This is a genomic window from Pedobacter sp. PLR (assembly GCF_026239675.1).
In the GTDB taxonomy this organism is placed as follows: Bacteria; Bacteroidota; Bacteroidia; order Sphingobacteriales; family Sphingobacteriaceae; genus Pedobacter.
Genome location: NZ_JAPIVQ010000009.1, coordinates 1 through 57,671 on the forward strand (window position 1 = coordinate 1; position 57,671 = coordinate 57,671).

44 protein-coding genes and 1 other RNA gene (1 of these 45 running past the window's edge) are annotated in these 57,671 nt (G+C 39.4%); 28 read left to right on the plus strand and 17 right to left on the minus strand.

What is annotated here, in order from left to right:
- The coding region (locus OQX61_RS20450) for a hypothetical protein (protein ID WP_265843672.1) at nucleotides 1-587 on the minus strand (587 nt) is incomplete at its 3' end.
- 287 nt (nucleotides 588-874) lie between these two features.
- Between OQX61_RS20450 and OQX61_RS20455 the strand changes: the two genes are divergently transcribed.
- The 5 genes from OQX61_RS20455 (at nucleotide 875) to OQX61_RS20475 (ending at nucleotide 11,163) form a co-directional block, all read left to right on the plus strand.
- Nucleotides 875-1,423, plus strand: coding sequence for a sigma-70 family RNA polymerase sigma factor (locus OQX61_RS20455; RefSeq protein WP_265843673.1), 549 nt, complete (start codon nucleotides 875-877; stop codon nucleotides 1,421-1,423).
- Nucleotides 1,424-1,549: 126 nt separating this feature from the next.
- The gene (locus OQX61_RS20460) at nucleotides 1,550-2,566 is read left to right on the plus strand and encodes a FecR domain-containing protein (protein ID WP_265843674.1); all 1,017 of its coding nucleotides are present in this window, start codon (nucleotides 1,550-1,552) and stop codon (nucleotides 2,564-2,566) included.
- Nucleotides 2,567-2,657: 91 nt separating this feature from the next.
- The gene (locus OQX61_RS20465; RefSeq protein WP_265843675.1) at nucleotides 2,658-5,951 is read left to right on the plus strand and encodes a TonB-dependent receptor; all 3,294 of its coding nucleotides are present in this window, start codon (nucleotides 2,658-2,660) and stop codon (nucleotides 5,949-5,951) included.
- Nucleotides 5,952-5,961: 10 nt separating this feature from the next.
- On the plus strand, nucleotides 5,962-7,323 hold the full coding sequence (locus tag OQX61_RS20470) for a RagB/SusD family nutrient uptake outer membrane protein (protein ID WP_265843676.1): 1,362 nt from the start codon (nucleotides 5,962-5,964) through the stop codon (nucleotides 7,321-7,323).
- A gap of 294 nt (nucleotides 7,324-7,617) precedes the next feature.
- Complete coding sequence (locus tag OQX61_RS20475) at nucleotides 7,618-11,163, plus strand: chemotaxis protein CheB (RefSeq protein WP_265843677.1); 3,546 nt, start codon at nucleotides 7,618-7,620, stop codon at nucleotides 11,161-11,163.
- 103 nt (nucleotides 11,164-11,266) lie between these two features.
- On the opposite strand, the gene OQX61_RS20480 is transcribed toward OQX61_RS20475, so the two are convergent.
- The 3 genes from OQX61_RS20480 to ribD are packed head-to-tail and all read right to left on the minus strand — an operon-like array spanning nucleotide 11,267 to nucleotide 13,792.
- Nucleotides 11,267-11,881, minus strand: coding sequence for a YigZ family protein (locus OQX61_RS20480; RefSeq protein ID WP_265843678.1), 615 nt, complete (start codon nucleotides 11,879-11,881; stop codon nucleotides 11,267-11,269).
- Entirely contained in the window at nucleotides 11,871-12,737 is an 867-nt protein-coding gene (locus OQX61_RS20485; RefSeq protein ID WP_265843679.1) for a DMT family transporter, read from the minus strand. Before OQX61_RS20485 ends, OQX61_RS20480 begins: the two co-directional genes overlap by 11 nt.
- Nucleotides 12,734-13,792 carry a bifunctional diaminohydroxyphosphoribosylaminopyrimidine deaminase/5-amino-6-(5-phosphoribosylamino)uracil reductase RibD gene (gene ribD, locus OQX61_RS20490; protein ID WP_265843680.1) on the minus strand — a complete coding sequence of 353 codons (1,059 nt, stop codon included), beginning with the start codon at nucleotides 13,790-13,792 and terminating at the stop codon, nucleotides 12,734-12,736. Before ribD ends, OQX61_RS20485 begins: the two co-directional genes overlap by 4 nt.
- A gap of 48 nt (nucleotides 13,793-13,840) precedes the next feature.
- Between ribD and prmC the strand changes: the two genes are divergently transcribed.
- A complete protein-coding gene (gene prmC, locus OQX61_RS20495) occupies nucleotides 13,841-14,680 on the plus strand; it encodes a peptide chain release factor N(5)-glutamine methyltransferase (RefSeq protein WP_265843681.1) in 840 nt (279 codons plus the stop codon).
- A gap of 96 nt (nucleotides 14,681-14,776) precedes the next feature.
- On the opposite strand, the gene xerD is transcribed toward prmC, so the two are convergent.
- On the minus strand, nucleotides 14,777-15,676 hold the full coding sequence (gene xerD / locus OQX61_RS20500) for a site-specific tyrosine recombinase XerD (RefSeq protein ID WP_265843682.1): 900 nt from the start codon (nucleotides 15,674-15,676) through the stop codon (nucleotides 14,777-14,779).
- Nucleotides 15,677-15,720: 44 nt separating this feature from the next.
- On the opposite strand from xerD, the gene aroQ reads away from it, so the two are divergent.
- Both aroQ and OQX61_RS20510 read left to right on the plus strand, forming a co-directional pair.
- Nucleotides 15,721-16,140: a type II 3-dehydroquinate dehydratase gene (aroQ, locus tag OQX61_RS20505; RefSeq protein ID WP_062548767.1), complete on the plus strand. Its 420-nt coding sequence runs from the start codon at nucleotides 15,721-15,723 to the stop codon at nucleotides 16,138-16,140.
- Between the two features lie 8 nt (nucleotides 16,141-16,148).
- Nucleotides 16,149-17,108, plus strand: a complete 960-nt coding sequence (locus tag OQX61_RS20510) for a M20/M25/M40 family metallo-hydrolase (RefSeq protein WP_265843683.1) — start codon at nucleotides 16,149-16,151, stop codon at nucleotides 17,106-17,108.
- Nucleotides 17,109-17,206: 98 nt separating this feature from the next.
- Here OQX61_RS20510 and OQX61_RS20515 read toward each other — a convergent pair whose 3' ends face one another.
- Together OQX61_RS20515 and OQX61_RS20520 are read right to left on the minus strand one after the other, a co-directional pair.
- Nucleotides 17,207-18,226 carry a glycosyltransferase family 2 protein gene (locus OQX61_RS20515; protein WP_265843684.1) on the minus strand — a complete coding sequence of 340 codons (1,020 nt, stop codon included), beginning with the start codon at nucleotides 18,224-18,226 and terminating at the stop codon, nucleotides 17,207-17,209.
- Entirely contained in the window at nucleotides 18,223-19,104 is an 882-nt protein-coding gene (locus tag OQX61_RS20520) for a lysophospholipid acyltransferase family protein (RefSeq protein ID WP_265843685.1), read from the minus strand. Before OQX61_RS20520 ends, OQX61_RS20515 begins: the two co-directional genes overlap by 4 nt.
- A gap of 80 nt (nucleotides 19,105-19,184) precedes the next feature.
- Between OQX61_RS20520 and OQX61_RS20525 the strand changes: the two genes are divergently transcribed.
- From OQX61_RS20525 to mgtE, 3 genes are read left to right on the plus strand one after another with little or no spacing between them, the layout of a single operon-like run.
- Nucleotides 19,185-19,748 carry a WbqC family protein gene (locus tag OQX61_RS20525; protein ID WP_322973629.1) on the plus strand — a complete coding sequence of 188 codons (564 nt, stop codon included), beginning with the start codon at nucleotides 19,185-19,187 and terminating at the stop codon, nucleotides 19,746-19,748.
- Nucleotides 19,749-19,750: 2 nt separating this feature from the next.
- Nucleotides 19,751-20,869 carry a magnesium/cobalt transporter CorA gene (gene corA, locus OQX61_RS20530; RefSeq protein ID WP_265843687.1) on the plus strand — a complete coding sequence of 373 codons (1,119 nt, stop codon included), beginning with the start codon at nucleotides 19,751-19,753 and terminating at the stop codon, nucleotides 20,867-20,869.
- 27 nt (nucleotides 20,870-20,896) lie between these two features.
- Nucleotides 20,897-22,246 carry a magnesium transporter gene (gene mgtE, locus OQX61_RS20535; RefSeq protein ID WP_265843688.1) on the plus strand — a complete coding sequence of 450 codons (1,350 nt, stop codon included), beginning with the start codon at nucleotides 20,897-20,899 and terminating at the stop codon, nucleotides 22,244-22,246.
- 75 nt (nucleotides 22,247-22,321) lie between these two features.
- Here the strand turns inward: mgtE and OQX61_RS20540 are convergent, their stop codons facing one another.
- From OQX61_RS20540 to OQX61_RS20550, 3 genes are read right to left on the minus strand one after another with little or no spacing between them, the layout of a single operon-like run.
- Nucleotides 22,322-23,683, minus strand: coding sequence for an MATE family efflux transporter (locus OQX61_RS20540; RefSeq protein WP_265843880.1), 1,362 nt, complete (start codon nucleotides 23,681-23,683; stop codon nucleotides 22,322-22,324).
- Nucleotides 23,684-23,728: 45 nt separating this feature from the next.
- On the minus strand, nucleotides 23,729-24,373 hold the full coding sequence (locus OQX61_RS20545) for an ATP-binding protein (protein WP_265843689.1): 645 nt from the start codon (nucleotides 24,371-24,373) through the stop codon (nucleotides 23,729-23,731).
- A 23-nt stretch (nucleotides 24,374-24,396) separates the two neighbouring features.
- Nucleotides 24,397-24,882 carry a DUF4442 domain-containing protein gene (locus OQX61_RS20550; protein ID WP_265843690.1) on the minus strand — a complete coding sequence of 162 codons (486 nt, stop codon included), beginning with the start codon at nucleotides 24,880-24,882 and terminating at the stop codon, nucleotides 24,397-24,399.
- Nucleotides 24,883-24,964: 82 nt separating this feature from the next.
- Between OQX61_RS20550 and OQX61_RS20555 the strand changes: the two genes are divergently transcribed.
- The 11 genes from OQX61_RS20555 (at nucleotide 24,965) to OQX61_RS20605 (ending at nucleotide 39,687) form a co-directional block, all read left to right on the plus strand.
- Entirely contained in the window at nucleotides 24,965-25,273 is a 309-nt protein-coding gene (locus OQX61_RS20555; RefSeq protein WP_265843691.1) for a phosphoribosylpyrophosphate synthetase, read from the plus strand.
- A gap of 106 nt (nucleotides 25,274-25,379) precedes the next feature.
- Nucleotides 25,380-26,276 (plus strand): oxygen-dependent coproporphyrinogen oxidase, encoded by an 897-nt coding sequence (hemF, locus tag OQX61_RS20560; RefSeq protein WP_265843692.1) that lies wholly within the window; start codon nucleotides 25,380-25,382, stop codon nucleotides 26,274-26,276.
- 131 nt (nucleotides 26,277-26,407) lie between these two features.
- Nucleotides 26,408-29,014, plus strand: a complete 2,607-nt coding sequence (gene gyrA, locus OQX61_RS20565) for a DNA gyrase subunit A (protein WP_265843693.1) — start codon at nucleotides 26,408-26,410, stop codon at nucleotides 29,012-29,014.
- A 24-nt stretch (nucleotides 29,015-29,038) separates the two neighbouring features.
- Nucleotides 29,039-30,124 (plus strand): tetratricopeptide repeat protein, encoded by a 1,086-nt coding sequence (locus OQX61_RS20570; protein ID WP_265843694.1) that lies wholly within the window; start codon nucleotides 29,039-29,041, stop codon nucleotides 30,122-30,124.
- Nucleotides 30,125-30,212: 88 nt separating this feature from the next.
- Entirely contained in the window at nucleotides 30,213-31,361 is a 1,149-nt protein-coding gene (locus OQX61_RS20575; RefSeq protein WP_265843695.1) for a hypothetical protein, read from the plus strand.
- A gap of 591 nt (nucleotides 31,362-31,952) precedes the next feature.
- Nucleotides 31,953-34,115, plus strand: a complete 2,163-nt coding sequence (locus OQX61_RS20580) for an FUSC family membrane protein (RefSeq protein ID WP_265843696.1) — start codon at nucleotides 31,953-31,955, stop codon at nucleotides 34,113-34,115.
- 52 nt (nucleotides 34,116-34,167) lie between these two features.
- Nucleotides 34,168-34,578, plus strand: a complete 411-nt coding sequence (locus OQX61_RS20585) for an organic hydroperoxide resistance protein (RefSeq protein WP_265843697.1) — start codon at nucleotides 34,168-34,170, stop codon at nucleotides 34,576-34,578.
- Nucleotides 34,579-34,976: 398 nt separating this feature from the next.
- Entirely contained in the window at nucleotides 34,977-35,918 is a 942-nt protein-coding gene (locus tag OQX61_RS20590) for a sulfite exporter TauE/SafE family protein (RefSeq protein ID WP_265843698.1), read from the plus strand.
- 171 nt (nucleotides 35,919-36,089) lie between these two features.
- Nucleotides 36,090-37,484, plus strand: a complete 1,395-nt coding sequence (locus OQX61_RS20595; protein WP_265843699.1) for a HAMP domain-containing sensor histidine kinase — start codon at nucleotides 36,090-36,092, stop codon at nucleotides 37,482-37,484.
- Nucleotides 37,485-37,495: 11 nt separating this feature from the next.
- Complete coding sequence (locus OQX61_RS20600; protein ID WP_265843700.1) at nucleotides 37,496-38,581, plus strand: histidine kinase; 1,086 nt, start codon at nucleotides 37,496-37,498, stop codon at nucleotides 38,579-38,581.
- Nucleotides 38,582-38,583: 2 nt separating this feature from the next.
- Nucleotides 38,584-39,687 carry a histidine kinase gene (locus OQX61_RS20605; RefSeq protein ID WP_265843701.1) on the plus strand — a complete coding sequence of 368 codons (1,104 nt, stop codon included), beginning with the start codon at nucleotides 38,584-38,586 and terminating at the stop codon, nucleotides 39,685-39,687.
- A 119-nt stretch (nucleotides 39,688-39,806) separates the two neighbouring features.
- On the opposite strand, the gene OQX61_RS20610 is transcribed toward OQX61_RS20605, so the two are convergent.
- Together OQX61_RS20610 and OQX61_RS20615 are read right to left on the minus strand one after the other, a co-directional pair.
- The gene (locus OQX61_RS20610; RefSeq protein WP_265843702.1) at nucleotides 39,807-40,442 is read right to left on the minus strand and encodes a DsbA family oxidoreductase; all 636 of its coding nucleotides are present in this window, start codon (nucleotides 40,440-40,442) and stop codon (nucleotides 39,807-39,809) included.
- Between the two features lies 1 nt (nucleotide 40,443).
- A complete protein-coding gene (locus OQX61_RS20615; RefSeq protein WP_265843703.1) occupies nucleotides 40,444-41,481 on the minus strand; it encodes an aldose epimerase family protein in 1,038 nt (345 codons plus the stop codon).
- Between the two features lie 84 nt (nucleotides 41,482-41,565).
- On the opposite strand from OQX61_RS20615, the gene OQX61_RS20620 reads away from it, so the two are divergent.
- From OQX61_RS20620 to OQX61_RS20630, 3 genes are read left to right on the plus strand one after another with little or no spacing between them, the layout of a single operon-like run.
- Nucleotides 41,566-42,717, plus strand: coding sequence for a galactokinase (locus OQX61_RS20620; protein ID WP_265843704.1), 1,152 nt, complete (start codon nucleotides 41,566-41,568; stop codon nucleotides 42,715-42,717).
- A 33-nt stretch (nucleotides 42,718-42,750) separates the two neighbouring features.
- Nucleotides 42,751-43,281: an RNA methyltransferase gene (locus OQX61_RS20625; protein WP_265843705.1), complete on the plus strand. Its 531-nt coding sequence runs from the start codon at nucleotides 42,751-42,753 to the stop codon at nucleotides 43,279-43,281.
- 25 nt (nucleotides 43,282-43,306) lie between these two features.
- The gene (locus OQX61_RS20630; protein ID WP_265843706.1) at nucleotides 43,307-43,966 is read left to right on the plus strand and encodes a YdeI/OmpD-associated family protein; all 660 of its coding nucleotides are present in this window, start codon (nucleotides 43,307-43,309) and stop codon (nucleotides 43,964-43,966) included.
- Between the two features lie 67 nt (nucleotides 43,967-44,033).
- Here OQX61_RS20630 and OQX61_RS20635 read toward each other — a convergent pair whose 3' ends face one another.
- From OQX61_RS20635 to gltB, 4 genes are all read right to left on the minus strand, one after another.
- A complete protein-coding gene (locus OQX61_RS20635; RefSeq protein ID WP_265843707.1) occupies nucleotides 44,034-45,455 on the minus strand; it encodes a SusD/RagB family nutrient-binding outer membrane lipoprotein in 1,422 nt (473 codons plus the stop codon).
- An 11-nt stretch (nucleotides 45,456-45,466) separates the two neighbouring features.
- Nucleotides 45,467-48,511 carry a SusC/RagA family TonB-linked outer membrane protein gene (locus OQX61_RS20640; RefSeq protein WP_265843708.1) on the minus strand — a complete coding sequence of 1,015 codons (3,045 nt, stop codon included), beginning with the start codon at nucleotides 48,509-48,511 and terminating at the stop codon, nucleotides 45,467-45,469.
- A gap of 385 nt (nucleotides 48,512-48,896) precedes the next feature.
- Nucleotides 48,897-50,363 carry a glutamate synthase subunit beta gene (locus tag OQX61_RS20645; RefSeq protein WP_265843709.1) on the minus strand — a complete coding sequence of 489 codons (1,467 nt, stop codon included), beginning with the start codon at nucleotides 50,361-50,363 and terminating at the stop codon, nucleotides 48,897-48,899.
- An 84-nt stretch (nucleotides 50,364-50,447) separates the two neighbouring features.
- The gene (gene gltB, locus OQX61_RS20650; RefSeq protein ID WP_265843710.1) at nucleotides 50,448-54,953 is read right to left on the minus strand and encodes a glutamate synthase large subunit; all 4,506 of its coding nucleotides are present in this window, start codon (nucleotides 54,951-54,953) and stop codon (nucleotides 50,448-50,450) included.
- Nucleotides 54,954-55,329: 376 nt separating this feature from the next.
- On the opposite strand from gltB, the gene ffs reads away from it, so the two are divergent.
- Both ffs and fsa read left to right on the plus strand, forming a co-directional pair.
- Nucleotides 55,330-55,429, plus strand: an RNA gene (ffs, locus tag OQX61_RS20655) — signal recognition particle sRNA small type.
- A gap of 100 nt (nucleotides 55,430-55,529) precedes the next feature.
- Nucleotides 55,530-56,189, plus strand: coding sequence for a fructose-6-phosphate aldolase (gene fsa / locus OQX61_RS20660; protein ID WP_265843711.1), 660 nt, complete (start codon nucleotides 55,530-55,532; stop codon nucleotides 56,187-56,189).
- A 33-nt stretch (nucleotides 56,190-56,222) separates the two neighbouring features.
- Here the strand turns inward: fsa and OQX61_RS20665 are convergent, their stop codons facing one another.
- Nucleotides 56,223-56,717: an HAD family hydrolase gene (locus OQX61_RS20665; RefSeq protein ID WP_265843712.1), complete on the minus strand. Its 495-nt coding sequence runs from the start codon at nucleotides 56,715-56,717 to the stop codon at nucleotides 56,223-56,225.
- Nucleotides 56,718-56,843: 126 nt separating this feature from the next.
- Here OQX61_RS20665 and OQX61_RS20670 point away from each other — a divergent pair, with 126 nt between their 5' ends.
- Nucleotides 56,844-57,671, plus strand: partial view of an alpha/beta hydrolase gene (locus OQX61_RS20670; protein ID WP_265843713.1) — the 5' portion only. Its footprint extends 6 nt past the window's final position; the window shows 828 of its 834 coding nt (coding positions 1-828); it begins with the start codon at nucleotides 56,844-56,846; its stop codon lies beyond the right edge, outside the window.

Sequence of the window (57,671 nt, forward strand, 5' to 3'; positions counted from 1 at the left end):
TTTGTAACGCGTTGAGCTTTGATCATTTCATGATTCTGGTGCATCATCTGTGCATTCTGATTGATTTGAAACTGCTGGTTTCTTAATTGCTGAGACTTGAATAGTTCATCTTCATAAAGATTGAAACCTTCTTTGAGTGTATCTATTCTTTTATTTACAAAATAATTGCCAATAGCATCTACTGCATGAAGAGTTCTGTATTTCTCAGGTAAAACTGTAAAACTATCCAGCTCTTCTACAAGCTCATTCATTCTTTCCGATAACCTTAAAAGTTCAGGTTGGATATCACGCATCAGTTTTTTCCTTTTAAAATAATCTAATACATCACCAATAATAAACCTAATGCATACAAATGCGAGTGGTGCAACGACGATTATAGGGATGAAGCTTATTATACGGTCGGAGCCAGCGTTTAAAATCCACATAAATAAGACCGTAGCAACCACTGACAATAGGTTAAACAACCTCTTTCTATTGTAGTTTTTGATTTCAAACTGATGTTGCCATATTTTATTATCGAGGGCTACATAATCGGAAATCAAAGCTCTTGAGCTTTTCAGATTACTAAATATATGTGGTAATTCCATTTGCGTTAATTTCTTATTATGATTTTACAAGTATACGATGAGAAAAGTTTATTCGCAACTCTACATGACTTATGAGAATGGCTATATCCTATATAGTTGTACTGTTTTGAGTTATGTTATAACCATGCTATTCCATAAAACAGGAAAACGCCGGGACAGGAGAAAACAAATCGGTCATTTACTGTAAAAAACATAAAATACCAGCCATATCACAGAACAGTTCTTTTAATCAGAATTAACACTATATTTAGTTTTAGCTAATATGAATCTAATAGTTTTGTGCAGCAATGTTGAGCTATATCCATAATTTAAAATCGGGCAATCATGAGTCTTTTGAAATAGTCTTTAAACTATCTCATAAAAAGGTTTATGGCTATTTTTTTAAGAAGACTAACGATGAAGATATGGCTCAAGAGTTGACTCAGCTAGCTTTTATCAAATTATGGAACTTTAGGCACACGCTTTCAGAAGAACATGAGCTGGACGTACAATTGTTCCGGATTGCAAGAACCACCTTGCTGGACTATTTCAAAAAGCTGAGTAATGACGGGAGAAATCTTAAACTTTACTATAGCAGCATCAGCGAAGCATCCGCAGAACAAAATCAGAAGTTCGAAATCAACCAGCAATTGGAAGTTGCGCTGAGTGTGCTTCCTCCAACCAGAAAAAAGGTTTTCATTTTAAGTCGCTTACAAGGTTATTCTTATAAGGAAATCTCTGAGCAGCTTTCTATTTCTCCGAGAACGGTAGAAAAACACATTTCATTAGCCATAAAACAGCTTGACGGCTATGCCTACGTCCCCATGTTTATCCTGCTGACCAAATTTCTCGGATAATCAAATTCCCTGGCAAATCAAACTCCTGGCGTCATTAAATATCTTTCGTTATCAATTCCTTCGCTGATCTATAAATATATTTTCATCGCGTTAAGGGTTTCCCATGAATTCAATCGTATTGGTAGTATGAGTGTCTCTGAACAGTTGTTAGATAAATATTTTAAAGGACAGTGCAGCCCCGAAGAAAAGCTTTTGGTGTTGAACTATTTGAATGCTATTGAGGACCTGCCAGATCATTTATTAAGCAAAGCTGAATGGGATGAAACCAGCGAGGCTGTACTCGATGAGCTGAAAACTGAGGAGATTTTTAGTGCGGTAAAAAAGGAGACTATCGCTAAGACTTACCGTTTAAAATGGATGAAAATCATCTCAGCGGCTGCAATAGTTTTGGTGGTGCTTACTGTGGGTCTTTTAAGTTTAAACCAGCAAACCCCTGGTCTGTCGCCGGGCGAAAACCAGGTTGTAAGGACTGAAAATTCAGATATTATCAATTGGAAATCAGTTGTCAATTATACCGATCATCAACAATTGATTCATTTACCTGATGGCTCTACCGTTAAAATATTTCCGGGAGCAGAGTTGAGGTATGCCATTCCATTTGTCAAAAACAAACGGGAAGTGTATTTGAATGGGAAAAGCTTTTTTGAAGTTTCAAAAGACAAGGATCATCCTTTTGTGGTGTATGCGAAGGGAATTTCGACAACAGCTTTGGGCACTTCATTTACTGTTACCGCTTTAAAAAACAGCAGGTTTATTAAAGTACAGCTGCATACCGGTAAGGTTCTGGTGAAAAAGACCGATTCCATTTCTGCATTTAGCAAGCTCTTACTTCCAGGCAAAGAACTGGTTTACAACAGCAGAATAAATAAAGTGAGTGTTTCCGACACCAGAGTTTTACAGGTAAAAGAGGAAAACAAACTAAAAGAGCTGAATTTCCAGCAAGCCTCCTTAGTGGAAGTCTTTGATCAGCTGGAAAAACACTATAAAGTTGACATCACTTACGACCGTGCTGATTTGGCCGAAATGTCGTTTACAGGAAGCCTGAAACTTACACAATCTATAGATACCATACTTGAAGAAATTGCCGAACTAAACAAACTAAACCAAATAAAAACAACCGACGGTTACCTGATTAAAAAGTAAATCCAATCCTATTATTTTAAACCCTTTCACCCGCTGAAAAAGAGCGGGAATAGGAATCCTTTTGCCTAAAAACCAATCAAATAAATAAACTATGCTTAAAACGTTTACTAAACACTTGTTCTTTTGTCTGCTGATGTTATCAGTATCGACAAAGGCCTGGGCTCAAACATCAGAGATCACCGGGATTGTAAAAGATGAAACAGGGCAGCCGCTGCTTGGGGCCTCCGTACTTTTACTGAACACAAAAACCAATGAAAAGAAGGGGACTATGGTGAATTCCTCGGGGCAGTTTTCGATAAAAGGCCTTTCTGCAAATGTTCCCTACAACATCAGTGCCTCCTATCTTGGCTATGAGACAAAAACGATCAGCAATTATATCCTCAAACCCGGCGAACAGGCCACGCTGCTGATCCAGCTAAATCCCAATGCCAACAATCTATCAGATGTGGTTGTGGTGGGTTATGGAAGTCAGAAGAAAAAGGATGTAACCACTTCAATTGCCAGTATTAAAGCCTCGGATATCGAAAATCAGCCGATCAGTAATGCGGCAGAAGCCATGGTCGGAAAGATGGCTGGTGTACAGGTTTCCCAGGGTTCTGGTGCTCCCGGTGGAGCGCTTAACATCAAAGTAAGAGGGGTAGGTACCATTACAGCGGGTTCTAATCCATTGTATGTAATTGATGGTGTACCTATTTCAAATGATAACATTAATACTCTGAATACCAATGACATTGCCTCTATTGAGGTTTTAAAAGACGCTTCTTCAGCTGCGATTTACGGCTCCAGAGGTTCTAATGGGGTGGTATTGATCACCACAAAACAAGGAAAGAGTGGCGTGACCACAATAAATGTGAACAGCTATACCGGCTGGCAGACTTTGGCGCACAAAATCAAGATGATGGACGCGTACCAGTATGCACAAATGGTTTTGGAGTCGAGGAACAACTCCTATACAGATGTGATGGAGGCCAATAACAGAAATAATCTTGCCAATGGAAGACCTCTGGTTAGTTTTAGTGTAAATGATAATAATGCCATCCGTTTAACCAATACCGGCAACAATACCAATACGGTAATGCCCCTGGAGGTTTTACCTTATTTACAAGGTCAGCAGGGTTTAACGAATACAGATTGGCAGGATCAGATTTTTAGAACTGCGCCAATTCAAGACCATTCAATCTCGGCAGCAGGGGGATCTGAGTTGATGAAATATTATGGTTCCCTGGAATATTTTGATCAGGATGGTATCATTTTAAACAGTGGTTTCAAGCGTTACAGTGGCCGGATTAACCTGGAAGGTAAAAAAGGCGCGGTGAAATTCGGCGTTAATTTCAGTCCTTCTGTGATCAATGAAAAGAGAGTAAATGCAAATGGCGCCTATAATTCTAATGGCGGTGGTATTGTGGCCTCGGCCTTACATTATGCGCCAATTTTCCCGGTATACAATCCGGATGGAAGCTATAATTTTGACCAGAACGCCTGGAGTGCCGGTACGAAAACCATTTTGCCTGGTAACAAAAGCGCGGACGGTAACGGTGGTACACAAGCCTGGAATCCGGTAGCCCTGGCGATGCTTCAAAAAGACGATGTGACGGCGACAAGAATGACCGGAAGTGCTTTTTTAGAAGCTGAATTGTTCAAAGATCTGAAGTACAAGATTCAGTTGGGAGTTGATTTGTTTAACAGCTCGGAAGATATGTTCAGACCTTCTACATTTCCACAATCTAATACTGCAGGAAATCCACTTTCGGAGGCAACAGGTTCTTCACGCACCATTAAAGAAACCAATTGGTTGTTAGAGCAAACTGTAAACTATGCGAAAACTATTGGCGATCACAGTATTAATGCTTTAGTCGGTTTCTCTACACAAAAGGACGATTTAAGTGGCAATTATGCTTTTGCTTCCAAAGGTTTTATCAGTGATCAGGTAGAGTTTATTAAGGCTGGTTTGGTAACGAATGGTACCGGTACCAGAACACAATGGGCTCTGGCTTCAGGGATTGCCAGATTGCAATACAGTTACAAGGGAAAATATTTGTTTACAGGTTCGATGAGAGCTGATGGTTCTTCTAAGTTCGGGAAAAACAACAAATGGGGATATTTCCCTTCTGCATCACTTGGATGGAGATTAACGGAAGAGGATTTCCTGAAAGACTCGGAAACTATTTCTGATTTGAAACTAAGGGCCAGTTATGGTTTAACGGGTAATTTTAACATCCCGAATTATGCAGCTCAGGGTTCGATGAATAATTATGGCTATGTGTTTGGTGGTACGCCTCCGGGTGTAATTAATGGTGCAGCGCCAATTGCCAAACCTAATGATGACTTACAATGGGAAAAGACCGCACAGCTAAATCTTGGTTTTGATGCTGCTTTTTTCAAAAATCAGTTGACCTTATCTGTAGATGTTTACAATAGTAATACCAATAACTTGCTGTTAGATGTGCCAGTGCCTATCTCTACAGGTTTCGCTACAGAATTGAAGAATATTGGAAAGGTAAATAATAAAGGGATCGACATCAATCTGGGTACACAGCAACAATTTGGTGCAGTTAAATGGACGGCTAATGGTAATTTCTCTAAAAACATCAACAAGGTGGTAGAGTTGGGGCCGGGTAATGCAGACATTATCAAAACCGGCTCTGTGGCCAATGCTTATTTTATCACCCGGGTGGGAGAACCTATTGGTTCTTACTATTTGCCGGTAGTTTTAGGTGTATTTAAAAACCAGGGAGAAGTTGATGCTTATCCTCATTATACCGATACTCAGGGTAATTATGATGTGAATACTTCTAAGCCAGGAGATTTTAGATTTAAAGATGTGGATGGTGATGGTGTGATTGATTTGACAAAAGACAGGGAGATTGTAGGAAATTACCTGCCTAAGTTTACCTATGGTTTTGCTACTTCTTTTGAATATAAAGGGATAGATTTAAATGTGGCGATGCAAGGGGTTTATGGCAATCAGATCCTGAACCTTTCCCGCAGGTATTTTGCCAATAAAGAAGGTAATATGAACAACATGATTAGTTCGCTGGACCGTTGGAAATCACCATCTGATCCGGGTAGCGGTCAGGATGTAAGGGCGAATCGCGCGGCCAAAGGAAGCAACGGCACCACGTCGACCTGGCATATTGAAAATGGTTCTTATTTACGTATTCGTAACATCGCCATGGGTTATACATTGCCTGAAAATCTGGTTAAGCGCCTGACTTTAACAAAAGTAAGAATCTATGTAGCGATGCAAAATCCTTTCACTTTCACCAAATACACAGGATACAATCCAGAGGTGACCAATCGTAGCGATGCCACCACAAATGGCGAGGATTATGGGGTTTATCCAACCGCAAAAACAACATCAATAGGCATAAACATCACTTTATAACATTAGAAAGATGAAAAAGTATATCATATTTATTTGTGGTTTAATGATCACAGCAACTTCCTGCAAGAAATTTTTAGATTTAAAACCGCTGGATTCTTATACTGAAGAGACCTTTTATGTGGACGAGAAAGGGCTGCAGGGAGGACTTGTTGCATGCTATGACGCTTTGCAAAGTGACAGCCTTTACGGGAATAATTTATTGACTTTGGGCGAGCTACGTGGCGATAACCTGATTGACAATGATCCGGGATCTGGTGCCGGTGTCCGTAACCAGATTGAGGTCTTTGCCGAAACTTCTGCCAATAGTATTCTTTCTGCCGCCTGGACGGGTAATTACAAGGCGATATACCGCAGTAACCTCATTTTAGACCGTGCGCCCGGTATTGCCATGAATGAGACGATCAAGAATCAGATCATCGGTCAGGCGAAATTTATCAGGGCGCTGAGTTATTTCAATTTAACGCGGATTTGGGGCAATGTTCCTTTGGTGCTAAAGGTTCAAAAAACAGAAGAGGCCAGACAAAATACCCGCGCTACTGCTGCACAGGTTTATCAGCAAATTATTGATGATTTGACGGATGCCGCAGCTAAACTTCCGCCAACATGGGGAGATCCGCAACGCGGAAAGGCAACGAGTTATGCGGCCTCTGGTTTGCTGGGTAAGGTTTATTTGTACCAGAAAAAGTTTGATCTGGTCGCTTCAACTTTGCAACCCGTAGTAACGGCCATTTATAGTGGTACAACCCTGGCAACAGTGCCGCAAAACCTGACTTTCCCTGGGAATTTAAAAACCAGTAAGGACATTATTTTTGCTGTTCAATATCTGATGGGCGGGGTAAAAGAGTTTGTACACCAGGATAACCGCTATAGAAATAACAACAATACGAACATCATAAACATTCCGCAGTCGCTGTTTGAACCCGGGGATAACCGTCAGCCTTTGGTCGCGATCACAGGGACAGGTGGCAGACCAGGTAAGTTCAATTCTCCGCAGTTAAACAATGAAACCAGTGGTGATTTTCCGGTGCTACGGACTACGGATGTATTGCTGATGTATGCGGAAGCACTGAACGAGACCGCTTACGGGAATACGGAGGCCTTTAAGGCGCTGAATGCGGTTCGTACCAATGCGAATGCTTCTGTGAAAACTGCTGCGCTCCTGACTTCTCAGGTGCAATTTAGAACTGCGGTTTATTTAGAGAGAAGATTGGAGCTGGCTTTGGAGGCTGATCGTTGGTTTGATATTGTGAGAACAAATCAGATGGGCGTTGTTTTTCCTGGGATTCCTGCTTTCAGAAGTCTTTATCCGGTACCACAGGTTGAAATTGATAACATTATCAATAAAAGCGGCTATCAGAACGACGGCTATTAGTCAATTACGGTATTAATTTGATCACCGGTATCTTTTTGGGGTGTAAGCTTTTGCTGGCTATACTTTCAAAAGGATACCGGTTTTTTGTGTTAAATGGATAAAAGTTAAATATCCCGTTTACGATATCATCAAAAGGAATCCAACAATTACGCCGTATTCCCCTTAGTTTTCGGTATATTTATAGTTCTGAGTCCTATTCTTCTTTTGGTGTTCAGTTATTCAACTGACATTTTAACTAAGCATCAATAACATCGTAATCCATGAAAAAACAACATTGCCTAACCCAACGACAGGATGATTGATCCGGCATATATTATCGCAATTGGTGCCTCAGCTGGTGGTTTAGAGGAAATCAATACTTTCTTTGATCATACCCCTTTAGATGGAGTTTCTTACGTGGTTGTTCAGCATCTTTCCGCGTCTTTTAAAAGCAGAATGGTTGAGGTGCTGGCTAAACACAGCAAGTTAATTATAGAAGAGGCTACCGATGGTTGCCTGGTTGAATGCAATCAGGTTTACCTTATTCCACATGATAAGTATATGACCATCTCGGGTGGCAGACTATATTTAAGAGATAAAGCTGAAAATAAAACTGCGCACCTTACTATTGATACATTTTTTAATTCTTTAGCAGCTGATTGCGGCAGTAAAGCAATTGGTATTGTCCTTTCTGGTTTAGGAGAAGATGGGTCGGGGGGGATTATTGCTATTAAAAAAGCTGGAGGAATGGTCATGGCCAGGAATCCTGAAACTTCTACTTTCCCGGGTATGCCATCTAAAGCTATTGCCACAGGGATGGTAGATTTTATATTGGAACCCGCTGCAATGCCGGGAGCAATTGAAGATTATGTGGAGCAGGAGGGCTCGTTGAAACTCGATAATCACAACGATGAGGTTAGTCTTAAAGCAATTTTAGAGCTGATCAAACAGCAATCTCCACTTGATTTTTCTGATTATAAGACCTCCACAATTTTAAGGCGGACTAAAAGAAGAGCCACGTATCTGGATTTTAATACCCTCGAAAAATACCTTGCCTTCCTAAAAACCTCAGCGGCTGAAATCGATGCATTGTCAAAAGAGTTTTTGATTAGTGTGACTTCATTTTTTAGAGATAAAGAGGCTTTTGAGTATATAAAAAACAATGTATTACCAGGTATTTTGAAAAGGCTTGGCCCCAAGGAAGAACTGAAAATCTGGGTAGCAGGGTGTGCTACCGGTGAAGAAGTATATTCTTTAGCCATCCTTATCTCCGAGCAGTTGACAGGTGATCTGGAACATGTTGTTGTTAAAATATTTGCTACAGATATTGACAGTGCTGCCTTAGTGACGGCTGGGAAAGGCATATACGGACGTGATACCTTGAAGGATGTGTCAACAGAGCGATTGAACAAACACTTCATCAAGGAGGGAAATCAATACCGTGTCAAACCAGGCCTGAGAAAGATGGCCATTTTTGCACAGCATGATTTAGTCAAAAACCCTCCATATTGTAATATGCACTTTATCAGTTGCCGGAATCTGTTGATTTATATGGCTCCGGTACTGCAAAAGAAAATATTTGCAATGTTACTATTTGGACTTAAAATGGATGGTTATTTGTTTTTAGGTTCCAGCGAAAATCCGATGCCAATTATCCAGAATCTTGAAATTATAAACAAACAATATAAGTTATACAAGAATATAAAATCAAAGAGGATGGCTAGTTTTGATGCTTTTTCAATGCCTGATTCAGTTGAGGTGAAGAACAGACCTGTTTATGTACGTAATGAGGAAGAAGGTATTGATCAGGATCCATCACTGACAGAGCTGATGCATACCAATCTCGCCGAAGAGCAGGGCTATCTGGTGGTTTGTGTAGATGAAAACAAGGACGTTGTGCGGTCTTATGGAGATACTTCAAAATATTTACTCCCTAAGCATTTCACCTCCAATCTTGAAAAGTTATTGCCAAAAAAATTGGCGATGGTCTTCAATACATTAAGCATTAGTGTGCTAAAGACAAAGGAAAAAGCCAGCTTGAATGGGATAAAAATTAAACAGGGAACTGAAATTATTAAAGTAAACCTGACGGTTAGTCCGCTGGATTTGAACAGGAAATCCCAAAAACTTTTAATGGTCACTTTTACAACAGACAAAATGTTTGTTGCTACTGAGCAGGAAAGTAAAGATTTTGAAGAAAACGGTTTTCAAGATCAGTATACGATTAATTTAGAACTGGAACTGAAGGAAGTGAAAGAGAAGCTTAACTCTGTTTATGAGCAACTGGATGCTTCCAATGAAAATATGCAATCCTTTAATGAGGAAATGATCTCTGCCAATGAGGAAATGCAAAGTACAAATGAAGAAATGCAGTCCGTTAATGAGGAGTTGGATACCATTAATTCAGAATATCAATTGAAAAACAAGGAGCTCCTTGAAATTAATGATGACCTAAATAATTATTTCAGGAGTAATATCAACGGGCAGTTGTTTATCAATAATGACCTGCTGTTAATGAAGTTTTCCCCGGGTACGGTGAAGCAAATCAATCTGCTTGAATCGGATATCGGGAGACCATTGAGCAACATTACGACCAATATAAAATTTGAAACGATTATTGAGGACATTAAAAATGTGCTTCGTGACGGGATTATTATTACCAAGGAAATTGAGACCAATAATGGAAAATGGTATCAGGTAATGACGATGCCTTATATCCGACAGTCTGATCAAAAGAATAATGGTGCAATCATTACTTTCAATGACATTACTCAATTGAAAAAGACGCAGCTTGATTTGGATATCAGCAATAAAATGCTGGGTATGACTATAGATTCGGCCGAATTGGGCACTTGTTCTATTCATGCAAAAACGATGGAATTTCTGCCATCCATTCATTTTAAGGAGATCTTTGGCATCTATTCAGATGAGGAATTAACCTATCAGGCGGTTATCGACCGGATTGTGGAAGGGTACAGGGAGCGGTTCATCAATGCCATTAATACAAGTATTATGGGCGGTGAGAGATGCGATCTGGAGTTTCCTTTGCTGGTCTTTAAAAATAACGAGCTGAGGTGGGTTAGGTTAATGGGGAATCTTTCTTATGATAATGAAAATAATCCGGCTTACTTCACAGGAGTATTAAATGACATTACGGTTCACAAGCAAGATGAACTGCGAAAAAATGATTTTATTGCGATAGTTAGCCATGATTTAAGATCGCCACTTACTTCTATCCAGGCTTATATGCAATTGATTACCCGGAAAGTTGAAAAAGCAGGCGATGTTGCCATGAAACCTTCGCTGTCAAGGGTGAATGTTTTAATCAAGAAAATGAATAGCATGATTAATGGATTTCTAGCGGCGTCAAGCTCAGAAAGTGGAAAAATCCTCTTAGAGCTGGAGACCTTTGGAATGAATGAATTAATTGATGAAGCTGTTCAGGAATCACTATTTATAAATTCGGCGACTGATATTATTTTCTTAAAAGGGCCGGAAATACAAGTAACAGCGGACCGGGATAAGATTGGACAGGTACTTTCCAATTTCCTTAGTAATGCGATTAAATATTCAAACCCTAAAGAGGCAATCGAAGTGTCGTCAGTAGTAGCTAATGGTATGGTTCTGGTTTGTGTGAAGGATAAGGGGATAGGTGTCAAAAAACAAGATCTTGAAAAGCTGTTTGAACGGTATTACAGAGTGGAAAGTGAGCATAATAAAATAATTACCGGCTTTGGTTTAGGACTTCATTTATCTGCTGAGATTGTCAAAAGACATAGTGGGAAAGCATGGGCGGAAAGTGAAATTAATCAGGGTTCCTCATTTTTCTTTAACCTTCCACTGGAGACTGCTCAAAACTAAATTATTTTACGGATCTAATCACCGGTACCTTTTTGGCTAGCCTGCAACTTCGGTAGTCTGGCCAAAAAGATACCGGTTTTCTGTTTTAAGGGTCTTTTATGACTTAAACTGTATGCAGATAGCTGAGTTTGACGCCATCTATCTTTTCAATTTTCCCTAAGACCTGGTTAAGCTGCGCTTTTCTTACTTCAAATTTGATGCTGCAGGAATTGTCAAACTCCTGAGAAAGAATGTGAAGTTGTTCTTCTTTGAATAAACGCATTACATCATTCATGCTTAAATAATCGAAGGTAAGCTCATAAACATCGTTCACGGTTTTTTCTACGATCTCTGCGGCTTGTATGGCTTCAATCGCTGCCGACTTATAGGCATTGATCAAACCCGGGACACCTAGTAAGGTTCCTCCGAAATAGCGGACCACAACAATCAGGATATTGGTTAAATCAGTAGAAAGCAGGGTGTTTAAAATTGGACGGCCGGCAGTTCCTGAAGGTTCTCCATCGTCCTGGATTCTGAAAATGGAACGGTCAGGACTTAAACGTAAGGCCCAGCAAAAATGCCTGGCTTTTCCATGCGCTGAACGCAATTGGGCAAGTATAGGTTTTACTTCGTCTTCCGACCTGATGGGGTAAGCAAATGCAATAAATTTACTGCCACGGTCTTTAAATAATCCTTCAGCAGGGGCAGTTATTGTTTTATAGGTATCGTCAAATAGCATGAAACTGTGATAAGGTAATGAAGATGATTGCAATCAGAGCGAGTACAAGTCCTACGTAATTTAGCTTATTCAGCTTTTCTTTAAACAGGAGTATGCCTACAAGGCTGCCCAGAATAATCACACCTATATTCATTGCAGCGAACACCGTAGATGGATTTTCTGCCATTGCACGATGCGCTTTCAGGTAAAAAAGGATGTTTCCAAAGTTGAAAAGACCAAGAACAGCTCCGCAAGCAAAGTTGATTAGTTCCAGCTTTTGCTTTTTAATAACCGCCAGATAGATGATCGCAAGGAGTGATAAGATAAAGGAAATGGCGAAAGTCAGGATTAAAGAACTGGTATAAGGAAGGTCTTTAATTTGTGCAACTTGCTTAAAGAGAATATCAATAAAGCCAAAACCGAAGAAAACCAGTAAAGGATATATCCAGTTACCGCCGGATGCCGGGGTATTGGATTTGCGGTAGAGGGTGAAAATAATGGCAGTAAACCCAAAGCCTAATCCCAGAATTTTTAAGGTATTAAACTGATCTCCAAACAGGAAATAAGCAGCGAGAATTGAAATAAACAAAGACAATCGCTGTGCGATATCTGTCCTGGCTATTCCAATATTTCTGACAGAAGCGCCAAGAAACCAAAAGACCAGGGGTAACAGGACGCCTAGTCCGAGGTAAACCGGTGATATTTTAGCAGTGGTTAACTCTGTGATGCCAGGTTTGAAAAAGAAGAAACTCAGCGCAATCGCAAACAGGTAGTTCCAGGTGATGGCTTGTAAAACATTGATTTTATACCTGCGTGCCAGTTTTAGAAGGACGGCAACGGTAACACTGCAAAAAATGCTGATGATTAAATAGATCATGCTTCGCGGTTATTTTGATAAATATACAGTTGATCATTGCCTATTTGATGCTGAGCGGTAATGGTTTTACTGATTTTCGGTGCCGGGATTCCATCCGACCAGGCGTTTTTTGCGGTAAATACCCGGGCTTCATCCCATAATCCGGCCTCAATAAACAAGTTGAGCAGTTGAGCTCCGCCGTCTATGATCACTGATTGTATGTCCATTAAGTACAGTTGAAAAGCGATCTTTTGAGGAAGGTAAAAAGACATATCTTCCATTTGAATGAAGTGTATGTTTCCGGCTACATCAGTTTTTACTTCATTAAATATAATGGTTTTAGCAGCGTCGTTGTAAATGTGATGGGTATTTGGGACTTCCAGGTTACGATCAATCACGATACGGATTGGATTTTTCCCTGGCCATTCACGGGCGTTCAGCTGTGGATTGTCGACCATTGCAGTTCTTTTACCTACAATAACGGCGTCTTCTTCAGTTCTCCATTTATGTACCAGACGTTTGGCCAGAGGACCGCTGATCCATTTTTGTTCATCATCGACTGGTGCAAAATAGCCATTGGCGGTGCTGGCCCATTTTAAGATGATATAGGGTCTTTGCTGACGAATCCTTGTGAAAAACCTGCGGTTTAAATAGGCACACTCTTCGTCAAGGACACCGGAGGTTACTGATATCCCTGCATTTTTCAATTTAGTAATGCCCTTACCATCTACTGCATCGAATGGGTCTTTGTTGCCAATTACGACTCTTTTAACCTGATGTCTGATTAGCAGATCCGCACATGGTGGTGTTTTTCCAAAATGAGCGCATGGTTCCAGACTCACATAGGCAGTTGCTTTTTTGAGTAACAATGCTGCTTCTGTTTCCCCATATTTGGCAAATACTGCTTTTATGGCGTTTACTTCGGCATGTGCTTCACCGATTTTCTCATGGTATCCTTCTCCAATAATGATTCCGTCAGTTACGATCACACAACCCACCATTGGATTTGGACTAACGTTTCCGGAGCCAAGAATAGCGAGCTCCAAACATCTTTTAATATATAATTCGTCGGCCATTGAGGCAAAAGTAAGGTATATTGTTCGATTTACTTACTTTTGCAAGGCATGAATTTAAGCCAGTTATTAGCGCATTTTAAGACAGAATTAAAAGATGTTTATGAGGAAGAGGAAGTTAAGTCAATTTTCTCCGTTACTGTAGAACATCTGCTTAAGCTCAACAGGAGCAGTTTGATGATGAATTGGGACAAAGAACTCAACTCAGAAGAGGAAGCTCAGTTTATTTCGGTTGCAACCGGGTTAAAAACGCATAAACCTATCCAATACTTATTGGGGGAAGCTTATTTTTACGGATCGTTTTTTAAAGTGAATGAGGCAGTGTTGATTCCAAGACCGGAAACAGAAGAACTTGTGGATTGGATTTTAGAAGAGAATCTGGCAAATAAAGCGGTTATTGACTTTGGAACGGGGAGTGGTTGTATCGCCATCGGCTTAAAAAAATACGGTAAAGCAGCAGCAGTTACTGCAGTCGACATTTCTGAGGCGGCATTAGCTTTGGCTTCGGAAAATGCTTTAAGGCTCGATTCCGCAATTAATTTTATTCATGCTGATATCTTGAATCTGGATATTGAGGGTCAATTTGACATCATTGTGAGTAATCCGCCCTATATTACCGGGACGGAAATGGCCGAAATGCATCAAAATGTTTTGGCACATGAGCCTCATCTGGCGCTATTTGTTCCGGACGAAAGACCCTTGTTATTTTATGAAGCGATCGCTGACTTTGCAATCGGACATTTGAAGGAAAACGGAAAGTTGTTTTTTGAGATCAATGAGTATTTATCAGAAGAAACGATTCAGATGTTAAAAGATAAAGGGTTTACAAATACCGTTTTAAGGAAGGATATGCAAGGAAAACCGAGAATGATTCTTGCGACAAGGGATTAGATGAGTGTTTAGATCTGAAATCTTCATTCTATGCGAAAGGACTACTTTGGTTTGTGGAAAACAAGCTGATTTTATTTTCAGGGAACAGAACTGTTTTTAACTTCTGGGATGAAATCCGTTAATAATGCCTTTCAGGTAATCCCTGTCCAGGTGTGTATAAATTTCGGTGGTAGTAATACTCGAATGTCCCAACATTTCCTGTACAGCACGCAAGTCTGCACCACCTTCGATCAAATGGGTAGCAAAGGAATGTCGAAAGGTATGTGGACTAATGCTTTTCTTTAATCCGGATGCTAACGCGAGGTCTTTGATGATGGTAAACACGGATATCCTTGACAAGCCCGTGCCTCTGCGGTTTAAAAATATATAATCTTCATAGCCCTTTTTAATGGGAACATGAACGCGGCTTTGTTCCAGGTATATCCTAATATATTTTAATGCCGTTGCTCCAATAGGAACAATCCGCTCTTTATTTCCCTTGCCCAGGATTTTGATAAACTCACTATCAACGAAAATGTTGGAGATTTTAATGTTGGTCAATTCTGAAACCCGCAACCCGCAACCATACAACAGCTCAATAATGGCCTTGTTTCTCATGCCTTCCGGTTTTGAGGCATCGATAGCTTCCAATAGCCCGTTGATCTCTTCGATGTTTAGAACATCCGGTAACTTCCGACCTAATCTCGGACTTTCCAGCAAAGCTGAAGGATCTTCGGCAATAATTTGCTCCAGCATCAGGAAGCTGAAAAATGATTTTAGTCCGGAGATGACCCTGGCCTGTGTAGCAGGTAGCATTCCCAGTTCGTTGATCCAGGTGATGAATTTTTTTAAATCAGCACTGCTGATTTCTTTTACAGAAGGAGCTTTGTCAATGGATTCAAAATATTGGAATAGTTTCTGAACATCATTAATATAAGCCGCAATGGAGTTTCCGGAAAGCGAACGCTCCAGTTTCAAATAGGCTTTAAAAGAGGGTATATAAGGGTTATTAATCACACAAAAATTTTCTACTGTAAGTTTTTAGCTTTAAGTTTGAGCTAATGAAGATACAAATTATTAACGGCCCAAATTTAAACCTTTTAGGCGTTCGCGAACCAGGAATCTATGGAAATTTAGGTTTTGATGAATATATTGCACAATTGAGAACGATGTACAGCATCCTTCAAATCGATTACTATCAGAGTAATGTGGAGGGAGAACTGATTAATAAGTTACATGAAGTTGGTTTCGAATATGATGGTATTGTGATCAATGCAGGAGGGTATACCCATACTTCTGTGGCCCTGGCAGATGCGATTGCTGCAATTAACACTCCTGTAATAGAGGTTCATGTGTCTAATATCTACGCAAGAGAAGAATACAGGCATGTATCCTTAACCGGAAAAAATTGTAAAGGTGTATTGACAGGGTTTGGTCTGGATGGTTACCGCTTAGCCATTGAAAGTCTTTTAAAAAGCTAAACACCATTATGAAAAAGATTCTTCTATCTGCGGTATGCCTGGCAATCAGCGCATCTGCATTCGCGCAGGCGGACATTACTGAAAAAGAAATTAAGGAACACATCTGGACATTGGCAGCTCCGCAAATGAAAGGACGTTTTCCTGGAACCACAGAAAACAAAAAAGTTGTCAGTTATTTGGTAAAGCAGTTCAAGAAATCAGGAATTGGAGCATATAACGGAAGTTATATTCAAGAGTTTACCGCAAAGATGAGGGTAAAAAAAGGGGTACAGGATACGCCTTATGTGAAAACCCAGAATGTTATCGGTTATATTGAAGGCTCAGATCCTGTTTTAAAACACGAGTTTATTGTGATTGGTGCACATTATGACCATCTGGGAACAGGAGGGGCATCCTCGAAAAAACCAGACACTGTAGCCATCCATTTAGGTGCAGACGACAATGCCAGTGGTACTGCTGCGCTTTTGGAAATTGCAGAAAAGCTGGCCGCAAATAAAGCCTCATTGAAACGTAGCATCATGGTGATTGCTTTTGGTGCAGAAGAACAAGGTTTATTAGGCTCTAAGTATTTTACAGAACACCCTTTAGTACCTTTATCTCAGATTAAACTGATGATTAATATGGACATGGTGGGTAGGATGAATGCGGAAAAGCATTTGTACATGGGTGGTGCTGCCACTTTTGATGGCGGCGTGGAACTCATGACCAGTCTGGGACCAGAAATTGGCATCCATCCTTTGGTAAATCATTACGATGTTGGTGGTTCTGACCATGTATCGTTCTACAAGAAAAACCTGCCGGTATTAGGCTTTCATACTGGCGGTCATCCGCAATACCATACACCAGAAGACGACAGAAGGCTGATTAATGTACCTGGAGAAAAACTGGTATGTGATTATATCTATAAAGCATTAACCGCTGTTACGAATAGACCGGGGCCGATTATTTTTGTCCCTGAAAAGAAGTAATTAGTTCATAAACAAGAATTCCCTTACTGATCAATTGACAACTTGTTTGCATTGAAGGTAAGGGAATTCGCAGTTAACTGCTATTGAGTTTGTTTAGCTTAAATACCTAAGCCGCTAAAAAATCTGATTTTCCTGATAAAGTAAGCATAAACAATACTGGAAGAATAATGTCCGGTGTGTTCATGGTAAGCAATCTGTTTTTTCGTTCTTTTCTTGCCGTTGACAAATATGTATTTGAAGAAATGAACATGAGCTTTGCTGACAGACATTGCAAAATCTGTTTTTCCTTGTACTAAGAAGTGAATCAACGCGACAAAATCTATGAAAAAACGGATAAAAATCCTGAAATATGCATCTGCAAGCGGCAGGTTTTTCTGCATGATGATCAGGTTATTTCTAAAATTTAAATAGGTTTTATAAGGGTTATTGGCGTCCAGTGTTCCGCCACCAACGTGGTAAACTTCAGCATCCGGACAGTACATGATTTTATAGCCAAGGTTCTTTAAACGCCAGCAAAGGTCAATTTCTTCCATATGTGCAAAGAAATCGGGATCTAATCCACCAGATTCTTTCCAGCATTTACTTTTAATGAATAAGGCTGCACCACTTGCCCAAAAAATCTCTCTGGCATCATTGTACTGGCCATGATCATCTTCTACCGTATCAAACAAACGCCCTCTACAGAATGGGAAGCAATGTAAGTCCAGGTACCCGCCGGCAGCACCTGCATATTCAAATTTAGTCTTGTCTTTTTGCCAGATAATCTTTGGTTGTGCAGCCGCGATTTTATCGTCCTTTTCCATGAGGTCAATCACCGGCTGAATCCAGTTTTCAGGCACCTCAACATCAGAATTCAGCAATACATAATATTCTGCATCTACTTGTTCCAGTATTTTGCGGTAACCTTCAGCAAAGCCGTAATTCTTATCGTTTTCAATTAAGCGGATCTCCGGATAATTTTTACGCACAAATTCGACAGAGCCGTCTGTAGAGGCATTGTCGCCCACTATAAGTTGCAAATTAGGGTAGACCGATCGTACTACACCCGGTAAAAAGTTCTCCAGAAGTGTTTTTCCGTTCCAATTTAAAATTACTACTGCTACACTTGCTGCTGTCATGATGCGTATTCTCGTTTTGTTTTCCATCGCCTGTGGCTCCATAGCCAGTAAGACGGTTCTTCGTTAATAATTCGTTCCAGTATATTGAAATGGATATCGGTGATCTCGTGTTCCTTTGTCTCTTTGGGTACCGGACAAACAGGTACGCAATCTACTTCGTAATAACCTCTTTTGATATATTTCAACTTAAAATAAAAGATAGGTCTGTTGGTTTGCATGGCAATTTTTTCCAACCCTAATAAGGCAGCCGTATCCTGATTTAAGAAGTTGAGCCAATAATGAGCTTCCCCGCGAACCGGACTTTGATCACTCGCAAAACAGAACATACTAGCTTCATTTTTAGTGCTGGTCAGCATCCGTAAGGTTTGTCGCATGGGTACACAGACATTCCCGAATTTACTTCTCATTTTGAGAAACCAATTGTCAAAAATTTTATTATTGAGTGGTTTATAGATGACGTAGGCCGTTTTTGAAAGATGCGAGCCTAATGCCAGCATTCCCCATTCCCAGTTGCCATAATGACCGGTACAGGCCAATACACTTTCCCCTTTGTTAAAATGTGCTTCTACTAAATGTAGGTTGGTAAATTTTACCCGCTTCAATACTTCCTTTTCAGAAATAGATTGCATTTTGATAATTTCAACCGTTAAATCCGCAAAGTATCGGAAAAATCTCTTTTCTATGCGAATGATCTCTTCCAGACTTTTTTCCGGAAAGGAATTAACCAGATTTTCACGTACAACCTTTTTTCTGTATCCTACCATATAATACAGGATATAGTAACAGATTGAAGCTATTAAATACAATACCTGCATCGGTAAGATGGAGAAAAAGTTTAAAAAAACTATTCCAATATGAGAAAAGCTTTTTTTTATCATTATTTTGGCGGATTAAGAGTGCAAACATAAAATAACAGATGCAAAGTTTAGCTATATTCCCCCTTTTTTATCTTCCGCCAGTGAGTTATTTCAAAGAATTGAAACGTTTTGGAAACGAGTTTTTGATGGAAAAAGAGGAGCATTTCCCAAAACAGACTTTCAGAAACCGGGCTACAATTTACTCACCTAATGGTAGTTTAGACCTGATCGTACCGGTGATCCGTGGCAAGCAGTTGCACACCAAAATGAAGGATGTTAAAATCAGCAATGATTTTAACTGGCAGCGCTTACATTGGAAGAGTTTAGAAAGTTGTTACAGAAATTCCGCTTATTTTGAATATTATGAGGATGAATTCGCCAGATTTTATCACCAGAAGTTCGATTCTCTTTTTGATTATAACCAGGAGATCATGGACTGGTTGTTCAAACAACTGAAGATAACCGCAAAATTTGAACTGACTGAGGAATACGGGAGTGAGGTGCCAGTAGAGCTTGATTTCCGTACAGGTCCGGCATTTAAAAAGCCTGAAGGTGATTTTAAACCTTATTTCCAGGTCTTTGACGACAGGGAAGGATTTAAGCCAAACTTAAGTATTGTGGACTTGTTGTTTAACCAGGGGCCACAATCGAAATCCTATTTTTAAATATGGCTAAATCAGCAAAGCACAAGAAGAAACGCCAGCACATCGCGCTACCTCATGCCGGATCTAGTCCGGGGATGGTTTATATTGATCCAAAGGCATTAAAACCGGTCATCAACCTTTACCGTTACAATGCGGAAAGTTATGAGGTCAGGGAACTAAATGACATCAGTAATCTAAAATCCCTGTTACAGGATAAAACGCATACGTTTTGGGTAGAAATTAAAGGCTTTAATTCTTTGGCTTTGTTTGAAACTTTAAGCAGGGATTTCGATGTGAATAAACTGATTCTCGAAGACATTACCAGAACTTATCAACGTCCAAAACAGGAAGAATACAACAATTACGTTTATGCAGTAAGTAGAATGCTGCAATTGGATGAAAACCAAAACCTGGAGAATCAGCAGTATTCATTCCTGCTGACTGATAATGCTTTGTTTACTTTTCAGGAAAATTATGACGATTGCCTGGATCCGGTGCGCTCGCGACTGAAAATAGGGAAGGGCAATATCCGCCTTGGTGGGAGCAGTTATCTGATGTATGCCCTGATGGACATTATTATCGATACTTATTTTGAGATTCTGAGTGCCTGGGGTGATGAACTGGATAATATTGAAGACCGCTTATTTGATAAACCGGATAAGTCGGTCATGTTTGATACACAATTGATCAAAAGAAATCTGATCAATATCAGAAGGGTGGCCTGGCCGGAACGTGATAAACTAAATGATATTCTTCGCAGCGATACTCATTTGATTTCGGATCAAACGAAAATGTATATCCGCGATGCGTATGACCATTGTATTCAGATTATTGATATTGTGGAGTCTCTGAAAGAGATATCTGCTAGTAATATAGACATGTATTTGTCCATTATCAGCAACCGGATGAATGAAATTATGAAGGTGCTGACCATCATTTCTTCTATTTTTATTCCTTTAACTTTCATTGCCGGAATTTACGGAATGAACTTCGCAAATATAGATCCGATTACGGGTAAAGTGCTGCCACAGAACATGCCAGAACTTTATCAGGCAAACGGTTATGTGTATACGATGGTGGTTATGGCTGCTATTGCAGTGCTACAGGTCATATATTTCTGGCGCAAGGGATGGTTTAAATAACGGTGATTATTGTAACTTTGGCAATAGATGCAATCCTTCGACCTGGACAAAACAGACGTTTCTAAACTTAAAAACGCCTTAAATAGTGATGATGAACAACTTAAAGTTATTCTATCGGAGTATCATGCCTCAGAAATAGCCATTCTTTTCGAAAGTATCACTAAAGAAGACCAGGAACGGATCATTAATCTTTTGCCAGTAGAGATTGCTTCGGAAGTCATCTCCGAGATGCATGAAGAATCTCATCCAGAGGAATTATTGCTGCAACTACATCCGGACAAAAGAACCGAAATCGTAGAGGAGCTGGATTATGATGATGCTACAGACATTATTTCCCAGCTGGAAGAGCATGAACAAAAGGAAATCCTCGAAGATTTAAGTGAGGATGACGCTTCCAGTATCCGGAATTTATTGAGTTATGATGAAAAGACGGCCGGTGGTTTAATGAACACCGAGTTTATCCGCGTAAATCTTAACCTCACTAAAAAAGATGCTATTGACGAAATTATCCGTCAGAGTGAAGAGATCGAAGAATTCTATACCATTTTTGTGATTGATGATGACAACGTTTTTCAGGGGATCGTTTCTTTGAAAGATATCATTAAAGCAAAAGGGAATGTACATATCACAGAACTAGTTAAAGCTGAAGTGGCCTGGGTAACGCCTGATACGGATCAGGAGGAGGTTGCCCGGTTAATTTCTCAATATAATATTACCAGTATTCCTGTTGTCGACAATGATATGAAGTTGTTGGGCAGGGTTACTTTCGATGACGTTATCGACGTTTTGGAAGATGAAAACACAGAAGATATCCTGAAAATTTCAGGGGTTTCTGAAGATGAGGAACTAAGTGGTAACTGGGTGGAAGCGGTAAAATCCCGTTTACCATGGTTGATTTTAAACCTGGGAACCGCATTTTTGGCTTCGGCTGTAGTCAGGCATTTTGGTTCTACTATTGAAAAAATCGCCGTCCTTTCTGCTTACATGACTATCATTGCCGGGATGGGTGGAAATGCGGCAACGCAGGCCCTGGCCGTTACGGTAAGAAGGATTTCCTTATATGACCTGACCGATAATCAAGCTTACCGTACCGTACTTAAAGAGTTTACCGTAGGTTTAATCAATGGTGCCGTTACTGGTTTGATCGTGTTTATGTTCGCTATATTTTTTGACAGCAACCCGCTATTGGGTGTGGTTATATTTTTAGCTATGACGGGTAACCTATTGATCGCCGGGGTTACTGGTGCCGGTATTCCCTTAATTCTAAAAAGGGTAGGGATTGACCCGGCTATCGCATCATCCATTATCATTACCACATTTACAGATGTTTTCGGATTTTTATTGCTATTAGGATTGGCCAGCAAACTTTTACTATAAACTGGTTTTTCTCAACACATAAAAAAGCCCTGTTAATTTACGAGAATTAACAGGGCTTTTCATGTACAGGGTTTGTTATACTGATTTAGCTAACAGTCTGGTTTTATTCTGGAACCTAAAGAATAATAATACGGAGGCAGTTAGCAGACCAAATGTTAAGCCGTACCATATTCCATTTACGCCTAAATCTAATTGAATGCCCAGGTAATATCCCAATGGAATACCAATTACCCAATAAGCGATAAAGGTGATGAATGTTGGAATATTTACATCGCCAATCCCCCTTAAAACACCTAATCCAACCACTTGAGTACCATCAAACAGCTGGAAAAATCCGGCAATGATCAACAGCTGAGCTGCGATATTAATCACCGCTGAGTCCTCTGTATAGATATATGGAAGTAAGTTGTTTGCCGCAATAAACAGAATTGCGGTAATGCTCATGAATAAAATGATGACATGGTAACTTGCAATTGCGGATTGTCTAAGGTCAAGGAAGTTTTTCTTTCCAAAGTTGTTTCCGGTTTTAATGGTTGCGGCAGAAGCAATCCCACTGCCCATCATATAGGTTACAGCGGCTAGATTCATGGCAACCTGATGAGCTGCTTGTTCTACAGCACCAATCGTCCCGATTAGAATGGCTGCACCGCTAAAAGCACTGATCTCAAAGGAATATTGTAAAGCTACAGGGGCGCCAATCCTGATGATTTTTTTTGCCCTTACTTTATCAAAGAAGCTGATTTTAAAGCTTTTGATGTATTCTTTAAAATATTTAGACTTCAACACATAAATAGACATCACAATAGCCATCAGCGTACGATCTACCAGGGTGCTTATACCTACACCTTTTACACCCATAGGGGTAATTCCAAACATCCCTTTTACCAGGATAATTCCTAGAATAATGTTGAGCAGGTTTCCCCAGATAGACACAAACATGGCTTGTTTAGTAAATCCAAGGCCTTCTGCAAATTGCTTAAAGGTTTGGAAAATCATCAGGGGAATGATGGAAATCGCGAGATAGCCTAAATAAGGTTTTGCATAAGCAACCACTTCCGGCGATTGTCCGAGATGATCGATAACCAGTAAGGTTCCGAGATGAACAAAACCATATAGTAAAATAGAGGTGATGATGTTAATGATTAAACTGTTGGATAGTAATTTCCCACATTCTTCGTAGTTCTTACGACCGTTTTCCTGTGCCATTAATGGGGTCAGTCCATAAGAAATCCCCATTCCTATAACGAGAATGAGCATAAAAAGACTGTTTACCAGCGAAACTGCTGCCAGCTGAATGGTGCCGGCAAAATGCCCTACAATTACACTGTCGGCTAAATGAACCAGGGTATGTCCCAATTGAGACACCACAATCGGCATCGCCAACCGCAGGTTATCGGAGTAATAAGGTTTATATTTTGAATAAAGTGTTTGTAGCATTGCTACAAAAGTCGGCATTTCTTCCCTCATTATTTGAGGTTGAAATTATTTATCCTGAAGTTGTTGTGGAATTGTTGTAAAATATTCCTCCATTTCCGAACTATGGGGCTGAATGGCACCACAAAGGATTTGCGCTACGAGTATTTTCTGTGCTTTTTTAAAGGACGTTTTAAGGAGCTTACTGTATTGCTTTAAAGTGATGCGTCCTTCCTGTGTTAAGTAATCGAATAACAATTTTTCCTCTTTTCCAGGAGGGATTTGCGGGACTTGTATTTCCGTACTTTTTTTAATGACATCTACCAGAATTTTACTGGCCAACAGACTTTTGTCCTGAATTCTGAAATATACCCACCATTTTTTGTTTTCGTCCAATGCATAATGGGGTTTCGTTTCACTAGGCTTAATATTGACGACGAGGACGATTTTGTCCTCAATATGCACCTCTTCAAAACTTAAATCAATGGAAGGTCTGCAAAATTCCTGTGCAGATCTGAGGAGCATATATCTTTCTTCGTCCTCAGATTTTACGCCTTTAATCGTGCCATCATCGGCTACGCCAATGAGTAATTGTCCGCCTTTATGGTTAGCAAAGGCAACGATACTACGGGCAATTTTTTCATAGTTGTTTATGGTTCTCTTGAAATCAAGGGTAGTCCCTTCGCCTTGTTGGATGAGTTTCCTGATGTTCATAATTTAAATAGGCAATACGTATTTTAATAGGCAATACGGGATTTTTCACCCAAATGTAAGTTTCGTACATAAATTTCATTCATTACCGTCGCACATAATTCTCCGGCAGAATTGGTGATTTCCATCGGATAAGCTTTTACAAATTTGCCTGTTGTATTCATCGCTTCTATGGCTTCATTGAGCATGTCGTCTGTTACTGTGATGGTAAAAAACAAGTCTCCATGCCCCGGTTTAAGGTATTGTATCGAGGCACTTTTTAACCATACCCGCACCTTAAAGCCTTCCCGTTTCAGGAGCTGATCAAACAATAAGGCGTAGAAAGGGTCTGTTGCCGCGTAGATCGTTCCTCCGAAAATAGAGCCGTTGTAATTCTTATTGAAAAGACTCCTGTTGATTTTTACATCTACACCGCGAAAACCTTTATGAAATCTTTTTACCCATATCCGCTGGAATAATAGTGGTGGATACAAACAAAGTCCCCATTTAAGCGTTTTTTCTGATACTACCATGATGCTTAAATATCTGAAAGTTTATTGAACTATGAAATTTAAAAAGGTCCATACTACAATTATTTTTTATTAAATTAGAGCTATGTATATTTATGACACCCTTACCGATGCTGTTGCTGACCTCGAGAAGAGAGGTTATGAGTATGATTTCATTCTGGCACCAGACTGTATAGAATGTAAGGCAATTGATTTGCAATTGATGCCTGAAGAATTCGAAATCGATGAATTTTACCGTTTTGAAGGGATGACTGATCCCGGAGACAGTGCGGTAATCTATGCGATTTCATCCCCCGTGGGAAACCTTAAAGGCGTATTAATTGATGCCTATGGGGTATATGCAGAAAATGTCTCTCCGGAACTTTTAGATAAGCTGAAAATGCACCACGATTAATGGTTCTGCTGGTTTTAGGGGCATAATGTCAAAAAAATGTACTATCTCAACTTTAGCTGCAAAGGGGCTTTTTTTAAAGTTAACTTTGAGGATAAGTTTAAGAGAAATGGTATTTAAAGATAAAGTAGTCGCAGCTTTCCAGAAAATTCAGGACTCCATTTGCCAGGGTTTAGAACAAACTGATGGTAAAGGAAAATTTGAAGAAGAATTATGGAGCCGTGAAGGTGGCGGTGGCGGCAGAACACGAATTCTGCAAAACGGAAATGTAATCGAAAAAGGGGGCGTAAACTTCTCCGCAGTACACGGCAAACTGCCGGATGCGATCAAGAAGTCTTTTAAGCTGGAGAGCGATGATTTCTTTGCAACCGGTGTTTCTATTGTGATGCACCCTAATAATCCCTTCGTGCCTATTATACACATGAATATCCGTTATTTTGAGATGGATGATCAGACCAGGTGGTTTGGCGGTGGGATAGACCTGACGCCGCATTATGTGATTGATACGGATGCGCGTTTTTTCCATCACTTGCTGAAACAGACCTGTGATAAATTTGATGCGTCTTTTTATCCTAAATTTAAAGCGCATGCTGATGATTATTTCTTCATCAGGCACCGGGAAGAAACCCGTGGAGTTGGCGGTATTTTTTACGACAAGCTAAAGCCTGAAAACACCGGATTGGATTTTGACCGCTTGCTGGATTTCTCAGCAGCAGTTGGAAATACCTTTCTTCCAGCCTACACAGAGCTCATCGACAGAAACCGGGATACTGATTTTAATACCGAAGAACAGGAATGGCAATACTTAAGAAGATCCCGTTACGCGGAGTTTAATCTGGTGTATGATGCAGGGACTAAATTCGGCCTGGAAACCAATGGGAGGATCGAATCTATCCTAATGAGCTTACCGCCAATGGCCAAATGGGTATATAATTATCAGGCAATACCGGATAGCGCGGAAGCGGATACCTTGAGTAAGCTAAAAAAAGGCATTGAGTGGGCTTAGCCGCCCTTTTTAGTCCTAAAATATATACGATAAATTTTTTCCACAATGCGCCTTTATGGCGCATTTTTTATTAAATTCGCAAGGTTATAAGAATACCACGTTTAAATCGTTCTTAGGGAACATTACTATTTATGGCAGAAGATTTAGAAAATCAAGAAAACGACAAAATAATAAAAATCAATATTGACGAGCAGATGAAATCCGCTTACATCGATTATTCGATGTCGGTTATTGTATCAAGGGCTTTACCTGATGTTCGTGATGGATTAAAACCAGTTCACCGCCGTGTTTTATACGGTATGTTGGATCTGGGACTTGCAAACAACAAACCTTATAAAAAATCTGCCCGTATTGTTGGGGAGGTGTTAGGTAAGTATCACCCACATGGTGATTCTTCTGTTTACAACACCATGGTTAGGATGGCTCAGGAATGGAGCTTAAGGTACCTAATGGTGGAAGGTCAGGGTAACTTTGGATCTATTGATGGTGACTCTCCGGCAGCAATGCGTTATACGGAAGCACGTTTCCAGAAGATCGCAGAAGATATGCTTGCTGATATCAACAAAGATACGGTAGATTTCCAGTTTAACTTTGATGATTCCCTGCAGGAACCAACGGTTCTTCCAGCTAAAGTTCCAAACTTACTAATCAATGGTTCTTCCGGTATTGCGGTTGGTATGGCGACTAATATGCCGCCACACAACATTACTGAGGTCATCAATGGAACCATTGCCTATATCGAAAATAATGAAATCACTATACCTGAGTTAATGAAGCATATAAAGGCCCCTGATTTTCCTACAGGAGCAATTATTTACGGATACACAGGTGTTCAGGAAGCGTTCGAAACTGGTAGAGGCCGTATTGTAATGCGCGCTAAAGCGGAGATCGAAACGAATAAAGATCGTGAAACGATTATTGTTACAGAAATCCCTTATCAGGTAAATAAAGCGATGATGATTGAGCGTACCGCTGAACTGGTAGGTGAGAAAAAAATCGAAGGTATTTCAAACATTAAAGATGAATCTAACAAGGATGGTATCCGTATCGTTTATGAAATTAAACGTGATGCGAATGCTGCAATTGTTTTAAATAACTTATTCAAACAGACTGCTTTACAGACTTCATTTAGTGTAAACAATATTGCGCTTGTGAATGGCAGACCGCAGATGTTGAACGTGAAAGATCTGATTCGTCATTTTGTTGACCACAGACATAATGTGGTGGTTAGAAGAACGAAATTTGAATTGGCAGAAGCTAAGAAAAGAGCGCATATTCTGGAAGGTTTATTAATTGCTTTAGATCATATTGAAGAAGTAATTAAATTAATTCGTGGTTCTGACACTCCTGAAGAAGCGAGACTTGGGTTAATGGAAAAATTTGGTTTGAGTGATATTCAAGCCAGAGCAATTCTTGACATGACCTTACGTAGGTTAACAGGTCTGGAACGCGATAAAATCAAAGAAGAATTCGATGAATTAATGAAAACTATTGACTACTTACAATCTATTCTGGATTCAGAAGATTTACGTATGCAAATCATTAAGGATGAGTTGACTGAAATGATGGAAAAATACGGTGATGAGCGTAGAACTCAGATCGTACATTCTGCGGAAGACATGAGCATGGAAGATTTCATCGAAGATGAAGACGTAGTGATCACGATTTCACATGAAGGTTATATCAAACGTACCCCTGCAACTGAATACCGTACTCAAGGTAGAGGTGGTAAAGGTTCTAAAGGTAGTGATTCAAGAAATGAAGATTTCATTGAGCATTTATTGGTGGCTTCAAACCACAATTATATGTTGTTCTTTACTGAATCAGGACGTTGTTTCTGGTTAAGAGTTTATGAAATTCCTGAGGGATCGAGACTAAGTAAAGGTAGAGCGATTCAGAACATCATCAATATTCCTAAAGAGGAAAAAATTAAAGCATACATCAAGGTAAAGAATTTGAAGGACCAGGAGTATCTGGAAAACAATTACATTATCATGTGTACTAAAAAAGGAACGATTAAGAAAACCTCTTTAGAAGCTTATTCAAGACCACGTGTAAATGGTATCAATGCGATTAACATTAATGAAGGTGATCAACTTTTAGAAGCAAGTTTAACTACAGGAAAAAGCGAAATTGTAATGGCTTTACGTTCTGGAAGAGCAATTCGTTTCAACGAGGAGAAAGTTAGACCAATGGGTAGAACTGCAACCGGAGTAAGAGGGGTGACACTTGCACATGACCAGGATGAGGTTGTTGGCATGATTGCTGTGGATGATCCGGGTGTAACTATTTTGGTAGTTTCTGAAAAAGGTTACGGTAAACGTACTGATATCGAAGATTACCGCGTTACTAACAGAGGTGGTAAAGGTGTTAAAACCATTAGTGTAACGGAAAAAACCGGTGCATTGGTAGCCATTAAAAACGTAACTGATGCGGATGATTTAATGATCATTAACAAATCAGGTATTGTGATCAGAATCGTTGTCAGCGAACTTAGGGTAATGGGAAGAGCAACTCAGGGTGTGCGTCTGATCAACCTTAAAGGAAATGATGAAATTGCTTCAGTTGCTAAAATTGAACATGAAGACGAGGAAATCGAAGAAGAAGAAGGTGTAGAAGGTGCTGTTGTGGTAAATGACGCAATCGTTACTGAAGACGCTGCAGATTCAGATGAAATCATCGAAGCCGAAGAAGAAGAGGCTGAAGATGAAGACAGTGAAGAAGAAGAAGAAAATTAAATTTTTGACCCATAAATTAACAAGATGAAAAAAGTACTTTTTAGTATGTTACTTGTAGGTGCTGCCACCTGTGCAAATGCACAAAAAAGTGAAGTAAATGAAGCTAAAAAAATCTGGGGAATGTTATTAATTCCTAAGACTGAAACCTTAGCGGAAAGCTTGAAAACACTTAGTGGAGGTTTAGCTCATACTGATGCCGCAATTGTTCATGAGAAATCTAAAGCAATGCCTGAAGCATGGTCTTACAGAGCTTTATTTGCATCTAGAATTGCATTAGTGGATTCATTAGATCTTAACAATGCTAAGGCTAACCAGAAGATTGCCGAAGAAGCTATCGTACAAGCAAAAGCTTTAGATACTAAAGGTGCCGAGAAAGACAATATCCAGCAAGCAGAAATCAATGTAGATAATGCCATGAGAAATCGTGCTATTTTTGCCTACAACAAAAAAGATTTTGCTGCTGCATTAGCTGCTTTCAATGAGGTAACGGCTAAAAATCCAACGGATACTTCTATGTATGTAAACGCAGGTGTTACTGCGAAAGCAATAGAAAACTATCCTGAGGTGGTTAAGAATTTCAAGAAAGCAATTGATTTAGGTTATAAGGATTCAAAAGTACTTTACTCTGAAATTGTAAATGTTACTTTCGACAAGTTAAAAGACACAGTAGCTGGTTTAGCTTTATTAAAAGAAGCGGGTACTAAATTCCCTGATGATTCTTATTTCATCGGTCTCGAAACGGATCTTTATATCAAATCTGGTGATATCGCTAAATCTCAGGAGATGTTGAATAAATTAATTGCTAAAGATCCTAAAAATGCAATCTATCATTATTTATTAGGAGACACTTACTACAAACAAGCTTTAGCATTACAAACGGAAAGAAATAAAATCGATCCTAAGAAAACTAAAGAGTTTAATGCGGTTAGTGCTAAGATGATTGCCTTTATTGATCAGTCAACTCCTCACTACAAAGCTGCTTTAGAATTAGATCCTAAAAATGAAAATGCTTTAGAGAACCTAAAAATCATTTATTTATTTAAAGATGATAAGGTGAACTATGAGGCAACCAAGAAAAAACTGGATGCTTTAAAAGCAACACAACCTTAATCGGTAAATAATAATTCTAAGTAAAAAGGAGGGGTAATTTTTATCCCTCCTTTTTTTTTATAAGTTTGTAGTTAGAACACACCCTGGTATGAAAAAGATCTATTTATTTAATGCTGCTATCCTTGTTTTATTGAGTGCTAACCATGCTTTTTCGCAAAAAAGCCAACTGCAAATTGCGAGAAATAGTGTTGGAAAACTTCAAATGGCCATTGCCGGCAAACAGGATGAGAAAAAACAGCTGAGTATACTAGGAGAGGGGATCAAGGCCGCTGAAGCCGCTCAGAGTGACAAAAAGACAAAAAAATGGCCGGAAACCTGGGCAATCAAAGCTTATTTAAGTGCTTACGTTTCTATTATCGATACCGACGTCAGCAATTCTGATCGCTATTACACCTTAGCGGTTGAAGCGATTGATTCTGCAAAAAGATTGGATAAATTCCAGGCAAATACGCAGTTAATCTCGGCCGCAGTATATAATGTGAACATAAAAAAACAGGATAAAGGAAATTCTGCTTTTGCCAGCAATGATTTTAGTACGGCTTTTGAACTGTTAAAAGAAGTAAGTGATTTTTTTCCAAAAGACACAACACTAGCGATTAATACCGCTTTAGCTGCACAGAATTTACAATCCTTAGATAAGGCGTTGGTGTATTATAAACGGGCTAAAGATAATGGAATTAAAAATCCTGTCGTATATCAAAAGCTCAGCGGAATTTATTCTTCTAAATTTGAACATGAACAGGCCTTGAAATCGTTGGAGGATGGCTTGAAAATGAATCCTTATAATGTATACCTGACCAATGATTATATCAATTTATTATTGGATACTGAAAAGTACGAGGACGCGATCCGTGTGATAGAATCTACTTTAAAGACAGAAAGTAAAAACAAGTTGTTGTATTTTCTTTACGGATACCTGCAGCAGAATAAAACAAACAACAGCACAGCGATTTTAGCATACAATAAAGCACTGAGCATTGATGAGAATTATTTTGATGCGCTTCATCAACTAGGAATTGCTTATATAAATGCAGCTAATGAATCGCTTAAGCTAAAAAAAGCTGATAACGTACCGTCATTTTCATCTTACATCAACCGTGCAGAAATTGCTTTGTTGCAAGCTCATGAAATCAATCAGAACGACAAATCTACAGTTCAATTACTGATTGATATTTATACCAGAAAAAACAGGCTGGACAAAGTTCAGGAGCTGAAGGGGAAACTGGAAGAGTTTTAAATAGCATCCACAAACATTACTGATATCATTAAATAGCTTACCGAGTAGGCTATTGTATAATACTACTTAACATAATATTAATTATAGGACTAGTATTAAAACAAGGTTTTGGGAAGTGTTTTGGCTTTAATCTTACAATCAGGTTGTTTGTGATTGAAGGCTGTAATGGCTCTTAAGTTAAACCATACAATGTTAAAACAACTTATTATTAGCCAGAATTGGCTGGATTAATACAATTATTCTATAATAATTATCAGTGATAATAGAATCACCATTCCGCTGATTTAAAGCACCTTAAGCCTGAGTCAACCTATACTACACAGGTTAAATCTGCCTCGATCCTGACTCAGATTCAATAAATGCTTGTTTTTTTTAGCACCAGCAGACTATTATTGACCTTTTTGGAGTAAGAAAATTCTTTTAATAATCTAAAATAGAGAAAAACGTTCACATTTCTTGCAGTAAGATTATCAGAATAAAATTATTATTAGATCTGAGGCAATAAATCTTAATACTATGGTATGATTTTGTTATTTTGCATAAAGCAGTTGTTAATGGCACAATTGATGATTGTAAATCTATTTTTATGCTATGTTCAATCGTCCAGTCAGAAGTATCCAGGATTTTTTATTAAGCACATATTTTGCTGATGGCCTCCGGATTACTTTCGGTGTCCTCTGCCCTTCTCTTATTCTAGCTCAATTTGGCTTGCTTCAGTACGGAATGACCTTATCCTTAGGCGCTTTGTGTGTCAGTGTAGTTGATTCTCCCGGCCCGATTGTACACCGCAGAAATGCCATGTTGATCACTACCGGTTTGATAACAATCATTTCAATTGTAGTGGGTTTAACCAATAGCAACGTCTATTTCATTGGTACTCTGCTTTTTGTCTGTTGTTTCATTTTCTCGATGCTTTTTCTTTATGGCTTAAGGTCTGCTGCCATTGGTACTGCCGCCCTACTCATTATGGTATTAAGCATCGATGATGTCAGGCCATGGAAAGAGGTATTGGTGTTTGCATTACTCATATTTATAGGTAGTATTTGGTACACTCTGCTGAGCTATTTTGTCTACAGAATAAGGCCATTTCGCCTGGTTCAACAAACTTTAAGTGATTCTATTCATGAAATTTCTGAGTTTTTAAGGGCTAAAGCGAGATTTTATCATCAAAATACTGATTATGATGAGAACTATGCAAAGCTACTTCAGTTACAGGTTCTTGTTCATGAAAAACAGGATGCAGTTCGTGAAGTCTTGTTTAAAACGAGGGAAATTATTAGGGAATCAACCCCGGAAGGACGTTTTCTTTTGCTGGTATTTGTCGACATGGTGGACCTTTTTGAACAGGTGATGTCTACTTATTATAATTATGAACATCTTCATGATCAATTTGACGAGTCGGGTATTTTAGCACACTATGAATCTGTTATTATAAAGATTGCTGATGAGCTGGATGAAATTGCATTTTCCTTAAAAAGTGGTGGCGTTCCTAAGTTTCCAACTTCTTTAATTGAAGATGTAGAGACGCTGAGGAATGAAATCACAGCACTCGAAAACAACAATACGGATGGTAAATACAACACTTTAGGAATTATTGCCCTTAAAAATATTGAAGTAAATATTGAGAATATACTCTCCAGAGTAAAAACGGTTAATGGTTATTTTAATAAAAAAGAAAAGAAGAACCTGAAACCCAGAGAAATTGATGTCGAGCGTTTTATCACCAGACAACCTATTGATTTAAAATTGTTATTTGAAAACTTAACTTTTACCTCCTCTACTTTCAGGCACTCTTTGCGCGTGGCAATTGTGATGTTGATTGGATTTGTGGTTGCCAGACTGTTGAATTTCTCCCATAGCTACTGGATTTTACTGACCATCCTGGTGATTTCCAAACCCGGTTTCAGCCTCACAAAAAAACGAAACTATGAGCGTTTAATTGGTACAGTTATCGGCGCATTTATCGGAATGGGAATATTGGTCTATGTCCATGATAAACACACTTTATTTATCATTCTCCTTTTCTGTATGATTGGCTGTTATAGCTTTCAGCGTAAAAATTATGTGGTGAGCGTATTATTTATGACCCCCTATATTCTCGTGCTTTTTGATTTCCTCGGTATGGGAGGATTGTCTGTCGCTCGTGAACGTATTTATGATACACTAATTGGTTCAGGAATCGCCTTGCTGGCAAGCTATTCTTTATTCCCCAATTGGGAGCATCAAAAGCTAAAAGAAGCAATGTTGGCCACATTAAGGGCAAATATGAACTATTTTGAACAGGTTACTTTTTTATACACTGATGCCACACACAATATGACAAATTATAAGGTGGCGCGGAAAGAAGTGTATGTAACAACGGCAAATCTTGCCTCTCTCTTTCAGCGTATGTTTTCTGAACCCAAGAGTAAGCAGCTGCGCATGAAAGAGCTTCATCAATTTACGGCTTTAAATCATCTTTTATCATCCTATGTAGCAACGCTTTCTTTGTATAATAAAGAACATTCTTTTAAGATTTCGAATTATGACGACCTGAAACCTGTCGTAAATAATACCACTTACCTGATGAATTTATCTATTGAGGTATTGAATAACCACAGTACTGCCTTGAGCAATGTACCACTGATCAGGCAGCAGCTAAAAACCGAAAAACCGAGCCTGGACAGCAATGACGATATTATCCATGAGCAGTTTGACATGATCCAAAAAGTAGCGTATGATATTTTTAAGCTCTGTGAAAAAATTAAAATCTAAAACTTTCGCTGGTTTGGAACTGTTGTAGTGGTATTAAAAGTTAATTCAAATTATGGAAAAAATATATACAGCATCCGTTACGGCAAAAGGTGGCAGAGACGGACATATCAAATCAAGCGATGGAACAATAGAATTTGACTTAAGAAAGCCTAGAGAAATGGGTGGACAAGGTGGAGCAACTAACCCGGAACAATTGTTTGCAGCAGCCTGGGGCCCTTGTTATCTGGGCGCTTTAGGTGCTGTAGCAGCTCATGATGGTGTGGATGTTTCGGAAGCTACCGTAGAAGTCCATGTATCTTATAATAAAGATGATAACTCGTCCGTACTGTCGGCAGATCTGGATGTACACATTCCAGGTATCACCATAGACGAAGCGCAAAAATTAGCTGACAAAGCAAACCGTGCTTGTCCATATTCAAAAGCAACACGAGGAAATATTGAAACCCGCGTAACTGCAATTTAAATCATATTCAAAAATAAAGGGTTCTGGAATAAGTTTTCAGAACCCTTTATTTTTTAGAACTTTTTCTGATCATAAAGAAAAGCATCACAAAAATAGAACTACAGCAGTATCTTTTTTTAATCCGATTCACGCGGAATCTCTTCCCTTTTTCAGGGATTTGTAGTAGTTAAGGTCTTTTTTGGAAACCCAATCCACCTTTAGACCTGGTATTTAAACCATCTGTTTTTACAGAGATTCACACTCCGCCAAACTAAAAACATCAGGATCTTATAGAAATAATTTTGTAGAGTCAAAAAGTTATCCTACTATTGTCTACTAAATCGATAGACTTTGTTAATTAATAGAAGCTATAACAATGATAAATTTAAACAAATAACAAATTCCAACGCAGGATACTAATGAGTTTACAAGATAAAGAAATTACCTTATCCCTAAAGCAGGGTACTTCGCAAGAAAAGAAATGGAAGCGCATTGCGTATTTATGTCTATTAATTTTAGCTGCCCTGTTTATTGGCTATGCCATCGCATCCTACCTAAGTTATGAATCAGTGATCGCTTTTGGAAAAGAGGTTTACTTCCAAATGGATGAGAAATTCCTATGGATGTTAGCAGTTGGCTTTTTGGCACAAATGGTAGATGGGGCTTTAGGAATGGGCTATGGTGTCGTTTCTACCACTTTATTATTATCCGGGGGTATGAACCCCGCTGTGATTTCCGGTAGTATTCATACTGCGGAAATGTTTTCAAGTGGTGCTTCTGGTTTTAGTCACTACCGGTTTGGGAATGTCAATAAAAAGCTTTTTAAAACCCTGCTCATCCCCGGCGTATTAGGCGCGATTGCAGGGGCGATTTTATTGGGCTATGCAGGAGAAGCTTTTTCAGGATACATCCGACCAGTCATTTCTGTTTATACTTTAGCATTGGGAATAAAGATATTAACCAACGCATTTAAGGAAAAACCCAAACCTCAGAAAGTAAAACGTGCAGGTTGGCTTGCAGGTGCAGGGGGATTTCTGGATTCTTTTGGTGGTGGTGGCTGGGGGCCTTTAGTAACCTCTACCCTGATTTCAAAGGGACGTACGCCGAAGTATGTGATTGGGTCTGTCAGCTTAACTGAATTCTTTGTAACCATGGCCAGTGCGGTAACCTTTTTCTTCATCCTTGGTGTTAGTCATTGGCAATCTATTATTGGATTATTGATTGGTGGTGTAGTAGCGGCACCAATTGCAGCACGATTGGTAGGAAAGCTTCCCATTAAAAAGATGTTTATTGGGGTGGCGGTAATTGTCATACTTTCAAGTTTGAGAATTATATGGATGGCTATCGATAAAGTCGTTTAAAACAGATATTTAAAAATAAATTGCTTTTAACCTTTATAATTAAACGCAATTTATTTTATTTTGAAACCAGATTATGTATAGCATAATCTGGAATAAAAAACCCATGAGTACTTCATTTTCAAAAGATTAGCTATTTGCAAAATAAAAGAATAGATTTGTTCTATTATCAAAATGGCAAATGCTCTCTATCTATTTCTGAGGTACTTTAAAAGACCTGCTCTGGACAAAATGATCATGGAGGATGAAGTTAGTTCTACTAACCTTGTCAGGTGTATTACTATAACCGGTTTATTTGTTCCAATTACATTAATTATTCACCTGTATTTTAGGTTTGGAAACTTTAAAGTCGGTCCGGAGGAGACGACCTGGTTAAACGATCTTTTCTTTTTAAACATGCTCATGGGGCCGGTATGTCTATTTTTAAGCTTAACCGGACTCTTTTTGAAATTCACCAGGAGGGAATATTCCTTGATGAGTAAACTATTGCCTCATCTGGTTTTCTTTGTTTTTGCGATCTGTGGCGCATTGTGTGCTATCTTTGGACAGTCTTTAGACAATGCCATCATTACTTTTATGTTGGCTTGTGTACTCAATGCGGCTACCATTTTAATCCGACCATTATATGCTGCCATTTACTTTATACTGATTTATTGTTTTTTCTGTTATGGGGTAACCTTAACTCAGCCGGATCAAAACACCATTTTGTTCAATGCGATAGACGGACTTTGTGTAATTGCCGTCTCCTTTGTAATCTCCTGGGTCCTGTGGAACAATAATATGACCCGTTTTAAACAGGATCGGCTGATACAATCACAAAAGCAAATATTAGAATATCAATATGAGAAACTGACGATTGCGAATGAGGAGCTCGAAGATACAAATTCCAGCAAAGATCAGTTTTTCTCCATATTAGCACATGATCTCCGTGGCCCCCTTAATTCAGCCCTTGCCTTAACCACATTTCTGGAAGAAGGTGCATTTGAAGAAGATACTGAAGAGCGTAAGAAAACCTACAATCTCTTACAAAATAGTCTGAGTAATAGTGCTAAGCTGTTAGAGAACGTGTTGTTATGGTCTACAAATCAAGCAGGAATCCTAAATTTTAAACCCTGTACGCTGGATGTTCTGGAAACATTGAAGTCCAGCATAGACGTTTTAAAGATCGTTGCTGCCCAAAAGAATATTGAAATTATTAACAATGTACCCGGTAAAATCATGATCTCGGCTGATGTTGATATGATCCACACGGTTTTTAGAAATCTATTGTCAAATGCGATTAAGTTCACCCCTAATTTTGGAAGTGTGGAGATAAATGCGGAAATATTGGATACAGCCGTAAGGATTTCAGTGATTGATTATGGTGTTGGTATGAGCAGTAAAACGCTCAGCAATCTGTTCCGTATTGAAAAGAAAATGCCGGGTAGAGGGACCAATAATGAAACCGGAACTGGTTTGGGACTAGTGTTATGTAAAGATTTCATTGAAAAACATGAAGGAAGTATAGTTGTGGAAAGTAAGGAGAATGAAGGCAGCAAATTTATTATAACTTTACCCGGCCGAACCTAACCATTTAATTGATGACTCCCGCTTTAAAGCAACATTTCTCTCAAACTTTTGCTAATTACCGATGGCTGATCCACCTTCTGTTTTGGACACTTTTTGTAACCTTTATCTATCTGATCACAAGTAGTAACGGACTTTTTAATAATCCAAAATTCCCAAAACCATTTCCAATCCTGTCTATCAGCACATTTTGCCTGGTGATTTTTTTGCAATCTTATACTTTTCTTTTTGTTGTGATTCCTTTACATAAAAACAAGAAGATCATCTTCTGGCTGAGTTTTCCAGCGATGTTACTATGCTGTTTTTTGATCAATGCAGCGATCACGAAGCTAGTGATCAGCACGATTCCTATTATGAGTAGCAGACCAGAATTTAACTGGGACAGGATGTTCGGCAACCGCCTCCTACTGTATCTTTTCATCTCCTCAATATTCATTGCTTTTTATTATTTCATTGACATTTACGACAGGCAAAAAGAAATCCAGCGTCTTGAAGGATTTAAATCTGAGAAGATCGAGTTGGAAAGCCGTTTTTTAAAGTCGCAGGTTAACCCCCATTTCCTTTTCAATACGCTCAATAATATTTATGCACTCAGTTTAAAAAAATCTGAAAGAACCCCTGTTATTATTGAAAAATTAGAATCTTTACTTCATTATATGTTGTACGAATGTAAGGAGGATCTGGTGGAGCTGGATGATGAATTCACGTTCACCAACAGTTACATTGCGCTGGAAAAATTAAGGCATAATGAAGAGCAATGTACCATTACGACCACCATAAAAGGAATGACTTCAGGTCATAAGATCGCACCCCTATTACTGATTAATTTCCTGGAAAATGCTTTTAAGCATGGCACTAAAACCAGCTTTGGTAAATCCTGGATCAATATGGATATTGAGGTTTTAAAAAAAGAGCTTCATTTTAAACTAAAAAACAGTAAGCCGGAAGGTGCTACGCATCAGGTGTTTTCTGAATACCAGGGCGGTATAGGCTTAAAGAACGTAAAAAGACGGTTGGAAATTCTCTATCCAAAACGTCATAAATTAACGATACACAATGCTCCTGATCACTTTGAAATCTACCTAATCCTTAATTTTTAAACATGAGCAGTTTTGTACAACAAGAAATTAACGAGCGCAATCGCTGGGTTTATTTTAATAAATACCGATGGGTTGCTCATCTGGTTTATTGGGTCTGGGTATTGGTTGGTGCTACGATTATGCAGGCAAAGGGACCGATTACATTTTCATTAATTTACCATCATTTTTTTCTAACGAATTTATTGATCGCCACCTTTTTCTATCTCTATTGCTTATACTTTATCCCGTATTTTTTTAAAAGGAATAAAAATCTGCAATTCTGGCTTCTGGTCATTATCGGTTATCTGGGAATATCGGCTATTGATGTCCTTTTTGGTAAGGCCTTCATTCATCTGACTGACCCTATAGAAATAGATAAAGACCTTAGCTTCGCTCACATATATTCGACTAAGTTAACCAGTTATCTTTTAAACTTCCTGTTCTTCTCTATCATGCTCTTCTTTATGGAGAAGAATGAAGAAAACAGTACACTTTTAGAATTGGAAAAGGAAAAAAAGGAAATTGAGCAGGTAAAACTTGACCTGTTAAAAAACAACATCAATCCTGACTTCTTAATGAGGAGTTTACATCAGTTAAAAGAATCGGCTAAAATACCGGAAGAAACGACACCTGAAGCCATTCTTACCTTTTCAGATTTGTTGAGGTACCGGCTGTATAGAGGCAGACAATTATACAGCCCACTCAAGGAAGAACTTTCTGCTTTTCAATCTTTTGTCCACTTCATTAGTTTGGATCATTTACATCATCAGCTCCATATTAAACTAGCAATTCAGGGAGAAAACAATAATAAATATATTGCGCCTCTTTCTATAGTTAACCTTTTGGAACCTTTTTGTAAAATAAGACACCATCAAGCCGTTTCACTGGACATTATAGTATTGATTGAATCGGATGAACTCCATCTGGAAATGGACTACGGTGCTGGTGTAACAGCTCAACTTTTAGCAGACCTGGAAGAATACCAAAGTAATTACAGTCAACTTTACGGGGATGCAATAAAACTGAATTATGAGGACGGGGAAACTAAAGATGCTTTCTTTGTGCATTTAACCCTACCATTACTGGAGCAACAAGTGTTAGAGCAGCAGGTATTGCAAAATGTCTGATAAGTACCTGTGAATCGCTCAACTTTTAGGAAAAACAAAAGCCTTGCAGGATTGATTCTGCAAGGCTTTTGTTTTTTAACACCAGTACCTCTCCTTCTGAATGAATCAGCAGACCAGGGTTAGCGTGATTCCCAGGCTTGATTTAAAGCACCTAGAAATGTTTCCGGTGGTTGTGCACCTGAAACGGCCAGTTTATCATTGAATACGAAAAATGGAACCCCGCGAACACCTATTGTTTCCGCAGTTTTCTCATCATATCTTACTTCATCAGTAAAACGATCACTATTTAACATTTCCTTGATCTCTAAGGCATCTAAGCCAATAGAAACCCCGATTTGCTGCAATGATTCATGATCATCGATATTTTTTCCATCAGTAAAATGAGCTTTAAACATAGCCTCTTCTATTTCATCGCCAAGGCCTTTTGTTTTTGCCAGCTGAATTAACCGGTGAGCATCAAAAGAATTGGCCACAATTGCCTGGTCAAAATTAAAGGTAAGTCCAACTGCGGCAGCGGCATCGGCAACATTTTTATGGGTTTCTGCTGCCCATTCTTTTGACTTCCCATAACGTTCTGCCAAATATTCTTCAGAAGTTTTATCGAGTACTGTTGCCGCATTCGGATCCAGCTCGAAGCTATGCCATTCCACTTCTATTTCTCCCTTGTGTTCAAAATCTGCGAGCGCAGTTTCAAACTTTCTCTTTCCTATATAGCAAAACGGACATCTTACGTCCGACCAGATGTCGACTTTCATATTAATTATGTTCTATTTTATAAACTGTAGTTTGTGTGTAAGTCTCTCCGGGTCTCAAAATCGTACCCGGAAAAGAAGGGATATTGATCCCATTTGGATGGTGCTGTGTTTCCACGCAGAAGGCTTCATAAGGATGGTATGTTGCACCTCCTTTTCCTTCTTTTACCGATAAGTATTTAGCGGTGTAAAGATGCGCAACAGGCTCAGTGGTATAGACCGATAGTTTTAGTCCGCTTTTCTCTTCAGAAGTCTCGGAAGCTAAAGTAAACTCACCATAAGGTTTATCTAAAACATACGTTTGATCGTAACCTTCTTCCGGATTCCAGTCATGAGCAAAGGTTTTTCCGCCAAGGAAGTCGTGATTTGTGCCCTCTACAGGGATTAACTTTCCGGTTACAACATAGTTATCATCCTGTTCCAGGTAATTGCTTGCAGGCATTCTATGGAAGTGCTGATCAATTACACCCAGATCCGGAGATAAATTGAAATAACTATGATGGGTCAGGTTGATGGCAGTTGCTTCATCTGTTGTCGCTTTATAATCCAATCTCAATTCATTATCATCTGTTAACTTAAAGGTCAGCTGAACGGTCAGGTTACCAGGGAAATTCTCTTCTCCCGCAGGACTGATATATTGTAAAGTCAGGCTTGGATCAATGGTTGGTAAAATTGTCCATACTTTTCTGTCGAAGCCGATATCTCCACCATGAAGGCAATCTCCGCCTTTAGCTTGCGACAACTGATGAACTTTTCCGTCAATGGAAAATCTTCCGTTTTTAATACGGTTGGCATAGCGCCCGATTACCGCCCCCAGGTAAGGATAATCAGCCAGGTAATCTGCATTAATATATCCCTCAAAATCATCAAAACCAAGAACGATATCCTGCTTTTCACCATGCTTATTGGTCACTATGAACTTATTGATGATTGCACCATAGTTGTATATTTTTACATAAGTACCATGCGTATTTGTTAACTCAATTCCGAAGACTTCTTTATCGTCAATAAATTTCCCGGTCTTGATTAGCTTTGTTTCCATAAATTGTATATTAGGGCGGTTGTTATTTATAACAATACTATCAATACTTTACTTAAAACAAAAACATTAATTTAAAAAATTACAATGAAAGCGGAATTGACCGAAAAATTCTCAGCGCTATATGGACAAGAACCAAAGGCGAACTACTTTACCCCTGGACGCGTTAATCTGATTGGCGAGCATATTGATTATAACGGTGGATTAGTGATGCCCTGCGCGATAACACTAGGTACCTGGTTAAGTATTGCCCCTAATAATGACCAGGTAATTCGCTTTAAAAGTTTGAACTTCCCTGAGGAACTGGAGATTCCCTTACAGGATACTTATACTAAAACCGGCTCTGAATGGTACAATTACCCATTAGGTGTATTCCACGAAATTCTTAAAAAACATAAAATCCCTACCGGGCTGGACTTGTTGTTTTACGGTAATATTCCTATCGGATCCGGACTTTCTTCTTCCGCTTCTATAGAAGTGGCGATGGCTTATGCATTGAATGATTTCTTTGGTTTAGGTTATGAGAAAATTGAGATTCCATTGCTGGCACAGAAGGTTGAAAACGAATTTATAGGTGTGAATTGCGGCATAATGGACCAGTTTGCCGTTGCATTTGGAGAAGAACACAAAGCTTTAGTGCTGAATTGTGATACTTTAAAATACAAATCAGTAGCCTGTAACCTTGGAGATTACCGATTAGCCATCATCAATACGAATAAACCAAGAAAGCTTGCGGAATCAAAATACAATGAAAGAGTTGCTGAATGTCAAACCGCTTTAGCAGATCTAAACAAGGAAGTTAAATTGAATAATCTATGTGAATTAAATGCAGAGAAGTTTGCTTTACATAGTCAATTGATCACAGATGAAACGGTATTAAAAAGAGCTACTCATGTGATCAGAGAAAACGACCGCGTGAATCTTGCCGGGAAGGCATTAAATGAAGGCGATCTGCAAGAATTTGGTCGCTTAATGTATGCTTCGCATCAATCCTTAAAAGATCTATATGAGGTTACCGGTAAAGAACTAGATGCTGTTGTTGAGTTTTGTAGTGATTACGAGCACGTAATTGGTGCAAGAATGACCGGTGCGGGTTTTGGCGGGTGTGCTATCGCCCTGCTTAAAAAAGGTCAGGAAGACGATTTCGCTAAACAATTGACTGATTTCTACGTAGAACGCATCGGATATCCAGCTTCGATCTATATCAGTGAGATTGGCAATGGTGCTTCTGCAATTTAATCTTATTTTTGCCGCCTAGAATAATAGTCCTTAATGAAGAAATTAAAAACAGACGAGCTAAACCGCGTAGGTGTAGAAGAGTTTAAAGAACAGGAAAAATTACCGGTTATTGTAGTGTTGGATAATGTGCGTAGTATGCACAATATTGGCTCTGTATTTAGAACAGCTGATGGTTTTGCAATAGAGAAATTATATCTCTGCGGCATTACAGCTCAACCCCCACACCGTGAAATAGAAAAAACAGCATTAGGTGCCACCCAGTCGGTAGCCTGGGAACATTTTGAAACCACATTGGATGCTGTGGCCAGTTTACGTAAGGATGGATATGAAATCATAGCCATTGAACAGGCTTCGGGAAGCACCATGTTGAACACATTTCAGCCAGATACACAGAAAAAATACGCCTTAATCTTTGGAAACGAAGTGAACGGCGTGAGCGATGAGGTAATGACACAAATTGATGAATGCATAGAAATTCCGCAATTTGGAACTAAACACTCTTTCAATATTGTGATCTCTGCAGGGATTGTATTGTGGGATTTCTTTGCCAAACTAAGATTATAAATAACGTTTTAACGCATGCTGATTTATGGAAAACAAATTACTCAAAAAACTACATGTAAAACCCGGGTACAAAGTTCTCATTGAGAATGCTCCGGAGAACTTAGTGGAAATATTGGGTGATTTTGATGCAATACAGCTCAGCTTTAATCCTGAAAAAGAGTTTGATGCGGTCATATTATTTGTGGCCAATGGTTATGAACTGGAGGAGCATCTGGATGGATTACATAAAAAGCTGCAACCAAATACCTTATTCTGGATTGCTTACCCTAAAAAAAACTCAGGAATACCCACTGATTTAAACATGATGGGGCCATGGAACGAGTTGAAAACTTATCAATTGACACCCTGCGCCTCTGCATCAATTTCTGAGATTTGGACGGGTATCCGTCTTAAACCAATTGCATTGGTGAAAGCATCGGCAGTCAGGAATGAGAACATTCAAAAGAATGATTTCTCGAACTACATTGATGTACTGAATAAACAGGTGAAAATGCCTGAGGATCTGGAATTCGCATTAAAAAAATATCCTCGGGCGCTGGAATATTTCCTGTCGCTGGCCTACTCTCATAAAAAAGAATATGTATTGTGGATATTGACAGCGAAACAAGATAAAACCAGAATTGGCAGAATAGAGAAAACGATCAATATGCTGCTTGCAAATAAAAAGAATCCTAACGACAAATAACAAAATAGCTGCTTACCTTTAGGTAAACAGCTATTTTGTTTTAAAATCGGTCTTGTTTGTAAATGGGTTATTTTGCCCACCATACCGGCACCGAAGTCAATATTCCCTGTTGAGGCTGAGGGTTTGACGTAATCTCCTGAGAAGGATAAGGAAAACGCTGAGGTATATAAGGTCGGAATGCATTAACAACGACATTTAGCGTTGGATATCCGGTTCTACGCCAGTCATTATAAGCTTCCAGTGATAAGAAATTAGCCACATACTTTTCACCAATTAAGCTCTTAAGCGGAGTAGTTGGATCCAGTGTCCCGTGTGCAGTGATATAAGTGTTTATATCATTTGTACTGACCCCTAAAGAAAGCATATTTTGCCTGATGGCTTCTTCAAATATAGGCTGGGCAATGGCTGCACCGGATTTTATTAATGTAGCTTCAGCTTTAACAAACAAAGCCTCAGCATAGGTTGCCAGATAAACAGGTGCTGAGGGCCCTACCTGATCCAGGAGTAAATAACCACCAACTTTGGGTCCTACAGTTGCATATATTTTTGGATTCGGATCGGGATCCGTACCACTTTCTCTACCCAAAAAGACTCCACCAGTACCCGGAAGACCAAGGATAGGCAGCCTGGGATCGCTATTTGCAGTTAATAAGTCGACAAAAGTTTTGTTTAACACCACACCACCTGCACCTGGTAGCGTTCCACGGTACCATGGATTTTGTGATTTATCGCCACCTTTATACGTTACTTTAGCATTTTCGCTATTGTTTGAAAAACCATTTTGCAAAGCAGCGAGCGCAAGGTCAGCCTGTGTTGAAGCAGAATACCCTGCTGCCTTACTTAACCGCAGGTAATATCTGGCTTTTAGCGTGTAAGCAAACTTCTTCCAGGAAGGGAAATCACCACCATAAATCAGGTCATCTGCTTTTGCGGTAATCCCGGTTGGTGTAGTATTCAGGATGGCAATAGCTTCGTCCAGGTTTTGTTGAATAACCTTGTAAATATCTTCCTGACTATCATATTTTGGCTTTAATCCATCTAGTGCGCGAAAGGCTTCCGAGTATGGAATATCTCCGAATAGATCCGTACAAATTGCCAGGTTGTAGGCCAGCAATATTTTTCCTATGGCAGCATAACTATTGTTCCCCCCTGTTTCGGCTTTACCAATCATGATTTTCAGGTTGTTAAAAACGGCAGGGTAAAGGTCAAAACTCCAGGTATTGTTCACGTCGCTAGGGGTAATTCTGTAGCTGTCAATTTCCGGTGCAGGCTGATTTATAGCCAGTTGTTGCGTCCAGTAAGCAGCAACAGAGCCAGGAAAACCTCCTAGAATATTGGTCGTAGTATAGAGCTCAACAGGTGTTAAAATCAGCGCCTCCTGAACATCTAAAGGATTGTTCGGATCTTTATTGATATCCAAATATTTCTTACATCCAGATGCAGAAATCAGCATTAAAAATGCTACGAATAAATAATATATCTTTTTCATGATTGATCTGTTTAAAAAGTGACTTTTACAGCAAAATTGAAGCTTTTATTAGATGGCGTTACAAAGTTGGTAAAGCCACCTCCATTTCCTGTTCCATACAAACTCACTTCAGGATCTGAACCTGTATAATGTGGGGTATAGAACCATAAATTCCGGCCTGTAGCAGATACGCTAAGCCCTTTAAATGGCATCTTCTTTAATACGTCCGCTGGAAAAGTATAAGCCAGGGTTACTTGTCTTAATTTAACATAAGTCCCATCCTCTACTCCATTTTCATCCACTGCTGAAAAATTTTCCTGATAGTACTTTTGATCTAATGTAATTTGTTTTGTGTTTGGTGAACCATCTTCAGTCACCCCTTCAATAACTTTAGTTGCAGTTCTGTCTTCGGTAATTTTAGTAACCCCATAAAAGTTAAGGTAAAAATTATCAAGATTGTACACATCCCCACCCTTTTTCATGTCAAGTACAGCTGATAGGCTAATACCTTTATAGGTGAAGGTGGTGGTTAAACCAGCATTCCATTTTGGCACTGTATTTCCAATGGCTCCAAGTGTTTCATCAATTATAGGATAACCTTCATCATCAATGACTAGACTTCCTGCATCATTCCGAAGGTACCTGGAACCAAAAATAACGGCATAAGGTTGATCTTTATAGGCAAATACACCCGGGCTTACAAAGCCTGCAAACTGAATATTATCAAGACCTTGTCCGATATCAGTTACTTTATTCTTAATCTTCGTGAAATTCAGGCTAATATCCCAGGTGATGTCCTTTGTTTTGACAGGAGTACCGCCTAATACCAGTTCAAGACCACGGTTATACATACTTGCCGCATTGATAACAGCTGCATTAAAACCACTTGAAGGGGTAATTGGTGTTGTACTGATTAGATCCTGACTTACTTTATTAAAATAAGTAGCTTCAAAATTCAACCTGCTTTGGAGAAATTTGAATTCCAAACCAGTTTCAAATTCCTTTAAACCTTCATTCTTCAGGTTCTTATCGCCGTAAGTATTGGTTAATAAGAATCCATTCAGATTGTCATAAGGGAACTCTATATTTCCAATAACAGGTTTTACATATGGGGTTCCAATACTGTAGGGTGCAACGTTATCATTTCCAACATAAGAATAAGAAATACGGAATTTACCGAAATTCATAATGGGGTTTTTGTTCATTCCCAGTGCTTCGGTAAAGATAAAAGCAGCAGATGCTGAACCATATGGATAAAATTGTTTATTGCTGCTCAGGACAGAAGTTCCATCATACCTTCCCGTTAAAGACAAGGATAGCATTCTCTTGTATTCTCCTGTCATTTGCGCATAAACGCCTACTTTTCTATAATTACTTTCTGTAATTGTGGAGATTTGAGTGGATGCATTAGCAATATTATAGAAATCTTTTGCGGATAAACCTATACCCTTGTCAAAAACTGTTTTTTGATCAGAAGCCAGAATATTATTACCGATCAAAATGCTTCCAAAGAAATCCTCTCCGAAGTTCTTCTTCGCTTCGATGATCAGATCATGGTTATATTGTCTGAAATTAATCTCTCTGTTGTACATTTTACCATTATCAGATTCACCACCCACAATTCCGGGAGCTTCATGGTAATGAGTATCATCATTAAAGATATCTGCACCCAAACGCTCTGTGATAGTTAGCCATGGAGTGGGATTATAAGTAACAGTAAAAACCGGTAAAAATCTGTTTACCAGGGAACTGAACTGGACATTGTCCACTAACCAATAAGGATTATTCCTTGCGGCACGATAGACCCTTTGTGTTCCATCCGGATAAGTAGTAGGCAATGGATCCCAGGATATTGGTGCAGAGTAAACCGTCCAGAATGGGCTTGCAAGACTATTTCCCTCAGGTAAACGATCATTAGAAGTATTGATATAATTCAGCTGCCCAATAACATTGATCTTATCAGTAATATTATTCGAAAACTTAGTAAAGAACGAATGACGACCGAAATCTGTACCCGGCATTGTTCCCTTGGTTTTTAAGTAGGAATATGAAACCAGATAGGTTGATTTATCGCTCGCACCACTCACAGCAACCGTATTGTCGCTTGTGATTCCCGTTCTGAAAAATTCCTTTCGGGGATCGTGTTTTTGCACAGGAGCACCATTCACCATTAAGCCATCAATAAGTGGCCCCCAGGAACCTGAGCCTAATTCTCCGTTATTTCCGTCTACATATACCCCATTGTTACCTTGAGCATACTTATCCTGAAACTCGGGAAATATTGGGTGGTCTACCGTAATTCCTGTAGAGACAGAAACTGAAGGTCTCCCCTTACCTGTTTTTGTGGTAATAATAACAACACCCCTTGCAGCAGCAGAGCCATACAGCGCACTTGCAGCGGCACCTTTTAGTATAGTCACACTTTCTATAATATTTGGATCAATGTCAATAGCTCTATTGGCTGTACCTCCTGCACTTAAGGCGCCATCAGGATTTCCTGCTTCCGAGTTATTAATAGGTACGCCATCCACAACAAATAAAGCACCGTTTTCCCCGGTTAAAGAGGTATTTCCCCGAATCACAATTTTCGAAGAACTACCGGCGGCACCACTGGAATTCGTAATCTGAACCCCTGCCACCTTACCCGCTAAGGCATTCACCAGATTATTTTCCTTTGCAGCGACTAAAGCATTACCACCTACTTCCTGCGTGGAATAAGTTAAAGTACGTTTATCCCGCTTTATGCCGAGCGCGGTAACTACAATTTCATTTAAACTGGTTTCTTCATCAGATAAAGAAACATCTATCTGATTATTACTTCCAATTGTTTTCGTTTGGGTTTTAAAACCCAGGTAAGAAAACTCCAGACTCAGGTTTGTACCTGCAACTTGAATACTATACCTGCCAGCTGAATTTGTTAAGGTAGCTGTTTTCTGTCCAACCACCCTTATGGATACTCCAGGGAGGGGTTTTTGGTCACTTGCAGCTATCACAGTTCCCGTAATCGTACGAGTTTGTGCCCATGCGGCTATGCTAAATAGCAATAGAAGCATTAAAAAGAGTAGTGATTTTTTCATAGTCCTATTAGAATTAGTTTGTTACTTAAATTTAAGCAACAAACCAATTATTTGAATCAAACTGTCTCTTTTTTATTACAAGTTTCACAAATGTGGATTAAACATGTAAATTGGGCATTTTTTCGTCAAAAAAAAGCAGTATGAAGTTGATATTGAGCGGAATAAGACCAGTTTTACCTGGTCCGCAGAGGCAGGAAAAGACCATAAAGGATCACAGTGCAAAAGTTCTGTTGATTGGTTCTTATTTTGAAATTCCTAAAGGAATTGGCGATGAACTATTTCAGTACAGGAAAATAATTCATAAAAAAAGCAGCTATCAACACATAGGTGATAGCTGCTTTTAGTTAGATGGTGGAATAATTTCTACAAATTTATTCTTTATTAATTATGCGTAAGGAATACCGTCTTTTGAAGCGAGTCTGCTGTGACCCATCAGGTATTCATCTACCTTACGGGCAGCTTCTCTACCTTCAGAAATAGCCCAGACAACCAACGATTGTCCACGACGCATATCTCCTGCTGCAAAGATCTTTGCGATATTGGTTTGATACTTACCTTCTTCAGCTTTTACGTTACCTCTGTTGTCCAGCTCTACCCCTAATTTTTCAATTAAGCCTTCTTTCTGAGGATGTAAGAAACCCATCGCCAATAAAACCAGCTGACAAGGTAAATCTCTTTCCGTACCTGGTTTCTCTTTGAAGTTCAAAGGTCTGCCTGTAGGATCAATTTCCCATTCTACGTCTACCACCTTTAAAGCTTTAAGGTTGCCATTTTCATCTTTGATAAACTCCTTGGTGTTTACACCCCATGCTCTTTCGCAACCTTCTTCATGCGAAGAAGTCACTTTAAGCAACATTGGGAATGTTGGCCATGGCATATTAGAAGTACGTTGCGACGAAGGCATTGGCATAATCTCGAACTGCATTACAGATTTGGCGCCCTGACGGTTAGATGTTCCGATACAATCGGAACCTGTATCACCACCACCAATCACGATCACATCCTTACCGGTAGCCAGGATTGCCTCTTCTTCGAAGCTAATATTTTTAACACGCTTGTTCTGTTGTTTTAGGAAATCCATTGCATAATGAACCCCTTTTGCCTCGCGGCCAGTGATGTTCAAATCTCTTGGGATGGTAGAACCACCCGCCAAAACGATACTCTGGAACTCTCTCAGTAAAGTGTTCAACTCTACATTTACGCCAACATTGGAATTACATTTGAAAACAATACCCTCTTTTTCCATCAGGTTGATACGTCTGGTTACAATATCCTTCTGAAGTTTAAAATCAGGAATACCATAATTCAACAAACCACCTGGTGCATCATCGCGTTCGTATACCACGACCTCATGTCCAGCTCTGTTTAATTGCGCTGCTGCTGCAAGTCCGGCAGGACCTGAACCAATAACGGCAACTTTCTTACCTGTACGGATCAACGGCTCTTCCGCTTTGATATACCCTTTATTGAAGGCAATCTCAATAATATGTTTTTCAATTTCTTCAATAGATACCGGTGATTTGTTAATCCCCAGCACACATGCTGACTCGCATGGTGCAGGACAAATTCTTCCGGTGAACTCAGGAAAGTTATTGGTGCTCAACAATATAGTTGACGCCAACTGCCAGTCTCCTTTATATACCGCGTCATTGAATTCCGGAATCACATTTCCCAGCGGGCAACCCGACTGACAGAATGGAACGCCGCAATCCATACACCTTGCGGCTTCACGGTTTACCTGCTCTAGTTCAAAATTCTCTACAAATTCATTATAATGCTTTAAACGTTCTTTAGCATCTTCTTTTATAGGAGCAGTTCTCTCATACTCTAAAAATCCGGTTACTTTTCCCATAGTTAAGCTATATTTAGTTTAGTGGTTCTCGTCATTTTGTGTTTCAATTTACGGTGGTGGCTCTTGTTTTGTGCTGGACTATACTTAAACACTTACGGTAGCTCTTTTCATCATTACTGCTTTGTATTCTTTAGGGAATACCTTGATGAAATGTGCAGATTGAGTTGCCCAGTCACTTAAGATAAACTTAGCTAAACTACTATCTGTAAGTTGGATGTGTTTTTTCAATAACACATTGATGCGTAATTCATCCTGTTCATCCAGTGGATCAAGGTCTACCATTTCCTTATTACATTTATTGGTAAATTCTTGTTTCATATCATAGATCCAGGCTACACCACCGCTCATACCAGCAGCGAAATTGCTACCCGTATCACCGATCACCAACACTTCACCGCCGGTCATATATTCACAACCATGATCACCTAAGCCTTCTACTACAGCTGTAGCACCAGAATTTCTTACCGCAAACCTTTCACCGGCCTGACCTCTCACATACAATTCACCCGAAGTTGCACCATATAAGGCTACGTTACCGATGATGATATTTTGCTCAGGCACATAGCTGATCGTACTAAAAGGATAGATCGATAATCTAGCGCCAGAAAGACCTTTACCTACATAATCATTTGCTTCACCTTCTAATTGCAAGGAGATTCCTTTTGCTGCAAAAGCACCAAAACTTTGTCCCGCTGAACCTTTGAATTTAAAGTTGATCGTATCTGCCGGTAAACCTTGTGATTTGTAGATTTTTGAAACCTCGTTTGAAAGCATCGTACCTATAGCACGATTCGTGTTCTTTACTTCAAATTCTCTGTAAATCGGCTCTTTATTTAACAATGCAGGAGCAGCAGCTTTGATCAGTTGATGATCTAAAATATCCGTCAGGCCATGATCTTGTGTTTCTGTCTGGAATAAGCTCAACCCATTGTCTGGTGCTTTATATAAGATCGCAGAAAGATCCAGATCTTTTAATTTCCAGTCGCCCGGATCAATTGCACGTACGCTTAAAGCATCTGCCTGACCAACCATCTCTTCCACTGTTCTGAAACCAAGTTCTGCCATCGTCTCTCTCAACTCTTCCGCTAAGAATCTGAATAAGTTCACAACGTGATCTGCCTCACCGGTAAACAACTTTCTCAGGTTAGGATCCTGAGTAGCCACACCAACCGGACAAGTATTCAAATGACATTTTCTCATCATAATACAGCCAGCGGTTACCAGAGCTGCAGTTGCTACACCCCATTCTTCAGCACCTAAAAGGGCTGCAATAGCGATGTCTCTACCCGTTTTCAATTGGCCATCCGTTTGTAATACTACCCTGCTACGTAAGCGGTTTTTAACCAAAGTCTGGTGCGCTTCCGCTAAACCAAGTTCCCATGGTAATCCAGCATGTTGGATAGAAGTTAATGGAGAAGCACCGGTACCACCGTCAAATCCTGAAACCAGGATCACATCTGCGTGAGCTTTCGCTACACCGGCAGCAATCGTACCTACACCTGCTTTAGAAACTAGTTTCACATTGATTCTAGCCTCACGGTTAGCATTTTTCAAATCAAAGATCAGCTGTGCTAAATCCTCAATAGAATAAATATCATGGTGTGGCGGCGGTGAGATCAGACCTACGCCAGGTGTCGCATGACGAACTTTTGCAATCCATTCGTCTACTTTATCACCAGGTAATTGTCCACCTTCACCAGGTTTCGCACCTTGTGCCATTTTAATTTGTAACTCATCTGCGTTGCTCAGATAATAACTCGTTACGCCGAAACGTGCAGAGGCAATCTGTTTGATCGCAGAGCGCATAGAATCACCGTTAGGTAAAGTCTCATAGCGCAATTCATCCTCACCACCTTCTCCGGTATTACTCTTTCCACCGATACGGTTCATGGCAATAGCCAAAGTAGAGTGCGCTTCATGAGAAATGGAACCGAAAGACATTGCACCTGTTGCAAAACGTTTAAATATCTTTTCAATTGGTTCTACCTCCGACAAAGGCACTGAAGGACGTTTGTAATTAAATTCAAACAATCCACGGATCGTAAACGCTTGATTGGTTTGCTCATTTACGAGCTTAGAATATTGTTTGTATACGTTGTAATCATTCTTTCTGGTCGCATTTTGCAACAAGTGAATCGTTTGAGGATTGAACAAATGTTGCTCTCCTTTACGTTTCCATTTGTAATTACCACCAGTAGGCAAGATCATATCCGGACGTGTAGCCGAACCGAAAATCCTGTTGTGTTTGATCAGCGTTTCTCTGGCGATCTCATCCAACCCTAAACCACCGATTCTTGAAACCGCACCGGTAAAGTAATTGTCGACCACTTGTTTGTTCAAACCAAGAATCTCAAAGATTTGCGCACCATGATAAGATTGTAATGTAGAAATACCCATTTTAGAGAAAATCTTCAACAATCCGTTATTTACAGCATATATATAGTTCTGTATAAGTTTCGCCGGTTTAACCTCCAATTCTGTTTCAAAACCAGTAATCGTTTCTTCCGCTAAGTAAGGATTTACTGCAGTCGCGCCGAAACCAATTAAACAAGCAAAATGGTGAACTTCCCAAACATCACCAGCCTCTACTACTAATCCAACATCACCTCTATACCCCTTGCGGATCAAATGGTGGTGAACAGTTGAAACAGCCAATAAAGAAGGAATTGCGGCGTGTTCAGAGTCTAAAGCGCGATCGGATAGGATAATCACCTGGAAACCGTCTTCCACAGCATCAACTGCATAGCGACACAATCTGTCTAATGCTTTTGCCATAGCGCCAGGTTTACCTGTAGCTCTGAAATAAGTTTGTAAAGTTTTAGATTGGAATACACCAGTATCTATACTTCTAAGTTTTTCCAGCTCTAAATTCGTTAATATCGGATGCTTGATACCTACACAGTGACACTGTAAAGCATTTTCTTCCAGAATATTTCCGTTGTTTCCCATGAATCCCGCAAGACTCATCACCACTTTTTCCCTGATCGGGTCGATTGGTGGATTGGTTACCTGGGCGAATAACTGTTTAAAATAAGAAGAAAGGTGTTGTGGTTTTTGTGATAAAATGGCCAAAGGAATATCGGTTCCCATAGATCCGATCGGTTCTTTAGCATCCTTAGCCATTGGTTTCAGGATTAAATCGATATCCTCACGGCTATATCCAAACACCTGTTGGTATTTAAAAATAGACTCCTGAGAAAGACCGCTAAACACGACTCTTGGATCAGAAAGTTCTTCTAATCTAATCTGATATTGATTTAACCAATCTGCATATGGCCTGCGGCTACATACCAATTGCTTAATTTCCGTATCAGAAATGATCCGACCTTGCTCCATATCTACGACAAACATCTTTCCAGGGGTCAACCTACCCTTTTCAATAATTTTGCTTTGATCTAAAGCCAATGCACCAGCTTCTGACGCCATAATCACATGGTCATCTTCCGTAATGGCATATCTTTGCGGACGTAATCCGTTTCTATCCAACGTTGCTCCAATCAGGTTACCATCTGTAAAGGAAACAGCCGCTGGTCCATCCCAAGGCTCCATTAAAGTAGCATGGAACTTATAAAACGCTTGTTTAAGCTCGTCCATATCATCGTTACCGTCCCATGCCTCAGGAATTAACATCATCAAAACATGTGGCAGAGAACGACCTGCATGAACTAAAAGCTCTACTATATTATCTAAACAACCTGAATCGGAATTGGATTCATCAATTACAGGAAGTAAAATATTCAATTCTTCAGGCGTAAAGTGCGAGGAAGCCAAAGACTTCACGCTTGCTCTAAACCAGTTCAGGTTACCCTGAAGGGTATTAATCTCTCCATTATGGGCGATATACCTAAAAGGTTGCGCTAATTTCCAGGAAGGGAAAGTATTGGTTGCAAAGCGGCTATGGATTAGGCCAAAAGCGGAAACAACACGCTTATCGCTGAGCTCAGTAAAATAGGATCTTACCTGCAATGAGGTCAGCTGTCCTTTATATACTATAGTTCTGGAAGAGAAAGAGGCGATATAAAACTCCCCGTTAATCCCTTTTACTGTATTATTAATTGTCTTCGACAGGTAATTCTTGAAAACGTAAAGCTTGCGTTCAAAATCGGCACCAGCAGCGATTGCATACGGGCGTGCGATAAATACCTGTTCCATTTCCGGCTCTACAGATAGCGCCATATCTCCAATACCTGCTGTATTGGTTAATACTTTTCTAAAGCCCAGAACTTCTAGTCCCAGCTTCTCTCCTGCACGATAAATGATTTCTCTGCACTCTTCTCTCGCCTTAACATCTTTCGGTAAAAACAACATCCCTACCCCATAGTCTCCGGATTCATTTAAGCTGAATCCTATTTTAAGACATTCGTCATATAGAAATTCGTGAGGGATCTGTATCATGATACCTGCACCATCTCCAGTGTTAATTTCAGCGCCGCAAGCTCCGCGGTGATCAAGATTTTCAAGAATGGTTATTGCGTCGGAAATGATTTGTTGCGATTTTCTCCCCTTGATATGAGCAACGAAACCAATGCCACATGCGTCATGTTCAAAACGCTGGTCGTATAACCCTTGCTGATCTTGTGTTTGTTCCATAAGTTTAATTTATTGTTGGTTGGTATAGTGTGATTCGAACACTAAGTTACGAAAAAAAATCAAGTAATTATAATATCGGCATCTTTTTTAGGAAAAATGCAGTACATTTCAAATATAAAGTCTTTATATTACTATATTGATACCTGCAATCGATGTAAAATGCAATATTGGCAATGAAGACTTCCATATATAAGGGAGTTAGCATCAAAAGAAGCGACTATCCGCTTCAAGCCCTTTCCAACCTTAAAAAAAAGTTTAAAATTATTTTCACCTTCAAGCCCTTTAATTTCAGTTAATTAACTAAAAACCCCCTAGAAAAGTAAAATAAAAGCATTTTATACTTTGGTAGATTCAGATCTTTTCCTACTTTTGTGACGGGCAAGTCTTACACGATCAGCTCCTTTTGAACTCCCCCAGAGCGGGAACGAAGCAAGGGTAGAAGGTTGTAGCGGTGCGATGTAAGGGGCTTGCCCATTTTTATTTTTATTAGATTGATATGCTTCTGATGCATCCTCTTCTTTCTAACGACCAACACGAGTTAAATAAAACCATATATTTTCTTAAACTATATATCTTATGAAATTTTTCATAGACACAGCTAATCTTGATCAAATCAGAGAAGCTCATGACCTTGGTGTTCTAGACGGCGTAACTACCAACCCTAGCTTAATGGCTAAAGAAGGTATCACTGGCGAACAAAATGTAATTAACCACTACAAAGCAATCTGTGACATCGTTGATGCGAATGTAAGTGCTGAAGTAATTTCGACTGATTATGAGAGCATGATCAAAGAAGGTGAAGCATTAGCTAAACTAGACCCGAAAATCGTTGTTAAAATCCCTATGATTAAAGATGGCGTTAAAGCCATTAAATACCTTTCATCTAAAGGAATCAGAACTAACTGTACATTGATCTTCTCTGCCGGACAAGCTTTAATCGCTGCTAAAGCAGGTGCATCTTATGTATCTCCATTCTTAGGTCGTTTAGACGACATCTCTACGGATGGTTTTCAATTGATCGAAGACATCAGATTGATTTTTGATAACTACCAATACGAAACTGAAATTCTTGCAGCTTCAGTTAGAGGACCAATGCACATTATCAACTGCGCTAAATTAGGTGCTGACGTAATGACTGGCCCACTTTCTGCAATCCTTGCATTAATGAAACACCCATTAACCGACAGCGGTCTTGCTCAGTTCTTAGCTGATCATGCAAAAGCTGCAGGTAAATAGGCGAATCATAATTATATTAAAAAGTCCTGTTGATTAATTCGACAGGACTTTTTTTATGCTTTCATAAGTGATTTGTTCGTCAGGCTCGATCAGGATACCCTTCACTCCTGCTCCATTCGCAGCTTCTACATCTCTTGGTTTATCACCAATCATCACAGACAATGAAGGATCAATATTGTACGTAGCAATAGCCTCTAACACCATTCCCGACAAAGGTTTTCTACAATTACAAGGCTCAGATACCGTGGGGTGATGCGGACAATAGTAAGCATGGGTGATCTTTGCACCTTGTGCTTCAAATCTTTCTCCTAAGATGCGATGCATTTCAGCCAGTGTTTCTTCCGTATAACGTTTCAAAGCAATTCCACCTTGATTGGTAATGATAATCAGCATATAACCTTCGTCATACAGCTTTTTTAATGGTGGAATCTGGTATTCCAGGACTTCAAAATCTTCTACCCTACAGATATAATCGTAAATTTCATGATTTAACACGCCATCACGATCCAGAAATATTGCTTTATTCATTTGATTGTTCTTTTTTTCTGCAAAGATGAGGATATTATAATTGTTTATTCCTTCAAAATGTCGCTTTTCTTAAACATAATCACGATATATGATGTTATCAAACGTTGAACCTTTAAAATTTATAATATGCCCTATATCAAAAGAAATCCCGAAAACAGTAAATCTGTTAATATATTTTACGAAGATCTTGGTTCAGGAAAACCGGTAATTTTAATTCACGGCTGGCCGGTATCGCACGAAATGTGGGAATATCAGGTTGCCTCTATTGTATACAGTGGTTACCGTTGCATTGCTTACGACAGACGAGGCTTTGGTCAGTCTGATAAGCCCTGGAGCGGCTATGATTACGACACCCTTGCTTCCGATTTGAATGAATTGATTCTTGCCTTAGATTTATCCGAAGTAACGCTGGTTGGTTTTTCTATGGGCGGCGGAGAGGTTGTCCGTTATTTAGGTAAATATGGCAGTTCTAAAGTCGAGAAAGCAGTACTGATTAGTTCTGTTGTGCCTCTAATGTTGAAAACAGACGATCATGAAGAAGGTATTCCGAAAGAAGTTTTTGAAGAAATGATTGCCAATATCCAACAAGATCGTCCGGCATTCTTAACGGGATTCGGTAAGCAGTTTTTTGGTGAAGGTGTGTTGAATAAGCCTGTAAGTCATGAAATTCAGAACTGGATGCATCAGCTGGCTATCGTAGCTAGCCCAAAAGCCACTGTAGATTGCGTAAGAGCTTTCTCCGAGACAGATTTTAGAACAGACCTGAGCACCATTACCATACCAATGATGGTCATTCATGGTGATGAGGATAAGATCGTGCCTATTGAAGCAACCAGTGCAATTACTGCGATGTTGCTCCCTAATGCCGATTATTATGTAATGGAAGGTGGGTCACATGGATTATTTATCACTCATAAAGATGAATTAAACCAATTACTGGTTAATTTTCTAAAA

Coding starts and splice junctions, on each gene's coding strand:
- OQX61_RS20455 (WP_265843673.1), top strand. CDS start 875: ATGTTGAGCTATATCCATAATTTAAAATCGGGCAATCATGAGTCTTTT.
- OQX61_RS20460 (WP_265843674.1), top strand. CDS start 1,550: ATGAGTGTCTCTGAACAGTTGTTAGATAAATATTTTAAAGGACAGTGC.
- OQX61_RS20465 (WP_265843675.1), top strand. CDS start 2,658: ATGCTTAAAACGTTTACTAAACACTTGTTCTTTTGTCTGCTGATGTTA.
- OQX61_RS20470 (WP_265843676.1), top strand. CDS start 5,962: ATGAAAAAGTATATCATATTTATTTGTGGTTTAATGATCACAGCAACT.
- OQX61_RS20475 (WP_265843677.1), top strand. CDS start 7,618: ATGATTGATCCGGCATATATTATCGCAATTGGTGCCTCAGCTGGTGGT.
- OQX61_RS20480 (WP_265843678.1), bottom strand. CDS start 11,881: ATGCTATTTGACGATACCTATAAAACAATAACTGCCCCTGCTGAAGGA.
- OQX61_RS20485 (WP_265843679.1), bottom strand. CDS start 12,737: ATGATCTATTTAATCATCAGCATTTTTTGCAGTGTTACCGTTGCCGTC.
- ribD (WP_265843680.1), bottom strand. CDS start 13,792: ATGGCCGACGAATTATATATTAAAAGATGTTTGGAGCTCGCTATTCTT.
- prmC (WP_265843681.1), top strand. CDS start 13,841: ATGAATTTAAGCCAGTTATTAGCGCATTTTAAGACAGAATTAAAAGAT.
- aroQ (WP_062548767.1), top strand. CDS start 15,721: ATGAAGATACAAATTATTAACGGCCCAAATTTAAACCTTTTAGGCGTT.
- OQX61_RS20510 (WP_265843683.1), top strand. CDS start 16,149: ATGAAAAAGATTCTTCTATCTGCGGTATGCCTGGCAATCAGCGCATCT.
- OQX61_RS20515 (WP_265843684.1), bottom strand. CDS start 18,226: ATGACAGCAGCAAGTGTAGCAGTAGTAATTTTAAATTGGAACGGAAAA.
- OQX61_RS20520 (WP_265843685.1), bottom strand. CDS start 19,104: ATGATAAAAAAAAGCTTTTCTCATATTGGAATAGTTTTTTTAAACTTT.
- corA (WP_265843687.1), top strand. CDS start 19,751: ATGGCTAAATCAGCAAAGCACAAGAAGAAACGCCAGCACATCGCGCTA.
- mgtE (WP_265843688.1), top strand. CDS start 20,897: ATGCAATCCTTCGACCTGGACAAAACAGACGTTTCTAAACTTAAAAAC.
- OQX61_RS20540 (WP_265843880.1), bottom strand. CDS start 23,683: ATGCTACAAACACTTTATTCAAAATATAAACCTTATTACTCCGATAAC.
- OQX61_RS20545 (WP_265843689.1), bottom strand. CDS start 24,373: ATGAACATCAGGAAACTCATCCAACAAGGCGAAGGGACTACCCTTGAT.
- OQX61_RS20550 (WP_265843690.1), bottom strand. CDS start 24,882: ATGGTAGTATCAGAAAAAACGCTTAAATGGGGACTTTGTTTGTATCCA.
- OQX61_RS20555 (WP_265843691.1), top strand. CDS start 24,965: ATGTATATTTATGACACCCTTACCGATGCTGTTGCTGACCTCGAGAAG.
- hemF (WP_265843692.1), top strand. CDS start 25,380: ATGGTATTTAAAGATAAAGTAGTCGCAGCTTTCCAGAAAATTCAGGAC.
- gyrA (WP_265843693.1), top strand. CDS start 26,408: ATGGCAGAAGATTTAGAAAATCAAGAAAACGACAAAATAATAAAAATC.
- OQX61_RS20570 (WP_265843694.1), top strand. CDS start 29,039: ATGAAAAAAGTACTTTTTAGTATGTTACTTGTAGGTGCTGCCACCTGT.
- OQX61_RS20575 (WP_265843695.1), top strand. CDS start 30,213: ATGAAAAAGATCTATTTATTTAATGCTGCTATCCTTGTTTTATTGAGT.
- OQX61_RS20580 (WP_265843696.1), top strand. CDS start 31,953: ATGTTCAATCGTCCAGTCAGAAGTATCCAGGATTTTTTATTAAGCACA.
- OQX61_RS20585 (WP_265843697.1), top strand. CDS start 34,168: ATGGAAAAAATATATACAGCATCCGTTACGGCAAAAGGTGGCAGAGAC.
- OQX61_RS20590 (WP_265843698.1), top strand. CDS start 34,977: ATGAGTTTACAAGATAAAGAAATTACCTTATCCCTAAAGCAGGGTACT.
- OQX61_RS20595 (WP_265843699.1), top strand. CDS start 36,090: ATGGCAAATGCTCTCTATCTATTTCTGAGGTACTTTAAAAGACCTGCT.
- OQX61_RS20600 (WP_265843700.1), top strand. CDS start 37,496: ATGACTCCCGCTTTAAAGCAACATTTCTCTCAAACTTTTGCTAATTAC.
- OQX61_RS20605 (WP_265843701.1), top strand. CDS start 38,584: ATGAGCAGTTTTGTACAACAAGAAATTAACGAGCGCAATCGCTGGGTT.
- OQX61_RS20610 (WP_265843702.1), bottom strand. CDS start 40,442: ATGAAAGTCGACATCTGGTCGGACGTAAGATGTCCGTTTTGCTATATA.
- OQX61_RS20615 (WP_265843703.1), bottom strand. CDS start 41,481: ATGGAAACAAAGCTAATCAAGACCGGGAAATTTATTGACGATAAAGAA.
- OQX61_RS20620 (WP_265843704.1), top strand. CDS start 41,566: ATGAAAGCGGAATTGACCGAAAAATTCTCAGCGCTATATGGACAAGAA.
- OQX61_RS20625 (WP_265843705.1), top strand. CDS start 42,751: ATGAAGAAATTAAAAACAGACGAGCTAAACCGCGTAGGTGTAGAAGAG.
- OQX61_RS20630 (WP_265843706.1), top strand. CDS start 43,307: ATGGAAAACAAATTACTCAAAAAACTACATGTAAAACCCGGGTACAAA.
- OQX61_RS20635 (WP_265843707.1), bottom strand. CDS start 45,455: ATGAAAAAGATATATTATTTATTCGTAGCATTTTTAATGCTGATTTCT.
- OQX61_RS20640 (WP_265843708.1), bottom strand. CDS start 48,511: ATGAAAAAATCACTACTCTTTTTAATGCTTCTATTGCTATTTAGCATA.
- OQX61_RS20645 (WP_265843709.1), bottom strand. CDS start 50,363: ATGGGAAAAGTAACCGGATTTTTAGAGTATGAGAGAACTGCTCCTATA.
- gltB (WP_265843710.1), bottom strand. CDS start 54,953: ATGGAACAAACACAAGATCAGCAAGGGTTATACGACCAGCGTTTTGAA.
- fsa (WP_265843711.1), top strand. CDS start 55,530: ATGAAATTTTTCATAGACACAGCTAATCTTGATCAAATCAGAGAAGCT.
- OQX61_RS20665 (WP_265843712.1), bottom strand. CDS start 56,717: ATGAATAAAGCAATATTTCTGGATCGTGATGGCGTGTTAAATCATGAA.